The sequence below is a fragment of the Polaribacter sp. OB-PA-B3 genome (assembly GCF_054589375.1).
Window position 1 is genome coordinate 1 of record NZ_BAAIIX010000006.1, and the last position, 57,671, is coordinate 57,671.

Below are 57,671 nucleotides of genomic sequence, written 5' to 3' on the forward strand. Positions count from 1 at the left end.
ATCTTAATCTTGTAGAAATGATAGAATCGAACTACCTAACTTTTTATCGTTATTCCAAAATCTCTCTGAACGTTTTTGCTATCTCGTTTAGCGGGTGCAAATATAAAACTTATTTCTAATCTAACAAGAAAAAATAAATCTTTTTTTTTTAAATTTAATTTCTAAACCCTAAAACAACAAAACAATGAACTTAATAACTAACACATATCTCCGTTAGCGGGTGCAAATATACACCGCATTTTCAATCCCACAACTATTTAATCAACCTTTTTTCTAATTATTTTAAAACTAAAACCTAAAAACATAATTATCAGTTAGATAAAATAAAAATACTTATGCTTTTTTTGAAACTTATTGATTAAACAGATAATTTAAGGATTATATCCAAGGCATTCTACATAATTATATATAGTTATTCACTTTGTAAATGGTAAAACATAAGGAGAATAAGTACAACCAATATTCAATGGATTTTAATTTAATGTAACATGAATAAACGAATTAAGAATATTTGAACTTTAGAAAAACAAAGAAAACCTAAAAGAATATTATGGAATAGTTAATAAGTACATATATATATTGTGTGAAATTATGTTTTCTAATATCTTTGCAAATTCAAACATTAATAAATTAAATGATTAAAATTACTTTACCAGACGGAACAGTTAAGGAGTTCGAAAAGAATAGCACTCCTATAGATGTTGCTAAAAGCATAAGCGAAGGTTTTGCTAGAAATGTAATATCTGCAAATTTCAATGACAAGACAGTTGAAACTACCACTCCGTTAACCACCGATGGTACTTTAATTTTATATACATTTAATGACGAAGGTGGTAAAAAAGCATTTTGGCACTCATCTGCTCACGTTTTAGCAGAAGCAATCTTAAGTTTTTATCCTAATGCAAAACTAACAATAGGACCTGCAATAGAAAATGGTTTTTATTATGATGTAGATTTAGGCGATGAAGTAATTTCTGACAAAAACTTTAAGGAAATAGAAACTAAATTTTTAGAAATAGCTCGTGGTAAACATGAATTTTCTTTAAGATCTGTATCTAAAGCGGATGCACTAGAGTTGTATAAGAAAGAAAACAATGAATATAAAGTTGAATTAATAGAGAATTTAACTGACGGAGATATAACTTTTTGTGATCATAGTAATTTTACAGATTTATGTAGAGGAGGACATATTCCTAACACTGGAATTATAAAAGCTATAAAAATAATGAGTGTTGCTGGCGCGTACTGGCGTGGTGACGAAAATAATAATCAATTAACAAGGGTTTACGGAATCTCATTTCCGAAGCAAAAAATGTTAACTGAGTACCTAGAAATTTTAGAGGAAGCAAAAAAACGTGATCACAGAAAACTAGGTAAAGAATTAGAACTTTTTACTTTTTCTCAAAAAGTTGGAGCTGGTTTACCTTTATGGTTACCAAAAGGAGCTGCTTTACGTTCTAGATTAGAAAACTTTTTGAAAGCAGCACAGAAAAAAGCTGGTTATGAAATGGTAATGACACCGCATATTGGTCAAAAAGAACTTTATGTTACTTCTGGGCATTATGAAAAATATGGAGAAGATAGCTTTCAGGCAATAAAAACTCCTAAAATGGATGAGGAATTCTTACTAAAACCAATGAATTGCCCGCACCACTGTGAAGTTTATAACTTTAAACCATATTCTTACAAAGATTTACCTAAACGTTTTGCAGAATTTGGTACTGTATATAGGTATGAACAAAGTGGAGAATTACATGGCTTAACACGTGTAAGAGGTTTTACTCAAGATGATGCACATATTTTTTGTACACCAGAACAATTAGATCAAGAATTTAAAGATGTAATTGATTTAGTACTTTACGTATTTGGATCTTTAGGATTTGAAGATTTTACAGCGCAAGTTTCTATAAGAGACAAAAGTAATCCAGAGAAATATATTGGAGATACTGACACTTGGGAAATTGCAGAAAACGCAATTATTAGTGCTGCAAAAGACAAAGGGCTAGATTATGTTGTAGAAGAAGGTGAAGCTGCTTTTTATGGTCCAAAGTTAGATTTTATGGTAAAAGATGCTTTAGGTAGAAGCTGGCAACTTGGTACAATACAAGTAGACTACAACTTACCTAAGCGTTTTGATTTGACATATAAAGGTTCTGACAATCAACAACACAGGCCAGTAATGATACACAGAGCTCCTTTTGGATCTATGGAAAGATTTATTGCTGTTTTGTTAGAGCATACAGGCGGAAACTTCCCACTTTGGCTAACTCCAGATCAAGTTATCTTATTGCCAATCAGTGATAAATATCAAAAATATTCAGAAAAAGTTTTAGAATCGTTAGAAAATTCCGAAATTCGCGCCCTAGTAGACAACCGAAGTGAGAAAACTGGTCGTAAGATTAGAGATGCAGAAGTAAGCAAAATACCATTTATGGTAATTGTTGGAGAGAAAGAAGAACAAGATGGCACAGTTTCTGTAAGAAGACACGGAGAAGGTGATATTGGAACCTTTACAATTGAGGAATTTATTTCTTTAATTAAAACAGAAGAAAGTAAAACATTGAAGAAATTTTAATTAATTTTGAATTTCAACAAAAATAAAAGGTTGGTAACACAACTAAATGTATAATTTAAATTTATAAGTCATAGCAATACGTAGAAGTAGGTCGAGAAGACCGTTAAGAGTAATCAAAGAAGATCAGCATAGGATTAATGAAAAAATAAAATATGTTGACGAAGTTCGTCTTGTGGGCGATAATGTAGAAGTTGGTGTATATCCTTTAGCAAAAGCTAAAGAATTAGCCAGAGAACAGGAATTGGATTTGGTAGAGATTTCACCAAAAGCGAAACCACCTGTTTGTAAAATTATTGATTACAAGAAATTCTTGTATGAGCAAAAAAAACGTGAAAAAGCTTTAAAATCTAAAGCTACTAAAGTTACTATTAAAGAAATACGTTTTGGACCTCAAACAGATGAGCATGATTATGAATTTAAGAAAAAGCATGCCATTAAATTCTTACAAGAAGGAGCTAAGTTAAAAGCGTTTGTATTCTTTAAAGGTCGTTCTATAATATTTAAAGAACAAGGACAAATTTTACTTTTAAAGTTAGCACAAGAATTAGAAGAGTATGGTAAAGTAGAGCAACTACCTAAATTAGAAGGTAAACGTATGATTATGTTTATTGCTCCTAAAAAAGTAAAATAACAATCTTATAAGCAAGATAAAAACGAAGGAGAAATGCCGAAAATGAAAACAAAATCTAGCGCCAAAAAACGATTTAAAGTTACTGGTACTGGAAAATTAAAAAGAAAGCACGCGTTTAAAAGTCACATCTTAACAAAGAAGTCTAAAAAACGTAAATTAAAGTTAACTCATGCAGCTTTAGTACATAAAGCAGATGAGCCTAACATTAAGCAACAGTTAAACTTAAAATAAGTTTAACCAGGGAATTTAATTATTAACCATGGAGTTAGGCCAAATATGAAAAGTATTCTGAAAAGAATCGCCTACTACAAAACACATTGAAATTATGCCAAGATCAGTAAATTCAGTAGCCTCAAGAAAAAGAAGAAAAAAAATCTTGAAGGCAGCAAAAGGTTACTTTGGACGTAGAAAAAACGTTTATACAGTAGCAAAAAATGCGGTTGAAAAAGGAATGCTTTATGCATACCGTGACCGTAAAAACAATAAGAGAAACTTCCGTTCTTTATGGATTGTACGTATTAACGCTGCAGCTCGTTTACACGGAATGTCTTACTCTCAGTTTATGGGGAAAGTAAAAGCTAATAATATCGAATTAAACCGTAAGGTTTTAGCTGATTTAGCTGTTAATAACCCAGACGCTTTTAAGGCAGTTGTAGAGAAAATTAAATAAATATAAATTACTTGCTTATAATAAAAACCCAAACGTTTACGTTTGGGTTTTTTTATTACTTTTATTATTTTAAAAATTACACCAAATATTATAAAATGAGATTAAAACTTATTACCCTAACAGCTTTATTTATAACTACTATTTCAATTGCTCAAGAAACCACAAAACCAGAAGACAACTCACTTAGTGGCCAATTTGATAAAATTTACAGAACTTCTACAACCTATCAAACATATAAAGTTATAAGCAAAGACAAATTTTTAAAACTAAAACAAAACGTTTTAGACTCTCTTAAAAACTCTAAAAACTTAGTAATTGAAAAAAACGGACTTCTAAACACCGAAAGAGAAAACACAAAAAAAACGCTAGAATCACTTAACGAAACAAAGAATAAATTAGAAATCGCTATCGAAAAAGAAGGTTCTATATCATTATTAGGTATACAAGTTAGTAAAACAACTTATAACTTAATATTATGGACAATCATATTTGTTTTGTTATTAAGTCTAGCATATTTCATCTTTAAATATACCAAAAACAATATGCTTACTAAAAAAGCTAAAAGCGACCTTTTAGAAGTAGAATCTGAATATGAAAAGCATAGAAAAAAATCTATAGAAAGAGAACAAAAACTTAGACGAGAATTACAAGACGAAATCAATAAACAAAGAAATTCGTAATTAAATTTAGATAAAATAAGATAAATGTAATCTAAATTACTGATTGTTAGATTAATATTAATTTTTACATTCAAAATTTATAGTTCTACTTATATTTTGTAACTTTAAGAACTAATCAACAAAATAAGTTTTGAATATACTACATATAAGTGCAGAGTGCTTTCCTATAGCAAAAATAGGAGGTCTTGCAGATGTTGTAGGTGCTTTACCTAAGTACCAAAAAGAAAAAGGCACTACCAGTAACGTGGTTATGCCTTTTTATAATAATAAATTTACTCAAGAAAATTCTTTCGATACAATTCATGAAAATTTTATCGCTTTAGGACACAATTATTACAACTTTAAAGTATTAAAACTTAAAGACAATAATTTAGGCTTTGACATCTACTTTATTGATATACCCGATTTAACTTATAAAGATTACGTTTACTCTAATGATGATACAAATAAGTTTTTAGCATTTCAAATTGCAACCTTAGATTGGATTTTATCTTTAAAGAATAAACCTGATATTATACATGTACACGATCATCATACAGGATTAATTCCATTTATGATTTCGCAATGCAATAAATATGAAGATTTAAAAAATACACCAACCGTTCTAACAATCCATAATGCACAATACCAAGGTTGGTTTTCTCATGATAAAGTTAATTTAATACCACCATTCGATTTTACAAAAGTTGGTCTTTTAGATTGGGACGGAAATATTAATCCGTTGGCAGCTGCAATTAAATGCGCATGGAAAGTTACTACCGTCTCTCCTTCTTACATGAAAGAATTACAAGTTAATGCAAATGGTTTAGAAAACTTATTGCATCATGAAAGTAATAAATGTGTCGGAATATTAAACGGAATTGATACAGATGTTTGGAACACCAACATAGACAAACATTTAATAGAAAATTACACTACAAAAAATGCGCTGAAAGGAAAACTAGCTAATAAAAAATGGCTTTGCGAAAAATACAATTTAGATATTGATAAACCCTTGTTTGCATTTATTGGACGATTAGTTGGTGAAAAAGGCGCAGATTTATTTCCAGAGATTTTCACTGAAGCACTAGCCAATAATAATATTTCTATATTTTTATTAGGTTCTGGTCATAAAGAAACCGAAGAAAAACTTAATAAAATACCTAAAAACAACTTTAATTCTTTTATTGGTTATGATGAAAAATTAGCACATATAATTTACGCTGCTGCAGATTTTTTATTAATGCCATCTCGGGTAGAACCTTGTGGGTTAAATCAAATGTATTCTTTAAGATACGGTACAGTGCCTGTTGTTAACGAAATTGGTGGTTTAAAAGATACAATTGTAGATATTAAAAATCAAAATGGCTTTGGGATTTGCCATAAAGGTGTTACAGTTCCTAATGTTACCGATGCTATTTTAAGAGCTACAGACTTTTACAAAGACAAGGAAACATTTAACAACAACATTCAAAATATAATGCAAATAGACCATTCTTGGAGCAATTCGGCTAAAGAATATGTCAATTTATATAATTCTTTAAAAAATTAAACAAATGATAAACGACAAAGTACTTGGAATTATTTTAGGAGGTGGTCAAGGTTCTAGATTATATCCTTTAACTAAAGATAGATCTAAACCTGCTGTACCAATCGCAGGAAAATACCGTTTGGTAGATATTCCTATCTCAAATTGTATTAATGCAGATATTAAACGAATGTATGTTTTAACTCAGTTTAACTCTGCTTCTTTAAATCAACATATAAAAAACACCTATCACTTTAGTTTTTTTAGCTCTGCTTTTGTAGATGTTTTGGCGGCAGAACAAACTATGGAAAGTGACAAATGGTTTCAAGGAACTGCAGATGCGGTAAGACAAAGTATGCACCATTTTTTAGAGCATGATTTTAAATATGCTTTAATTTTATCTGGAGACCAATTATATAACATGGACTTTAGAGATATGATTGCTAAACACGAAGAAAGTGGCGCAAAAATATCGATAGCAACATATCCTGTAAATGCCAAAGACGCAACTTCTTTTGGTATTTTAAAAACAGATGAAAACAACACCATTACTTCTTTTATAGAAAAACCAAATGCAGAACTTTTACCAGATTGGACGTCTGATGTAAGTGATGAAATGAAAGATGAAGGTAGAAATTACCTAGCCTCTATGGGTATTTATATTTTTAATCGAGAATTATTAGTAGAATTAATGGCTAATCCTGATACTATCGATTTCGGTAAAGAAATAATTCCGCAAGCAATAGGAGAACACAAAACAATGAGCTATCCATACGAAGGTTATTGGACAGACATTGGAAACATTGATTCATTTTTTGAAGCAAACTTAGGTTTAACAGACGATTTACCAAAGTTTAATTTGTATGACGAAAACAGAGTTTATACAAGAGCAAGGATTTTACCAACTTCAAAGATTTCTAATACACAACTTAACAAAACAATAATTGCTGATGGATGCATTATTAATGCTGAAAGAATAGAAAAATCTGTAATTGGTATTCGTTCTAGAATTGGTAAAGACACAATAGTTACAAATACATATATGATGGGTAATGATTTCTACGAATCTTTAGAAGACATCAAAAATAACAATATTGAAAATCAAGTTGGCATTGGCGACAGATGTACAATTAACAATTGTATTATAGATAAAAATTGTCGAATTGGTGATGATACTAAAATTAACGGAGGTCCTCATTTAGAGGATATAGAAACAGAAACTTATCAAATAAAAGAAGGAATTGTTGTTATCAAAAAAGGTGCAATTATACCAAAAGGAACAGTTATTTAGTATCTAGTAATTTTCAATTTTTAAAAACATTACATGTCTAAAGTTATAGCACATTCACTATTTTCAGAATTCGATATCAATTTATTTAAAGCCGGCAAGCATTACAGATTATATGAAAAATTTGGCTCGCACATTACTACAATAAATGGTATACCTGGCACCTACTTTGCCGTTTGGGCACCAAGTGCGAAAGAAGTTTCTGTTGTAGGAGATTTTAATTATTGGAATGATAAAGAACATCAATTAAATGTAAGATGGGATTCTAGCGGTATCTGGGAAGGCTTTATCCCTTTCGTAGAAAAAGGAAGTATTTACAAATACAAAATACAAAGCAACAATAACAATGTTATAACAGAAAAGGCAGATCCTTATGCGCGAAGATGCGAGCATCCTCCAAAAACTGCATCCATAGTTTGGGAAGATAATTATTCTTGGAAAGACAAGAAATGGATGAAATCTCGTAAAGAAAAAAACGCATTAAATGCACCTTATTCGGTTTACGAAGTTCATTTAAACTCATGGAAACAAAAAATTGAAGAAAATCGATTTTTAAGCTATAATGAATTAGCTGAAGAATTGGTAAATTATGTGGTAGAAATGAATTTTACACATGTAGAATTTATGCCAATAATGGAATATCCTTACGACCCAAGTTGGGGATATCAATTAACAGGCTATTTTGCACCAACATCTAGATTTGGTTATCCGGATGAATTTAAATATTTAGTAGATAAGTTTCACGAAAACAATATTGGTGTAATTTTAGATTGGGTTCCGTCTCACTTCCCTTCAGATGCTCATGGTTTAGGCTTTTTTGATGGTTCTAATTTATACGAACATCCAGATGTACGAAAAGGTTATCATCAAGACTGGAAAAGTTTAATTTTTAACTACGGAAGAAATGAAGTAAAATCTTTCTTGATAAGTAATGCTTTATTTTGGTTAGATCAATACCATGCAGATGGATTAAGAGTAGACGCTGTAGCATCGATGCTATTTTTAGATTATTCTAGAAAAGATGGCGAATGGGAACCAAATGAATTTGGTGGTAGAGAAAACTTAGAAGCAATTGCATTTATTAAAGAAATGAATGTTGCCGTTTACGAAAACTACCCAGATGTACAAACAATTGCAGAAGAATCAACATCTTTTCCTAAAGTATCTAGCCCTGTTTTTTCTGATGGTTTAGGCTTTGGAATGAAATGGATGATGGGTTGGATGCATGATTCTTTAGACTATTTTGCAAAAGAACCAATCTATAGAAAACATCATCAAAACGACTTAACTTTTAGTTTGAACTATGCATTTACAGAAAACTTTATGCTACCGCTTTCTCATGACGAAGTTGTCTACGGGAAAAAAGCAATTGTAGAGAAAATGCCGGGTGATGAATGGCAAAAATTTGCAAATTTAAGACTATTATATTGTTTTATGTTTACGCATCCAGGAACTAAACTTTTGTTTCAAGGTGCCGAATTTGGACAAACAAGTGAATGGAATTTTAACGGAAGTCTAGATTGGCATTTATTACAGTATGATGTTCATAAAGGTATTCAAAATCTAGTTAAAGAATTAAACTTACTTTACAAAACAGAACCCGCATTACACCAAAAACAATTTTCGTTTGATGGTTTCGAATGGATAGACCACGGTGATCATGAAAACTCAGTTCTTTCTTATATCAGAAAAGGAAACGACCCAAAAAATGATGTTATAATAATTTTAAATTTAACGCCTGTTCCTAGGGAAAATTACAGAGTTGGATTACCCAAATCGGGTACATTAATAGAGATTTTTAACAGTGATCAAAAACTTTTTAATGGCACCAATAATTATAAAAACTTAAAATTAAAAACTAATAAAAAGAGCTGGAATAATAGGTTAAATTCAATCGAATTGAATTTACCACCTTTAAGTATGCTCGCTTTTAAATTTAAATAAACTTAAACTTTTAAAACCTCTTTATAAAATACTAATAGTATCGTAAAAAAAGAGGTTTTAATTTTTAAACTTCATAAAAATAAACGTCATTTTTAAGACTTTAAAAAATCTTTTCTTAACATAGAAAAGAAATCTTATTTGCCTAATTTTTAAATAAATAAGTAATATTTTTGTTAGTAACACAGAGTTAAACGTTATCGTAGAAATAACAATTTTAATACTAAAAAATCTATAACTTTTACGATTTTTGAATTAATATTTAAACAACCAAGACTATGATTGTTAATACAGAATTAGAACAAAAAGGAAATTTATTTCCATCAGAAATAATAAGTTACCAAAAAGATGTAGACACACTATATTTTAACACAAAAAATGGTGTTGTGCTACAAGTTACTGTTGTTAGAGATAGTGTAATACGTTTTCGATACAGCACAACAGGTAAATTTGAAAATGATTTTTCTTACGGTGTAACCATACATGCAAGTAGAGGATATAGTTTTTTAGATGTTTCTGAAGACGATAAAAATTATATTATTACAACATCTAAGCTTATTTGTAAAGTAGAAAAACAAAGTTTACAAGTTAAACTATATGATGCTGTAGACAATAAGCTTATCAATGAAGACGAAATTGGTTTTCATTGGGAAGAAAGTTATGAGTTTGGTGGTGACATAGTAAAAATGAGTAAAATTTGTCAAAAAGGAGAAAGTTTTTATGGCTTAGGAGACAAACCTGTAGAAGTAAATTTAAAAGGAAAACGCTTCGAAAATTGGGCAACAGATTCTTATGCTTTTGGCAAAAATACAGATCCTATATACAAAGCAATACCGTTTTACACAGCAATACAAGACAATAAATCTTACGGAATTTTCTTTGATAATACTTTTAAAACTCATTTTGACTTTGCACACGAAAGAAGAAATGTAGCAAGTTTTTGGGCGCAAGGTGGTGAAATGAATTACTATTTTATCTACGGTCCTAAAATGGACGATGTAGTTAAGAATTATACAGACCTCACTGGTAAGCCACATGCATTACCACCATTATGGGCATTAGGTTTTCATCAATGTAAATGGAGTTATTACCCAGAAAGTAATGTAAAACAAATCACAAAAACATTTAGAGATTTACAAATTCCTTGTGATGCCATTTATTTAGATATCGATTATATGGATGGTTTTAGATGTTTTACTTGGGATAAAAATCATTTTCCAGATCCTAAGAGAATGGTTAGAGAATTAGAAGAAGACGGTTTTAAAACTGTTGTAATTATAGACCCAGGAATTAAAATAGATTTAGAATACGATGTATTTAAAGAAGCTTTAGACAAAGATTATTTTTGTAAAAGAGCCGACGGACCTTATATGAAAGGAAAAGTTTGGCCCGGAGAATGTTATTTTCCAGATTACACAAAACCAGAAGTTAGAGAATGGTGGTCTGGTTTATTTAAAGAATTGATAGAAGATATTGGTGTAAAAGGTGTTTGGAATGATATGAATGAACCTGCAGTAATGGATGTTCCTAATAAATCTTTTCCTAATGATGTTCGTCATGATTATGATGGCAACCCTTGTTCTCATAGAAAAGCACACAATATTTATGGTACACAAATGGCACGTGCTACTTACCATGGTTTAAAAAAATATGCATATCCAAAAAGACCTTTTGTAATAACAAGATCTGCATATTCTGGTGCGCAACGCTACACATCTACTTGGATGGGAGATAATGTAGCAACTTGGGAACATTTAGCAATTGCAAACAACCAAGCACAAAGAATGGCCATGTCTGGTTTCTCTTTTGCAGGTAGCGACATTGGTGGGTTTGCTGAACAACCTCAAGGAGAGTTATTTGCCAGATGGATACAGTTAGGTGTATTTCATGCATTTTGTAGAGTACATTCTTCTGGAGATCACGGAGACCAAGAACCTTGGGTTTTTGGTACTGAAATAACAGATATCGTTAGAAAGTTTGTAGAACTAAGATATCAATTATTACCATATTTATACACAGCTTTTTGGAAATATATAAATGACGGAAGTCCGATTTTAAAATCTTTGGTTTTATACGATCAAGAAGATACTTCTACGCATTACAGAAGTGATGAGTTTGTCTATGGAGAACAAATTTTGATTTGTCCGATTATAGAACCAAATGCTAAAGGTAGAAGAATGTATATACCAAGAGGTAAATGGTATAATTTCTGGACAAACGAAGTTGTAGAAGGAGGAAAAGAAATGTGGGTTGATGCTGATATTGATAGTATGCCAATATTTATAAAAGAAGGTGCTGTTATACCTAAGTATCCTGTGCAACAATATGTAGGTGAAAAAGAATTTGATGAAATAACATTAGATGTTTATTACAAAAAAGGCAAAGAAACCTCTCAACTATTTGATGATGCCCATGATGGTTACGATTATAAAAAAGGAAGATTTAGCTTGCGAACTTTTAAAGTTACAGGTAAAAAAGAAGAATTAATTTTACAGCAACACAAATCTGGAGATTTTGATGCGAAGTACAATAATTTTAAAATCATCTTCCACAATTTACCATTTGCAATTCAATCTGTTCAGATAGATAATGTAGAAATTGAATTAGACAATATAAATAATGATAAAAATCAATCTATCACTATAAACAAAGAGTTTACAGAATTACATTTATTCGGTAAATAATTTACCAATCCCCGAATTCAGGGTAATGCATCCCTGAATTCGGGGATACTAAAAATTCACTGATTTCAGGGATTGTGAAATATTCTAAACTACAATATCTTTGTAGTGTTATTAAATCAAATTCCCCCAAATTGTATAATTTATATTGGATTTTTTAACGAATATTTGTTTAACGCAAAAAAGGCGGTTATTAGTTCTTCAAGAACTTTAATCGCTTTTTTATTTTACATACTTTCATCTGTATCTAAACTTACTTTATCTTTTTTACCACTTTTATAAGCAACTGCAATAATTGCAATTTCTAATAACAGTAAACCTATTTTTGCTTTCTTACTCTTTGTTAAAGCAGACGTTAATCCTATAATTTTTGTAGCTATCATAATATTTATTTTAATGTAAAGATACCTTCAACCTAAAAATAACATTAGTTCATTTCATTTAAAAAATAACTGAAATAAAAAAAGCCTCAGATTAAAATCTGAGGCTTTTTTATATAATACCAGAAAAATTAAATTCCGTCATTTAAACTTTTAAGTTTTTCTGTATTTTCTGCTAGCATTAACTCGTCAATTATTTTTTGAATATCACCATTTACAATATTTGGTAAATCATATAAAGACAAACCAATTCTGTGATCTGTAACTCTACCTTGGGCATAATTATAGGTTCTAATTTTTGCACTTCTATCTCCAGAAGAAACCATAGAACCACGTTTTAAAGCATCTTCTGCATTTTTCTTTTCTAGCTCCATATCATACAATCTAGAACGTAAAACTTTAAATGCTTTTTCTTTATTTTTATGCTGCGATTTTTGATCTTGACATTGTGCTACTAAACCGGTAGGAATGTGTGTTAAACGTACCGCAGAATATGTAGTGTTTACAGATTGTCCACCAGGACCAGAAGAACAAAAAAAGTCTATTCTTACATCTTTCGGATTAATTTCTACATCAAATTCTTCTGCTTCTGGAAAAACCATACATGTTGCAGCAGATGTGTGCACTCTACCTTGAGTTTCTGTTTGCGGAACTCTCTGTACTCGATGCACACCTGCTTCAAATTTTAAAGTACCATATACATCATTACCAGAAACTTCAAACTGAATTTCTTTAAAACCACCATTCGTTCCTTCAGAATAATCTACAGTAGAAACTTTCCAACCTTTACTTTCGCAATACTTAGAATACATTCTAAATAAATCTCCTGCAAAAATACTTGCTTCATCTCCACCAGTTCCGGCACGTAATTCTACAACCGCATTTTTAGAATCTTCTGGATCTTTAGGTATTAGTAATATTTTTATTTCTTCTTCTAATTGAGGAATTCTAACATTTGCTTCTTCAATTTCCATTTTTGCCATTTCGTTCATCTCTGCATCAGAACCATCGGCTAGTATTTCTTTAGCTTCTTCTATGTTATTTGTTAAAGTTTGATATTCATCACCCTTTTTAACAACATCACCTAAATCTTTATATTCTTTCATTAATTGCGCGTAACGCTTTTGATCCATGATAATTTCTGGTTGAATAATCAAATCAGAAACCTCATCATAACGCTGCTTAACAATTCTTAATTTATCTAACATCTTCTACTCTTTTCTTGGATTGCGAATTTACAATTTTTCTCTGAAATTTAAATGTTTCATTTTGAGTATATTTGAATATTTCTAAACTTTAAGAATGAAACCAATTCTATTTTTAACCATATTAATGCTGTTTTTATCATGTGAAAATAAAAAAACGGACATACAAAAACCTTCGTTTTTAATTGGAAAATGGATTCGCCTAGAAAAGCCTGATACTACTATTACTTATGAAACGTGGCATAAAAATTTTAAAGGAGAAGGTATAACTCTAAAGGGTAAAGACACAACTTTTTACGAGGAAATGGAAATTATTAAGGTAAAAGACACCTTATTTTTAAAAGTTATTGGTGTAAATGAAATTGCTACTCTTTTTAAGTTTACAGAACAAACCGACACTTCCTTTACTTGTGAAAATTTAGAAAATGAATTCCCAACAAAAATTAAATATTACAAAGACAATAAACTTTTAAAAGCTATAGTTTCTAACAACGATTTTAAAATTGATTTTATTTTTACGAAAAGATAAATTACAAAAAAACTCTAAACAATATTGTTTAGAGTTTTTTATTCAAATTATTTGTTTTTGTTTAATACTCAAATGTACCAAACTCACTTTTAATTGTTAATTTTTTTGAATCAGATGCTTCTACTCTACCTACAATTTTAGCGTCTACATTAAAAGATTTAGAAATTTCTATAATGTTCTCTGCTATTTCAGGAGAAACATATATTTCCATTCTATGACCACAATTAAATACTTGATACATTTCTTTCCAATCTGTTTTAGATTGTTCTTGAATCAATTTAAATAATGGTGGTATTTCGAACATATTATCTTTTACAATATGTAAATTGTCTACAAAGTGTAAAATTTTAGTTTGTGCACCACCAGAACAGTGAATCATACCATGTACTTTATCCGAAGAAAAATTATTTAAAATTTCTTTTATGATAGGTGCATAGGTTCTTGTTGGTGATAAAACCAATTTACCAGCATCGATAGGAGAATTTTCTACTTTATCTGTTAATTTTGTATTACCAGAATACACTAAATCTTCTGGCACAGCTGCGTCAAAACTTTCTGGATATTTTTCGGCTAAATATTTATGAAAAACATCGTGTCTAGCTGATGTTAATCCGTTAGAACCCATTCCGCCATTATATTCAGTTTCATAAGTTGCTTGTCCAAAAGATTCTAAACCAACAATTACATCACCGACTTTTATATTGGCGTTGTCAATTACATCCGTGCGTTTCATTCTTGCAGTTACTGTAGAATCTACAATAATTGTACGCACTAAATCACCAACATCTGCTGTTTCACCTCCCGTAGAATGAATTGTAACTCCAAATTTCTTTAAATCTTCAATTAATTCTTCGGTACCATTTATAATTGCTGATAAAACTTCACCAGGAATTTTACTTTTATTACGGCCAATTGTAGAAGATAACATAATATTATCTGTAGCACCAACACATAACAAATCGTCGATATTCATTATTAAAGCATCTTGAGCAATACCTTTCCAAACAGAAATATCACCAGTTTCTTTCCAGTACATATATGCTAATGAAGATTTTGTACCTGCACCATCTGCATGCATGATTAAGCAATAATCTGAATCGTTTGTTAAATAATCTGGCACAATTTTACAAAATGCCTTCGGAAATAAACCTTTATCTATATTTTTGATTGCATTATGTACATCTTCTTTTGATGCAGAAACACCTCTTTGCGCGTATCTTTTAGAAACTTCTTTACTCATGTTATTGTGTTGTTGTTGATGCAAATTTAGTCTTTTGATTAAAAAAAGCCATACTTGTTTTGTTATATTTTTATCTTGTAAATAACAACTCTCGGTATTTTGTTAAAGGCCAAATATTATCATCTACCATAGTTTCTAATTGATCGCAATGAAAACGAATTTTTTCGAAAAACGGTTTTACTTTATTGCAATATTGTTCTGCAGATTTTAATCCGTTTTGTTTATTTGCTTTCGCTCTTTGCTCTTCCATTTTAATAACCAAAGCATTAATTTCTGTAATATGGTTAGATATTACCATAATTAACTCTAATTGCTCTTTTGCAATTTTTCTAAATTCTTCGCCAAAAATTTCTTTTAAATTCTTTGTGTTTTCTAATAAAGTATTTTGATAAATTATTGCAGTTGGCACAACATGGTTTCTTGATATATCTGCCAAAACTCTACTTTCTATTTGCAAACGTTTTGTGTATTCTTCTAATTTAATTTCATAACGAGCCTCTATTTCTACCTTGCTCATTACATCCATTTCTTCGTATAAAGCTACAGTTTTTTTAGAAGCAATTACTTTAAGAGCTTCTGGTGTATTTCTATTATTACTTAATCCTCTTTTCTTCGCTTCTTTTTCCCAAGCATCTCCATAACCATCACCATCAAATCTAATTTTTTTAGATTCTTTAATATATTCTCTTAAAACATTAAAGACTGCCTCGTCTTTTTTAAGACTTTTAGACTCAATTAATTTATCTACTTCAATTTTAAATTCTTTTAATTGTTTTGCTACAATTGTATTTAAAACGGTCATTGGTCCTGCGCAATTGGCAGAAGACCCTACTGCTCTAAATTCAAATTTATTACCAGTAAAAGCAAAAGGAGATGTTCTATTTCTATCTGTATTGTCTAATAAAATTTCCGGAATTTTACCTATAATATTTAACTTTAAATCGGTTTTTTCTTGAGGAGATAACTTTCCTTTTGTTACATTTTCTAATTCGTCTAAGACTGCCGATAATTGATTTCCTATAAATACAGAAATTATTGAAGGTGGTGCTTCACTTGCACCTAATCTAAAATCGTTTCCTGCAGATACTACAGATGCTCTTAATAATTCTTCATATTCGTAAACAGCCTTAATTGTATTTACAAAAAATGTAAGAAATTGAAGATTCTTCATTGGTGTTTTACCCGGACTCAGCAAGTTTGTACCATTATCTAATGATAAAGACCAATTATTATGTTTCCCAGAACCGTTAATGCCAGCAAATGGCTTTTCGTGAAAAAGAACTCTAAAATTGTGTCGCTTTGCAACTTTTTGCATAACATCCATCAACAAAGAATTATGATCTACTGCTAAGTTTGCTTCTTCAAAAATAGGAGCCACTTCAAACTGATTCGGAGCAACTTCATTATGCCTTGTTTTTACAGGAATACCTAAAAGCATACATTCTTCTTCTAAATCTTGCATAAAACTCATTACCCTAACTGGTATAATACCAAAATAATGATCATCTAACTGTTGTCCTTTTGCAGAGAAATGGCCTAATAGAGTTCTTCCTGTTAATTGAATATCTGGTCTAGACAATGCCAGTGCATTATCAACTAAGAAAAATTCTTGTTCCCACCCTAAAGTAGCATTTACTTTACTAATTGTTTTATCAAAATATTTGCAAACAGCTGTAGCATGAGTATCTATAGCTTGTAAAGCTCTTAAAAGCGGTGTTTTGTTATCTAAAGCTTCACCTGTATAAGCAACAAAAATTGTAGGAATACACAATGTTCTTTCATAAATAAATGCTGGTGACGTAGGATCCCAAGCGGTGTATCCTCTAGCTTCGAAAGTGTTTCTTATGCCACCTGTAGGAAAACTAGAAGCATCTGGTTCTTGTTGAACTAATTGTTCTCCGTCGAACTTTTCCATTGCCAAACTACCATTTATAGACTCAAAAAAAGCATCATGTTTTTCTGCAGTAGCACCCGTTAAAGGCTGAAACCAATGTGTGTAATGAGTAGCGCCTTTAGACATTGCCCAATCTTTCATGCTTACCGCAACTTGATCTGCAATCTTTCTATCTATTCTTGTACCATGCTCAATAGCATTCATTACACTTTCATAAGCAGAGCGTGTAAGGTACTGCTGCATAGCATATTTATTAAATACATTCTGACCAAAAAGTGTTGATCTTTTTTCGCTTTGCAGAACTTTTATAGGTTTCCTTTTTAAAGTTTCTCTCAAAGCATCGAATCTAATAATTGACATATTGTTATTTTTTTAAGCTTTTTTTTTACTTATAAATAAATGACCCCCTTTAAAATTAGGGATTAAATTATTTTTTTGCAAAATTAGACATTTTACCCCTATTTTTTTTGATATGTAGGTAAAATATTTCATTTTTGTAATGTTAACATCATACACAATTATTTATTATGGCAAAAATTAAATTAGAATACATTTGGTTAGATGGATATTATCCAACTCAAAACATGAGAAGTAAAACCAAAGTTGAAGAACACGAAAACTTTCAAGGAACAGTTGAAGAATTAAGTAATTGGTCTTTTGATGGTTCATCTACAAAACAAGCTTCTGGAGGTGACTCTGATTGTTTATTAAAACCTGTTGCTATTTATCCAGATCCTGCAAGAATTAATGGTTATTTAGTTATGACTGAAGTTTTAAATGCTGATGGTACTCCTCACGTTTCTAATGGTAGAGCTACAATTGATGATGATGATAATGATTTCTGGTTTGGTTTCGAACAAGAATATTTTATTATGGATACTAAAACGCAATTACCATTAGGTTTCCCTATTGGTGGTTATCCAGCTCCACAAGGAATGTACTATTGTTCTGTAGGAGGAAAAAACACTCACGGAAGACTTTTAGTTGAAAAACATGCAGATCTTTGTATTGATGCAGGTTTAAATTTCGAAGGTATTAACCAAGAAGTTGCATCTGGCCAATGGGAGTTTCAATTATTTGCTAAAGGCGCAAAGAAAGCAGGAGATGAAATCTGGATTGCTAGATACTTATTAGACAGATTATCTGAACAATATGGTTATTACATAGAGTACCATCCAAAACCTTTAGGGAAAGATATGGATTGGAATGGTTCTGGTATGCACGCAAACTTTTCTAATGAAGTTTTAAGAACTTGTGGTTCTAAAGAAACTTACGAGAAAATTTGTGAAGCATTTAGACCTGTTGTAAAAGAACATATTGAAGTATATGGAGAATTTAACGACCAACGTTTAACAGGAGATCATGAAACTGCATCTATTCACGACTTTTCTTACGGTGTTTCAGATAGAGGTGCATCAATAAGAATACCTATTATTACAGTAGAAAAAGGTTGGAAAGGATGGTTAGAAGACAGAAGACCTGCTTCTAATGGAGATCCATACAAAATTGCTGGTAGAATTATAAAGACTGTAAAGTCTGCAAATATTAGCTAAGACTAATAATTAAATAAAAAAGCTCGCAATTTGCGAGCTTTTTTATTGTCTTTTTTTTTAAAGAACTAAATAGATAAATAGTACATAACCAACAAATAGAAATATACCTTTAAACCTACTTAAAACGTATTTTTTAGGCAGAAATACTAACGGAATTAAGATACCAGCAAAACCTAACATCCAAAAGATGTCTCTAGACAAAATTTGATCTTCTGTAACATAGATATTTTTCACCAACGAAGTCACACCTAGCACAGATGCTATATTAAATATATTAGAACCAATTAAGTTTCCTAAAGATATTGCTTTTTCACCTTTAACAGCAGCTATTACAGATGCAGCCAACTCAGGAACACTTGTACCAATTGCAATCATTGTAATAGAGATTACACCTTCACTAACACCCATATTTTTTGCAATATCCTTTGCCCCATCTACTAAAAATTCAGATCCATAATAAAGTGCAATAGCTCCAATTAATAACCAAATAAAAATTTTGCCATAACCAATAGACCCTAAAGCTTCATCTACCTCTTCTAAAGTAACTTCTTCTTTACGAGCATTCCTTATTAAAACAAATAAAAAAACAGCTAAACCTACTAATAAAATAATCCCTTCTGCTGTAGTTAGAATATTGTCGTTTTTTAAGAAATAATAAAGAACCAAAGAAAACACCATCATAACTGGCCAATTCAATTTATAGAATCCTTTATCTACAGCTATTGGTCCAATAATCGCTGTAATACCTAAAACTAAACCAATATTTGCAATATTTGAGCCAATAACATTATTTATTGCAATTGCAGGCGAGCCATCTAAAGCAGCTTGCAAACTTACCAGCAACTCTGGTGCTGAAGTAGCAAAAGAAACTACCGTCATACCAATAACCATTTTAGAGATATTTAATTTAAAAGATAAACCTATAGAAGATTTTACTAAAAACTCACCACCCACAACCAACATAACTAAACCAATAATTACATAAAAAATACTCATAAAATTTGTTTTGTGCGAAGATACATTATTATCACTTTAAGATAAAGGAAAAGATAGAACGCGAAAAATTTTAGTTATAAAATATCTGTTTTGCTTTATTTTTCAAAAATGACAAAAATTACCCCTTAATATAGTTACACTTTAAAATATAATTAAGATAATTAATAAATAAAACAAACTAATTACAAGGATAGGTGGTTTCATATTATAACTTATATTTATTTTATAGTTACAAACTTAAAATCAATCTAATAAATAAGTATTAAACTGTTTGGTAATAGGCTTTCAATCTATATATATTGATAAGACAATTTCGAAATTACCTCAATTTATTAACTTTTAAAACTTATATTATGATACTTATTATTACAAAAACCGTTAAAGATATTGCAGACATTATTTTCTCTGTACTATTCTAATCTCTACATAAAAACAACTCTTTAAAAAGAGTTGTTTATTTTCATTAAATTTGATATTGAAATTAACACCTAATGAAAAAACGAGTATTTAAATTTCTTGCAAAAATTAACAAACTATTTCTACCTTCTTATACTAAAAGAGGTTTAGATCTCTCTAAAGCTACAAAGCTGCAAATGGCTATTATTGGTTGGCGAGCTTTTGTAACTCAGAATTCGTTAGAATAAAAACTACATATTATGAAAACAGAACACGTAACAATATTTTCTGGTTCTTTTATTATTGTAAAAGGACTACAGAACAGATTAGATAGCAACAACATTGGATCAATAATTAAAGATAGAGTAGAATCTGCAAGATTAGGCGGCTTTGGAGAACATAGAACAGCTGTTGAATTACTTATCTTAAAATCTGATATTGATAAAGCACAAAATATTATTGACGCATACACTAAAGAAATAAATTCGTAAAAAAACCGCATAAGATTTCTTAGTTTAAAAAAATGCATTTATATTTGCACCCGCAAAAAGGCCATGTGGCGCAACTGAATAGCGCACTTGATTACGGCTCAAGAGGTTCTAGGTTTGAATCCTAGCATGGTCACAAAAATAAATCCTAAATTACTGTTTTTCAGTTTTTTAGGATTTTATCATTTAATAACGTGTCATTTTTAGTGTCATTTATCTTTAAAAAAACGTTTTTTGATTACGGTGCGGATATCCCACTAATAAAGGTTTCAACGAACTTTAGGATTTTTGAAGTCACCCTTTCGGATTTTGCTTTTCGTTCCTTTAAACTTGGTCTTTGGTTCATCAAATCGACAATATCATCTCGTAAAGGCTTTTTTTCTGTGAATAGGTAATCACCGATTACTTTCTCCAGTTTTATAGCATCTAGGTCTTCTTTGTCACTCAGCTCTTTAATAGCAATTAGCTTTTCCTTAGTTATAAAGTTTGTGAATTCGTCACCTATATCTTCAGAATCTTCGATTAGTGGTAAATGCTGATTGATAAACTTCTCAATCAATTCTCGCTTACTTCGTAATCTCGTATCTCCAGCGATGATATCGTAAATAGCTTTCTCTTGCTTTTCTTTATCTTCTGGTGTGGCATCCTTCAGTTTTGCTAGTAGTTTCAAAATGTATGCAACGTTAATTTCGTCACGGTGTATCAACTCCAGCTCAAAATCTATATCTTGAAGTATCGATACTTTTTCTTTTGCATCGTGGCTCTTAACCTTATCATACAAATCAAGATACTTGCTTTTGTAATCTTCAAAAGTTTGCTCATTTACACTAAGGTCATCAAACGTGAACTCTGTAAACGTGCTAAGAATATTTTTTAAACGCATTAGCTCTCTAAATGCTTTCGCAAAAGCTAGCTCTTCTTCTTCATCCTTCAGATTGTTTACGCTGTTAACCGTTGGTGCTATTTGCAGTAATGCGATAAAAGCTGCGTTCATCTTCTCAACGTACTCTTCGTACGGTTGCATTATGATTTCGTCCTTAGCATTTATATTCGAGAATAGGCTTATTGCTTCATCGGTACGTTCTTTTAAATTTCTAAACGCTACGATATTGCCTTGTGATTTTAATTCGTTCAGAATTCGGTTTGTTCTGGAATAGGCTTGTATTAGACCGTGGTAACGTAAATTCTTATCAACGTAAATTGTGTTTAACGACTTGCTATCAAAACCAGTCAAAAACATATTCACTACAAGTAAAATATCTACTTGTTTATGTTTTACTCGCTTTGCAATGTCATTGTAGTAATTGTAAAATGACTGCGAGTCCTTAGTACTGTAATTTGTCGCAAACATTTTATTGTAGTCACCAATAAAACCTTCTAAATGTTCTCTGGTGTGCTGGTTCTTCTCAGCTGTTCCATAGCTTGATGCTGGTTCTGCTGCCATCGCAAACTCATCATCTGTCCACGTGTCACCTACAGCTTCTTTATCGTCCTCATTAGCGTTGTATGAAAATATGGTTGCTATGCGTAGATTGTGTTCTCCTGCTTCCTTTTTCTGTTGGAATAGATTGTAGTACTTGATTAAGGTATCAACATTGCTAACGCAAAATATTGCTGTGAACTCTCGACTGTGAGTTTTCCTATTATGGTTTGTTATTATAAAGTTAGTAATAGCATCCAAACGTTCAGGTGCTTCCATTACTTCCTTCTCATCAATCGCTTCTACCTCGATATCCTGAATACCGTCTTTCTTTTTAAACGTCTGGATATACTCTACTGAGAACTTTAGTACGTTCTCGTCACGTATTGCATCGGTGATTACATACTTGTGCAAGTCTTTATTGAATAGCATTGCAGTGGTACGTTTACCGTATTCATTCTTTCCTGCGTTATCTTCAAAAATTGGAGTCCCTGTGAAACCAAACATTTGGCTATTCTCGAAAAATCCTTTAATCGCTTCGTGTGTTTTACCAAATTGCGAACGGTGACACTCATCAAAAATAAATACGACTCGTTTATGCCTAAGCGATTCCATTTTTTTGATATGGCGTGACTTGGTGACTGCGGTATTGAGCTTCTGTATAGTAGTTACGATTAATTTTGCATCTCCAGTTAATTGCTTTACTAGTGTTGAGGTGTCATTTGTACCGTCAATACTGCCTTTACTGAAACTATTAAACTCCTTTGTAGTCTGGTAATCTAAATCCTTCCTATCAACTACAAAAACCACCTTATGGACTTGTGGCATTTGCGTAAGTATCTGACTGGTCTTAAAAGATGTCAATGTCTTACCTGAACCAGTGGTGTGCCAGATATAACCGTTTTTAGTCGTGGTCTTTACGGTATCAATAATGGCCTCTACTGCATAAAACTGATACGGACGTAATACCATTAAGTAACGTCCTGACTCATTCATCACAACGTACTTGCATATCATTTTTGATACGTGACACGGCTCTAGGAATATCTCAGAAAAGTCTGCGAGCTGTGTGATGAGTTTGTTTTTGGTATCTGTCCAGTAAAACGTTTGTTTGAATGAACGAGCTTTAATAGGGCTGTTTGCGTAGTACTTAGTATTGACTCCGTTACTGATTACAAACAACTGTATAAACTGAAATAAACCCGCTCCAGCTCCAAAACTGTGACGCTCGTAGCGATTAATCTGGTTAAAGGCTTCTTTGAGTTCTAAACCTCTACGCTTCAACTCAATCTGTACTAGTGGTAAACCATTGATAAGAATCGTAACATCGTAGCGGTTTTTGTATTTTCCTTCAATTGTGACTTGCTGTGTTACCTGATATTGGTTTCTACACCAATGTATCTGGTTAATGAGTTCTATGGTCTTGTTCTCGCCTTTATCGTTTACATAAGGCACACGGTCACGTAATATCTTCGCACGGTCAAAAATTGACCCTTTATTAATATAGTTAAGTACTTGCTTAAAATCCTGCTCTGATAATGTAACTTTATTGTGATTCTCTAACTGTGTTTTGAGATTTGACAACATTGAAACCTCATCAACTATCTCGACCTTTTTGTAACCTAATGCCACTAGCTGTGTGACTAGGTTATTCTCTAATATTTGTTCTGGTTGTGTTGTCATTCTTCTTCATCGTTTTGCGATAACATTCCTGCAATCATTTTAATACGTGATATTGCAAACTCGACTTTTTGTTTACGCTCTTTTAAACTAGGTCTTTCCTTTAAGATTCCAATAGCTTCATCTGGTAATGGGTCTTTGTCAGTGAACAAATACTCTTCAATAGCTGTTTTGGATTCCTCAAACTTAAATTTATAGGTATCAGTAAGTGCTTGTAACGATTCTAAGCGTTCGGCAGTCCAAAACTCTTCTTCTTTGAAAGTATTGATTAGATTTTCTACCTCACGTTGTACAGCTTCGACTGGTTGCGTGTCTGCTGATTCATCTGTATCATCATCTACTAGAGTGTCGAGGTAATCTTGATACTCTGCGTAATATATCTCTTCATACTTCTCGTAGCTGTTGTCAAAAAGTAATCTGCTGAAGTCGATTTTTGTGATGAGGTTATCGTTTTGGTCGTCTAACCATTCGTTATAATCTTCTTGCTTTTTGTAAACTAGTTTTTTATCCTCTTCTTTTTTGATTTCGTACTGTATAGCTAGCTCGTGTATCATAAAGGAGCAAATACCATCAGTAATAGACTGTATAGAATTTGCTAAATGCAATTCGCTTTCTGTAGGTTTTGGATAGATTCTACCGTGTGAAATATCTCCTCTATCGTGACGAATGGCGGTTATCTTATCTACAGCTTTCTTTGCGTTCTTTTGCATTTCTGAGGTGGCTGAAGCAATGAGCGAGTCAATTCTATCTTTATTTTTTATGATTTTATAGAGTGACATATGTAAATCTCTCTCAAACCCAGTTCTATAAACCTCATCAAAAGCCATTCTTACTAAATATGTCATTTTCCCCTCACAGTTCCTTCTTACTTGTATATCGTCATTGTACTTATCACTGATAAGCTCCAAAGATTTTTTACAAAGTCCTTCTATAAGTGATTTGCAGGATTCTATTGAGATATCTGGATTTTTAGGTAGGTTTTCTTCAATCTCTTTCACTATCAAGCTGTAGCCTGTCAAACCCTCAATATCATCTTTAAACTCTTCTATTTTTGCCTTTGTCAACTCCATACCTACACAAACATTTTTTGAAGTAGGCTATATTTTAAATTACTAGACTCTTCTAATTTATTTTCTAGCGCATTTACTTTTTCATCCAGTTTGACTAAAAAATTTGACATTCTAATCTGTTCTTCAACTATAGGAATACGCACTCGAATTTTTTTAACTTCTGGAAAATTGACATAAATCTGAGTTCCTCCCTGAGAAACTGAAAAAATTTTTCTTCTAATTTTTCTTGAATTAATTAGATACCAAGAAAAATAAGGTGTAATTGCATCTAAGCATATCAACCTTTCACTTCTTTGATTGTATATGTATTCGTTGTCTGAATCTATCAAAATCGTTGAACCTATAATGTCTCCAGTTTTGGTTTTGTCATTTAAAACCATTACCAAATTATTCTTATCTAGAAGCTTAGTTTTTGTTTTATCATTTAAAACTACACGTTGACCATTGTCAATGTATTTTCCATTTTTTGAGTAATTTCCAATTGAAATGAATTTATGACTTTCGTATTCGGACTGAAATTCTTCTAAAGATGTCCCTCCAGTATTATTAAATAAATCTCCAATTCGCTTCTCTTCCCACTCAGGAAAATCAGTACCATCATCTTGCTTAAAGCGTATTTCTTGAGCAAATAGCTTTTGCATTATGCTGGTTTTATACTCTTCTAAAGCCTCTTTTTTGGCTTTGAGTAATTTTATGCGTTTATCAATAGCTTTTAGGAAATTGGCTATTTTTTGTTGTTCTTCTGGTTCTGGTATATTTAGACTTAGACTTTTTAAATGGTTCTTGTACAAATGAATTACAGATATACCTTGTGCTAACCGTGCTATATTTCTCTTTTTAGCATTGTTGAGGTAATATGCTAAGAATACTCCATTTAATGTATTAGGTCTAATGATATTTAGGTCACCACCTAATGCGATATCGGATTTTAATACACAAGATGCAGTTGCTATATCAATAACCGTTTCACCCGATGCTGGAATAATGACATCAAACTCTTCACTTAGAACAAGCTCATCTACTGGAACGTCTGTACTTGACTTAACCTCATCAATAACTTCATTATACTCTGTATAGAGTTCGCCATATCTTATACAGGGCGTTTCTCCATCTTCTACAATATCATTTTTAGAAATTCCTTTCCCTTTAAAAAATGTAGCAACCTCTGGATTTCCTAAACTTTTAGTAGTCCAGTCTCCATCAAACTCAGGAAAACGCAGCTCTGGCTTTAGTTGTTCTGACATAGCGAGCTAGTTTTTTGCGTGAGGGATAGTAACGGCATCCTTTTGTGAGTATGCGAACAAAAGATATAGTGGATAGCCCGACCTGATAAGGTCACGCCCAAATAGTTATTATACTTCATCTAAAAAGGCGTTGCGATGTTTAATTCTTCACAATAGCCTGCGATTTCTTCATCTACTTCGGCTAGTTGTGCATCAATAGTTCTGAGTCTTGTGGTCACCGCATCTAGGTCAATGATAACCTCATCTTCAAACGTATCTACATAACGAGGCATATTGAGATTGTAATCGTTATCACGTATTTCTTGTATGGTGACTACGCTGCTGTATTTGTCCTTTTCGGTTCTATTGCGGTAGGTTTCTACAATTTCCATAACGTCCTGCTCTCGCAGTTCATTTTGGTTCTTTACCTTCTCATAATGGTCTTCACCACTGGCATCAATAAACATAATGGTATCATTTGCCTCACGGCATTTTTTGAGTACAAGAATACAGGTAGGAATGGATGTACCGTAAAATATATTTGCTGGTAAGCCTATAACGGCATCTAGTGCGTTCAACTCCTCGATGAGGTACTTACGTATTACGTGTTCTGCTGCGCCACGATACAGGACACCGTGAGGCAATACACACGCCATTGTACCATTATCTGCTAGCTGGTAATACATATGCGTTACAAATGCATAATCTGCCTTTGTGTTAGGTGCTAGCTTCCCGAACTGACTGAAACGCTCGTCTGTACTGTTGAGTGGATTTTTGTTCCCTTTCCAATGTGCTGAAAATGGTGGATTTGCCACAATCGCCTCAAAACGGTACTCTAGGTGTTGAGGTTCTTCTAATGTGTTTTCCTGACGTATATCGAACTGACGATAATGCACATCGTGCAGTATCATATTCATACGTGCGAGGTTGTAGGTGGTACGGTTTAATTCCTGACCGTAGAACTCACTTACGTCTGCTTCTTTGGCTACACGTAACAGCAATGAACCCGAACCACAGGTTGGGTCATATACTGATTTTACTTTGGTTTTTCCTGTAGTAACAATTTTGGCTAGTATGGTAGATACTTGTTGAGGTGTGTAGAATTCTCCAGCGGTTTTACCAGCTCCAGCTGCAAATTTACCGATAAGGAATTCATACGCATCTCCTAGTACGTCACTCTCAATATCTTCTAATCTAAAATCGATTTCATCTAAAGCATTGATAATCTTTACGATAATCTCATTTCTTGCGCCTACGGTACGTCCTAGCTTTGTTGAGGTTAGGTCTAAATCTTCAAAAAGTGCTTCAAAATCATCTTGAGACTCGCTGTCCATCGTGCTTTGCTCGATGTGTCTTAGGATTTCCTGAAGGTCATCCAGAATATACGTGCTTTCTCCTTCTACCTTTGAGCTTCCTTTTTGTGCTACTGCTGCAAATAGCTCTTCAGGTTTTAGGTAGTACCCTAATTTGATAAGTGACTCTTCACGGATTGCATCAAGTGTTTCAGTATCAGTTACTTGCGTGAAATCAGTAACTTCCTCACCTTCAAGTAGTTGGTTAGCATAAAGCTCCTGTTTTTCAGATAGATACTTAAAAAATATGAATCCTAAAATGTAATCACGATAATCGTCCGGATTCATTTTACCTCTCAGGAGGTTTGCTATTTCCCAGAGTTTACGCTGTAGGAGTTGTTTTTGTTCTTCTGACATTCGATTGGTTCGTTTCTTTAATTAGGTCTTTTACTTCAACTGATAGGATTTCTGCAATGGCAAACAATACTTCTAGGCGTGGCTGCTGTCTGTTCTGGACGTAGCCATTCACCATATTGTAGCTTTTACCTAGCTTTTCGGCTAGCCATATCTGCTTGATTCCCTTCCCGTTGAGTACTTCTTTTATCCTGTTCATTTGCTCAGAATTAGAACAGCAAAGTACTAAATTGTTAATAACTAATCGTTTTTTGATATAAAAAATACGTGAAAAATAATTTTAAACATTGATAATTAACTATTTGTAATAAATTTTAGTTTTCAATAAAACATACTTAACGACTCTATGTTAATCCATGTAAAAACATCAAAAACAAGGGATTAACACACAAACAATAGTACTAATACCCGTACTCATAGGTACATAAAGGAATTTTAAAACATTGAAATTTTTTAGAAAATTTTCTGGATAACAGTGAATGGATGTTTTAGACTTCATCTATAACTTTACATAAAAGCGGTGACCGCAAACCTAAAAAACCTCAATATATTACTAAAGCAGACAGGAAGGGAGCTGTTCCCTTTAAACTTTCTAACAAAAGAACTAATAATTATCAATGATTTGCTACCTTCTCTAGTCTCTCAGAAATATTGTGGTAATAATCTTTAAATTCGGGATTCTCTTTTAAAATTTCTTTTAATTTTTCTACACCCACTTGTTTATGATTTTCAATTCCTGTAATAATCAGTTCAGTATATAAAACAATTTTAATCTTAATCTTCCAACCATTCAAGTTTCGCGGTATAGCGTTTAAAAGCAGATTAGCCATCTGTACTACATTTGATGTATTTATATTACTTATATCCATAAGACTCTGTATTCTTAATACTTCGTTAGTAATTTGTGTTTTTTTAATCATCTCTTCTCGGCATTAAAAATTGTTCGTTTGCTTCGTTCTCAAAAAGCTTATATAATTGTTTATTTTTTAATAGTTTAATATATTCCTCCAAAGCATATTGAGGGTTTTCAACAAAACTATTCTTATATATCTGCTTTTGGTAATTATAAATTAGCTGAAATTCAAGCTCTGAAAAGAATAAAGTCTCGTGAGCATTTGAATATTCAAATAGCTCATTTAAACGATTCTCATAATTTATTAATACATATATTCTAATTATTGCTTCATCTGAAATAATCCAACTTCCTAAAAGGTCTCTATGAGTCTGTGCATCTAACTCTTTATCCCAACCTAAACCTACATCCAATTCAGAAGCCAATTTTGATGAGCAAAATTGTAAAAAGAGACTTTCATTTCTTGCAACATGCCTTATTATAACTTTTCTTTTAATTTCGCTAAATATCTCCATTTTTATTGTGGGTTTTTAATTAAATAATTTATTGTACATGCTTTATTTTGAACTGGTTTACAATACAATCTATAATTCTGTGTACTATTTAAGTATTTCTTCAATACTTCATTTATAATAGGCTCTAAGTACTTTGGCTCATAATCCGCAACCATATGAACGTGGTAACGATTTGATTTGTCTAACTCAATAGTTTCCATATAGTTTACATCAGCAGTTTCATTTTTAATTTCACTAACGATTTGCTGATGATATTCAAAGTCATAAAAATCTTTAGTTGTGTAACTTATATTTGATTTCCAACAATGGCTATAAATCGTTGTTTTACGTGGTTGCTTTAATTCAAAAGCATCTAATAAGGTATATTTTATGTAATATCTTCCACTTTTCTTATATATACTTCCTTGTTCTTTATATTTTTCAAAAACATCTTTAACCATATATTTCAAACTTCTGTAACTAATCCCTTTTAGTTCAACTAAATCTATTAAAGAGTACCAAACATCTATTTTATTATCATTCTTAGATTTTATAACACTATTAAATCTCTTTTTATCCTCTTCTTTTCTTAAACTCATATTTTTATTATTTTTTATTCTATTATTTTACAACAAGGCATAAGTAGGACTTGTCTATTAATAAATAGTCGAACAAAGGCAAAAGTGAATACTTTTGCACTATATTTTTATAAATTGCTTTTGTTTAAGGGGCTTGATAGCTAAAAATTATTTCTAAATTCCCTCTTTAACTACTGAAAGTTTGCCCCTGATAACCTTTTATTTGCTTACCTATTTTTTTAGTACCAAATAACTTGACTTTAAATTAGCAAGCTGATTTAGTTAAGGCATTATTAACCTCATCAAGTTTATAATAAACTCGATTTCCTATACTGTATGCAACAAGGATTTTTTTACTATTCCAACTATAAAGTGTAGTAAACGATACTCCAAGCATTTTAGCCACATCGTTACGACTAACCCACTCAGTTGGTTGCTTTGGTTGGAATTGTTTTTTGAATTGTTCTAATTCTTTTCTAACACCTTCTAAAATCGAATCGGTTAGCTTTTCTTCTGTGACATTAATTAATTGAATCATATTATTTATATTTTAATTATGATGCAATAATCCAAGGTCTCTAAAAAGGTCTCCAAGATTTAGAGACCTATTTCATATTTATTTTAAATTTATTTTATTTCTGCGTAAAAAATCTTCTACATTATCATTATAGTCCAAAGTTTTCTCCTCTGTTTCTTCTTTAGTTTTCCCTTTTACTAAATAACCTCCTCTATGTTTTTTAAAACTTGAAGGACTGCAATTCAATATTAATGCTCCAATAGTATTTTTATTTTTAGAATTAGTATCAACAGATTCTATTATGTTTAAAAAACCTAATTTATCAAATAATATTAACCTTTCCGCTAAACTGAAATCAGGTAAATTAGAAATATTCAAAACCTCTTCATCTTCTCTATCAATAATTTCACTATTAATGTTTTGGACTTTTTTCATAGTAAATTGTCCATCCCTGAACTTAACTTTAAATCCCAACTCATTACATTTTTCAACCAAAAAATCTAATATTTTATCTTTTTGATTTTTTAATTTAACTTTATTAGACTCAAAAAGGTATTCATAGAAATTAACATATACAAAATGGTCTGTTAAATCTGTTTTATGAATAAAAACGGATTTATGTTTTGTTTCAAAACTTTCATCTCCATCTTGAAAGTCTAAATAATACTGAATTTCATTTTTTAAAAAAGAAAATCTATCTCCATCACTTGTTATTTGTCTATAATTTGTAAAAAAATCTTCATAGTAAGTGAAATAGGTCTCAAAAGGTGAATAGCACCAAAAAAAATTATTTTTTTCAGCAAACTTATAAAGATTTTCAAATTCGAGATTAATTTGCAACTTTAAATCTTTAATTGAAGTTTCAATATTTCTTTGCCCTTCAATTTTTCCAATCTTATCAAAAGGTAAATAGCTTTGGTCTATTTCTAAAATAGGGTCGTAACTTTCTTCATCTGAATTTTTTTGAGCATCATATAATTTCATTAATTTAACCCAATTTGTCAGTTTTTTGTAATGAATAAGCGTTTGCTCTTCAATAAATTCTTTATCCATAAAGATTTTTTTGTTGTTAAATAATTACTCTAGCAATATAATTATTTTAACGAAAGAAATTATGTTTAGAAATCTTTTTAGCCCTCTCAATATCATCAACTTTGATATAATTGTAAAAAACTTCTTCAGTTGAATGTCCACTAATTGCCATTATATCAATGGTTGGCATACCGCTCTTATATGCGTTGGTACAAAAACTTCTTCTCCCTGTATGATTGGAAATTAATTCATACTTCTTGTAAGTAATAACAACTTTGCTACCTCCTCTTGTAATTTCTTTTTTAACATCATCATTGATTTCTGCTAACTCTCCCAACTCTTTTAAACAATAATTAATATGTTGTTCAGGCATTTTATGTGGAGGTTCTCCTCCGTTCTTATCTAAAATAGATTGAATATTAGAATTCACTGGAATTGTTAAATTTTTGGAATTTTTAGTTGTAATAATAGAAATATAAACAACTCCCCCTTCATTTATTAGGTTCTCTTTTGTTAATCTATTAAAATCACTAACTCTAAGTCCTGTATTTGAAGAAATTAAAAATAAATCTCTAGCATTCTCTAATTTTTCTTTAGTTAATAGAAAGTCCTTACTCGCTTTTTTAGGTTTATAATCCGAAAAATCTAACTTAAAAATTTTTTGAAGTTCATCTTCATTTAGGTAAATATTGTAGACCTCTTCTTTAGGAATTTTAAAAGCACTTTTTTTAAATTCCAAATTAGTATGTTGATTTCTCTCAAAACCAGAATTCATAATTGTTTTTAAAATTTTTATTTGAGTACCTATATAATTTAAAGAATAGTCCCTCTCATTTAAAAAATCTAAAAAACTTTGATAAAAGTTTAAATCTATTTTATCAAAACTTAATTTCTCAATACTGTCATTATATTCCTTAATAATTCGATATGCGTTTCTGTATGTTCTAGCTGTGCCAGACCCCATAGGCTTACCTGTAGAAATCATTGGGTTTACAGAATAGTTATCTATAAACCATTTATAAAATTGAATGATTTCAATTCTTTGCTCTACTTCCTTTTCTATATTTTTCTTTCTATTTAGTAAAACAGAAACTTTACTTTTTAAAATTTCGTTATCTAAATTTAAACCCTTTGTAACATAACTAATATTTAATTTTTCAACACAATTTTGAATTTCAGTTAATCGGTTATTAACTTCATTTTTATAAATTTCAGAAGCAACATTCTTAATTCTCATTTTGTCTACATCCCAGTTTTTCAAATTTAAAATACTTAACCCTGTAGAAAATCGAAATCTTTTTCCAGTACCATAATTAAAAAACAGCTGAATTTTTGCTGACTTCCCTTTTCCCTCCCTAAGCTTAAATGTAACCTTTGCCATAATTCTAATATTATAAACCAAAGATAACCAATAGTGACACGTTATTAAAATAAATAAGCCTTTTTTTGTGTCACTTTTTATTTTATTTAGGTTTACCTAAAATTACTTAACGTTGTAGTAAAATCACATAAAAGCCAACAAAATAAACAAATACTAATTTTTAAAAGAATAATTTATAGTAGTTTATAAAATAACGAAAACCTAATTTCTGAATCCTAGCATGGTCACAAAAAAAAGCTTCCATATTTATGGAAGCTTTTTTTATTAAATTCAAAATTAAATTCATTTAAATAGTTATTATTCAAAAACAATTAACTAAATTTAAGTTTTTATTACAACTACGAAAATTTACAAAAATATATTATACCCCTTATCTTCACGCAATAAGCGTCCCACTTCTTTTGAAGTGGGTTTTTTATTATACAAAAAGACCTTAAACTTTCGCTTAAGGCCTTTTATCTAACCAAACTTAGTATTAAAACTAACTACTACTATCTTTAAATATCTTTTTTGATCCATAGAACATTCCTACAACCAATAAAACACTAGTAAAACCATCTATTGGTAAACCTGGTGGCGGTGGTGGTGGAATTGGAGGTGGCACAATCTGACTATATCCTAAAAAAGGAAAAGAAAAAACCACTACTAATATTATTATAATTCTTAAACTCATTTCTTACTTTCTATTATATAAGACACATACGTTTATAAAAGTCACTTGGTTTTTATAAAAAAATAAAAAACTTGAGATTTCTCTCAAGTTTAGTCTAAATATTGTCTTAATGCAATTCTATGTTCTGGTTTACTTTTATTGTAATTACTTACAACCAATTCTAAAATTTCTGGTTGCTTATACCCTACTTCTTTTTTATTTAAAAACTTAGATACATATAAATTATATTGCAAACCATCTTTCTCGAAAATTAAAAAATGAGTATCATTCAAATCTGTAAAACAAATTTCATTTCCAGAAAAAGAACCAGACTGGTCTTTAAAAAAGTCAGAAAATTCGAAATACTTAAAAACGTTTTCCATATACCCTATATTAATTCTGCTGATAAACCCAATTGTAATAATTTAGAGCATCTTGGTTCTAAATCTTTAAACTCACCAGACTTTACAGTACACTTGCCTTTATAATGCACCAAAGTTGCACATTGTTCTGCTTGCTCTACGGTATGATCACAAACACTCATTAAAGAATCTATTACATGATCAAAAGTATTAACATCATCATTATGCAAAACTATTTCATGCTGAAAAACTTCTTGCTCTAAAACATCAACTTGTTCTTGAATTTTTTCTTTTGTACTCATATTATAAAAATATAAAAAATTATTTATTATACTTTAATGCTACCCAATTATTTCTGGTAATATAAGTTTCTAATTTTAAATTGTATTTAGAAACTTCTGCATCTATAACCGGTATATCTTCCTCATAAAATCCGCTTAATAACAAAACGCCGTTTTCTTTTAAACATTCTGTATATATTTTCATATCCATCAATAGAATATTCCTGTTAATGTTTGCAATTATTACATCAAATTTTTTGTTGATTAATAATGATGAATCTCCTTCGAAAACAGCTATATTATTACAATTATTTCTAGCTACATTTTCTAATGAATTTTCATAACACCAATTATCGATATCTATAGCTTCTAATTGTGCAGCACCTTTCATTTCTGCAAAAATTGCTAAAATTCCTGTACCACACCCCATATCTAAAACAGATTTACCTTTTAAATCTAAATTTATCAAATGCTGTACCATCATGTGTGTTGTTTCATGATGTCCAGTGCCAAAACTCATTTTTGGCTCTATAACGATATCATATTTTAAATTAGGGTTTTTATGAAACGGCGCACGAATACTTACTAAATCATCTACCTGAATTGGTGTAAAGTTTTTTTCCCATTCTGCATTCCAATTAGTTTGCGCTACTTCATTTTGAGTAAATTCAATTGAAAACTCATCAGAATTTAAAACAAAAATAGATTCTAGAATTTTTGAATTCCATTCACTTTTTTGAATATAAGCTGTTACTCCATTTTCATTCTCTACAAAACTTTCAAAACCAACGTTTCCTAACTCTGCTATTAAAATTTCTGTTGCTGGTTCTTTTGGTGAAACAGTAAAATTGTACTCTATATAAATGTTATCCATAATTATTAAATCAAAAAAAATGCATCGAGAAAATATCTCGATGCAAATTTATTGGTTTTCTTTTAAAGTTACCTAATTAGATAGCATTAATAATTCCTGTAAAATCTTCTACTTTTAAAGCTGCACCACCAATTAAACCTCCATCAACATCTGGTTTAGAGAAAATCTCTTCTGCATTTGCAGGTTTTACACTTCCACCATACAAGATAGAAACATTATCTGCTACTTCTTTACTATATTTTTTCTCTATAATACTTCTAATAAAAGCGTGCATTTCTTGCGCTTGTTCTGGACTTGCAGTCTCACCTGTACCTATAGCCCAAACCGGTTCGTAAGCCAAAATTATGCTTCCCCAATCTTTAGCTTCTAAATGAAACAATGCATTAGAAAGTTGGCTTTCTACTACTTTAAAATGATTGTCAGATTTTCTATCTTCTAACAATTCACCAAAACAAAAAATTGTTTCCATACCATTTTCTAAAACAGCATCTACTTTTTCTGCCAATGCAGCATCAGTTTCATTAAAATAAGTTCTTCTTTCTGAATGACCTAAAATTACCGTTTCTACACCTATAGCTTTTAACATATCTGCAGATACTTCTCCTGTATAAGCTCCGTTTTTTGCTTGATGCATGTTTTGAGCAACTACTTCTATCACAGATTTTTTTGCAGCTTTAACAGAAGACGATAAGTTTACAAAAGTTGGCGCCACTATAACACGTGTATTCTCTAACGGTAAATTTTTAATTGCTTTTTTTAAAGACTTTATTAAACTTTTACTTTCTTCTTTATTGTTATTCAACTTCCAATTTCCTGCAACAATCTTTGTTCTCATAATTATTATTTTTAAAGCTTAAAAGCTATATTTTTAATTTTAATTTCTGATGTAAATTTAAGAAATGGAACTTAATTTATTAGTTACAATCGAAATTAGTTACTAAAACGATTTATATAGTTTTATTTAGCGCATCTACTATTGCATTATCCGAAGCTCTTGTAGCTTTGAAAAGTGAGATTTCTCCTTTTTCATCAACAACCAAATATCTAGGAATCCAATTGAGGTTTATAAAATCGACAAAGTCGCCATTCTTCATCCCTTTAGGCAAATTATAATGTTCTCCGCTGATTTTAAATCTTCTAATCCCATTTTTCCATTCAGATTGACTTTTATCCACAGACAAAAATAAAAAAACTACATCGGGATATTCTTTTTGAAGATTCTTAACACTTGGTAAACCTTTAATACAATCGGAACACCAAGAAGCCCAAACATCTATTAAAATTTTCTTCCCCCTATATGTATCTAATACACTTTTAAAAGTTTTTTGAGATTTTTTTAAATCGAAAACAACCTCTTTTAAAGCTAAATTTGAAAACTCGGTTGGCTTTTCTAGATTACAACTAGAAATGATTACTACTAAAATTAATAAGATTTTTTTCATTAGAGAAACATAATAATTTATTTTATGGTCTTCTTTACTTGTTAAATCTTACAAATTAAAGTGAAATTAAGTATTTTTGCGAAACTTTATTTAAATTATGACAACACAAGAATTAGTAGCTCAAATTAAAAAGAAAAAATCGTTTTTATGTATTGGATTAGATGTAGATCTAAACAAAATCCCTGAGCATTTGCTTAAGGAAGAAGATCCTATTTTCGAATTTAATAAAGCAATAATTGACGCTACACACCATTTATGTGTTGCCTACAAACCAAACACTGCTTTTTATGAAGCATATGGTTTAAAAGGATGGAAATCTTTAGAAAAAACAATTAACTATTTAAATAAAAAGTATCCAGAAATATATACAATTGCAGATGCAAAACGTGGTGATATTGGCAATACCTCTACAATGTACGCAAACGCTTTTTTTGAAGATTTAGCTTTTGACTCTGTAACTGTTGCACCTTACATGGGTAAAGATTCTGTAGAACCTTTTTTAGCTTTTGAAAACAAACACACAATTATGTTGGCATTAACTTCTAATGAAGGTGCTTTCGATTTTCAAACAAAAAAAATTGATGATTTAGAAGTGTATAAACACGTATTAGAAACTTCTAAAAACTGGCAAAACTCTAAAAACTTGATGTATGTTGTTGGCGCAACAAAAGCAGAATATTTTAAAGAAATTAGAAAAATAGTACCAAATTCTTTCTTACTTGTACCAGGTGTTGGTGCGCAAGGTGGTAATTTAGAGGATGTTTGTAAGTATGGCCTATCGAAAAACATCGGACTTTTAATAAATTCTTCTAGAGGAATTATTTACGCCTCTAAAGATGTAAACTTTGCCAATGAAGCAGCAAAAAAAGCTAAGGAACTTCAAGTTAAAATGGCTACTTTAATATAAGTATTGAAAGAAAGTTTAAGAATCATATCATTAGTACCAAGCATAACCGAATTGCTAGTCGATCTAGGTTTAGAAGCTCAAATTGTTGGCATCACAAAGTTTTGCGTACATCCTAAAAATCTTTTAAAAGAAAAAAATATTGTTGGTGGTACAAAAAACATCAAGCTAGATAAAATTGAAGCTTTAAACCCAACGATTATTCTTTGTAATAAAGAAGAAAACACGAAAGAAATCGTAGCAAAATGCAGCAAAATTACTAAAACTCATGTTTCTGATTTATTTACTATTAAAGACGTACTTAATTTAATTGATTACTACGGAAAAATTCTTTTTTGTGAAGATAAAGCCTTTAAAATAATTTCAGAAATTGAATTAAAATTGATAGATTTTAATCGGTTTATTAAAGACAAACCTACATTAAACGTTGTTTATTTTATATGGAAAAACCCATGGATGATTGCTGCCAATAACACATTTATCAATCACTTATTAGAAATAAACAATTTTAATAATATTTATAAAAACTTAAGTAGATACCCAGAAATTCACATTGATGATTTAAAAAATAGAAACATAGATTGTATCTTTTTATCATCAGAACCTTTTCCTTTTCAAGAAAAAAATAAAAATGATTTTATTTTTAGCTCTAAAGTACATTTAATTGATGGCGAATATTTTTCTTGGTACGGAAGTAGACTTATAAAAGCCTTTGATTATTTTAAAAAATTAAGAAACGATATTGAATCACTTAACGCTTTAAGTAATTAAGTTTGTTCAATTTTTCTAAAATTCTCATATAAAAAAACCACCTTTTAAAAAAGGTGGCCTTTACAAATCTAATAATTAGATTTTAATTTTGATCTGCTTCAGTTAAATTAGGATTTGCATCAATTTCTCTTTGAGGAATTTTCCAGATCCAAGCATCATTTAAAGAAGGTTTGTCTTGTTTAAATCCGGCTTGGTACAATACTTCTGCAGCACCAGAATTTGTTAAATCAATACCTTCATCCCAACGGATGTGATCTAACCAACTAAATCCTTCTCCATATAATTCTACCCTTCTTTGAAGTTTAATTTGATCCATTAGTTTTTCTTTTGTATCAAAAACAGTTACATCAAAAGCACTATCTCTTTCTTCAGCTAAAGGTTTTAACGCTGTTTGAGCGCCAGTTACATCATTCATCATAGCTTCTGCTTCTGCTTCAATTAAATACATTTCAGAAGAACGCATATAAATTACATCATCAGGATCTATAGTACCTGGGTTCTTTTGTCTGAATTTCACATGCATGTATGGATGGGTATTATGTCTTGTTGTAACACCCCACTTACTTACAATTTCTGCTTTAGCTGCATCAAAATCCTCTTCAGTATCATAGTTTGGATCTGTTAAAAAGCTTCCTCCTTCACCATTTGCAGCTGCACCATTGGTATTAGGAGCCAATGGTAAGAATAAATCTGCCCTGTAATCTGTATCAGGAATCGCATCGTAAACTTCTTTACTTATTGTTTTAGGGTTACCTCTGTTTTGACTCCCTTGAAAGGTAGGAGAAATATAATAGAAATAAGAACGGAAAAATGTAGTTTCAGATTGAATTACATTACCACCCCAAATAACTTCTGATAAATCTACTGTGTTAAACCCAGACTTCCAATCTGCTTCGTTAATTAAAGGATAACCCTCACGAGCTTTTTTTGCCGCATCAGAAGCAGCTTGCCAATCACCTTCAGATAAAGCAACTCTAGCTTTAATACCATATGCTGCATTTATATTTAATTGAGATTTATCTACTCTTGCAGATGCATTTTCAAAAAATTCAATAGATTTTCCTAAATCTAAATTTATCTGATCATAAATAGCCTGAACAGAAGATCTTGGTTCACTTGTATAAGGCGCTTCGGTTTTAAATAGCAATGGTACACCAGGGTCTGTAGAAGGATTACCAATTAAATACCCTTTAGCGTAAGTTGTAACTAAAGAATGATAAGCCCAAGCTCTATATGCATAAGCTTGCCCCAATATATTACTCATATTAGCATCAATAGTTAAACCATCTTCTTCTACTTTATTAATTATTGCATTACAACTAGCTATAAAATGATAACGTTGATACCATAATTGACTTACTGATTCCGAAGTTTCTAAAGTATGAACATTCCATTGTAATTCTGCTCTCATCCATCCATTAGCTCTAGCCGTGTGAATTAAATCTCCAGTCAAAACATCAAACATAGGAATCCAGTATTGCATACCGGCTCTACTATTAGATCCACCAGGAATTATACCTGCTTGAGCATACATTAATCTATGTAACCCATTTAAAACCAATGCCATATTTTCTGGCGTAGACAATGCATCTCCTGCAGAAATCGCATCTGTTGGTTTAGTTTCTAAAAAATCTTCGTTACATGATGTTAAAGTGATCGTTAAAACCACTAGCAACAATGCGCTTATTTTTTTTAACATAATTATTCTTTATTTTTTATTATTTATTAAAATGACACATTTAAACCAAAAGTTATAGTCTTAGATGGATTAAAATCATTTCCAGAAGGAGTTCCTCCTAAATTATACTGTGGATTTAAACCTGTTCTAGCACTTTGCAAAAATAAATTTTCACCAGAAACATAAACCCTTAAACTATTTACACCAAATTTCTCTGTAATATCATTATTAAAAGCGTAACCAAAGTTTGCATTTTTTAAAGCTAAAAAAGAAGCACTAGTTAAAAATCTAGTTGATTGTGCCTGAACTTGATTTGTATTTCCAACTTCTAATCTTGGTACACTAGTAATATCACCTGGCTGTTTCCATGCATTTAAAGCATCTGGGTGATATGAATCTCCATATGATCCTGAATGCATCATGTCTGAATATCCGTAATCTAAAAACTTACCTCCAATACCATAAGTAAATAATAAATCTAAAGAGAAACCTTTATAAGAAAAAGAATTAGATATAGAACCTAATACATCAGGAATAGTAGTCTCATCTGCATAAGCTCTACCTGCATCTTGCCAACTATTAGTCGTTTCGTGATTACCGTCTGCATCTAAAACAGCTACTCTATCTCCATTTTCTCCGTCTTCAAACATATAATATAATGCGTCTCCGTTAGCAGGATCTACACCAGCTGAGTGAAAAATATAAAAATCATACCTAGATCTTCCTTCTTCCCATCTTTTTGACCCAGTAACAAAAGGATCTGGTAAAGACGTAATTTCATTTTTAAATGTTGAAGCTTGTACACTTAAATCCCACTTAAAATCATTCTTATTAATTAAATGCCCTGTTAATCCTAACTCGTAACCAGAATTATACATGTCTGCAATATTAAAAGGAGCAGAATTTATACCATTAGATAAAGGTATTGGTAAGTTGTATAATAAATCTGTAGAATTCTTTTTATAATATTCTATAGAACCTTCTAGGAAATTATTAAATAATCCAAATTCTAAAGCAACATCCCAGCTACCTACGGTTTCCCATGTTAATTCATTATTTCCTGGATCGGTAAAAACTAGACCAGGTGCACCTGCATTAGATGTAATACTGTATAATGCTTGAGAAATAAAGAACCCTAAGTTATCGTTACCTACTTGACCATAAGATGCTCTTAATTTTAAACGATCTATAAATGAAACATTTTGCATAAATTTTTCTTGATCAATTCTCCAAGAAGCTCCTAAAGAATAAAAATTACCCCATCTAGCATCTCTACTAAAAGAAGACGAACCATCTCTTCTAGCCGAAGCTGTTAAGTAATATTTATTATCAAAATTATAGTTTAATCTAGCAAAATAACCTTCTACTCTTTTTAAAGTACTAGAACCATTTAAACTAACTGGTACAGAAAAATTGTCGAATTCAAATATACCACTTGCAGTTTCTGTAGTTGCTAAAGCATTATTATTAGAAAATGCTCTATCATAGCTTTCGTGACCTGCAGTAATGTCAAAATTATGCACATCATTGAAAGATTTTTTAAAGCTTAAAACTTGAGAAAAGTTTTGTACATCTCTTCTAAATCTAGTTTCACCATATCTAGCAGTTGGTTGTCCGTCTCCAACAATAGGGTTTTCATAACTTTTATTAATTCCTTCATTAATATCTCTACCATAATTAAATTTTAAATTTAGTCCTTCTGCTAATTTAAAATCTGCATAATATCTAAAACCATAGGTGTTATTTCTATTTAACTCATCGTTTAAAATAGCTTCTGCTATAGCATGACGACCAGCATTGTATGGTCTTGAACCTTGGTTTAAAGAAAAATCTCCTTCACCAAGATCATACTGAGGATTACCTGCAGCATCCAATATTAAGTTACCATTTGCGTCATTTAAGTAAACTGGATATATTGAAGCTATATTTTTAGCAAAAGCAAATGGATTTGCGATACTAGTTCCTCTAGATGGAGGCCCTTTAGATTCTGATATAGAAACATTTGCACTACCACCAATAGATAACCATTTGTTCACATCGAAATCTGCATTAAGACGAGTAGTTATTCTGTCGAATTTAGACGTTATAATATATCCTTCTTCATCTAAATAAGATGTAGAGAAAAATACTTTATGATTCTCACCACCAGTAGCCACATTTACAGAATGATTAACTCTTGTACCAACCTGATCTAATTTGTCATACCAGTTTAAGCTTTTATAAATTAAATTAGCGTTTGGATTTAATTTACCATCGACACCAACTATTTGATCATTAGCAACGTTAAAAGGATTATAACCAAGGCGATTATAAATTTCTGCTGAAGCTCTCGACTCTCGATCTGATCCTGTTAGTGAGTTCTTGTAAGCTTCCCACATTAACTCGTAATATTGACCAGGATTAGCATAATCATATTCTGGTATACCTCTAGTTACTAAACCATACTGTGTAGAAAAGTTTACTTGTGTTTTACCTTTAGTACCACTCTTCGTAGTAATTAAAACTACACCATTTGCAGCACGAGCACCATAAAGAGCTGTTGAAGCTGCATCTTTAAGAATAGTCATAGATTCGATATCTTCTTGATTTATTGTATTTAACGAACCTTCAAACTGAATACCATCTACAATATACAAAGGAGTTGCTGAACCGTTTAAAGTACCAACTCCTCTAATAACTATTCCTGGGGAAGAACCTGGTTGACCAGAAGAAGATACTATTTGAACACCAGTAGCTTTACCTTCTATAGCTGCAATAGGTGAAGTAACATTTCTTAATGCTAAATCTTTAGCTCCAACCACGTCTGCAGAACCTGTAAATGCAGCTTTTGTTGTTGTACCATAAGCCACAACAACAACTTCATCTAAAACACTACTATCTTCTTTTAAGCTTACGTTAATAACATTAGAGTTACCTATTATTTTTTCAATAGTTTTATAACCTAAATAACGAAATACTAAAACATCTCCCTTGCTTGCATTTATCTTGTAAACACCATTAAAATCTGTTTCTGTACCATTGGTAGTTCCTTTTACCAAGACACTAACACCTGGCAAAATACCAGAGGAGTCAGTTACTGTTCCAGATACTGAAACTTGCTGCGCATTTGCCACAATTGCTCCCATAAAGAGAAATAGCAACAAAACATTCTTTTTAATTTTTTTCATAAAATATTTGAGTTGAATTATTATTATGAGACGAATCTAAATATTATGTTAAGAATGAAGGTCCCAAAAGAAAAAATTAACACAAGCGTAGTATATACTTTAACAATTCCTTAACGAATAAGGATTGTAAGTTGAATTTTTTAAGGAAAATTTATAAAAACACAAAATCAACAAAGAATAATTTAACAAAAACTGTTAAACATAAGTTCATTAAAAACATAAAAAACTAAAAATGAGAAAAATAACTTTGAAAAAAAATTAACGTTGTAAGTAATTAAGTTTGTTCAATTTTTCTAAAATTCTCATCGCCTTATATGCAGCAAAATCGCTTATAGTTTCATCTATAAAACGATAGCTGTTAGATTTTTCTAACAATTTAAAATAACTGTCTTTTAAATGCTTACTGTAAGTTTGTAGTTGATGTATACGTGACATAATTAAAACAATTTGTCTTTAAATATAATAAAATATTTAAAGACAAATTGTTAAAAATCAGTATTTTATTAATCTTGCAAAGCAAAAACTTGCTTTAACAATGCAGTATTTCTCAATCCAACTTTTTCCCTAATTCCTTTTTCTTCAACCTCTATCATAGTAAATACTCCTTTTAATGCTTCTGTAGTTACATAATTAGTTAAATCCGGATTCACTTTTTTTACAAAGGGAATATTATTGTATTTTGATATTAAATTATTCCAAACCTTATCGGCACCAACTTTAGAAAAAGATTTATCTATTACTGGTGTAAAACTCGCATATAAATTTTGCTCTGTTTTTGTTTGCAAATAATTAGTTGCGGCGTTTTTATCTCCTAAAAGGATATTTTTTGCATCGTTAAATGTTATTTCTTTTACTGCATTTACAAAGATTGGCGTAGCAGTTTTAACAGCATCCTCTGCCGCTCTATTTAAAACCTTAATACCTTCATCAGCTAAATTCCCTAACCCTAAACTTCTTAATCCTTTATCTACAGCCTGCAGTTCTTCTGGTAAAATTATTTTAACTAATTCGTTTCTATAAAAACCATCTTTAGAAGTTAACTTTGTAACTTGATTCTTAATTCCGTTATCCAAAGCTTGTCTTAAACCATTACCTATTTGGTCTTGGGTTAAACCACCTCCATTAGGTAAATTCTTTACTACATTTTGTAATTCTGCACAACCTACAAATTGAAGCGCTACAACTAAAACTAATATTCTTTTTATCATTTTCTGTTTTTTACTCTTTATATTATTAAGATACCTTTAAAATTTTAAAGTCACTAATTAATCAATTATTTAAAAGAATCTGTTTTTTTATCATAACCATAAGGGCAATGTTTACAACCACTTTTACAACAGTAACCTCTTCTAAGATGAAACTTTTCTGTAAAAACTTTATAACCTTGTTCGTTTATATAGTAATCGCCTTCTTCTAGAGGAATTCTTTTATTATACATACTGCAAAAGTATCAATTTAATACATAAAAAAAGCGTTCTTACGAACGCTTTTCTATGAAATATTATTCTTTGTTTTCTGGCGGAAATTTAGACACTATCTCTTTTACAAACTCTTTTATTCTTTCTTCCTTTTTTTCTCTGTTTTGCACTTTTAAAGCTCCCGTTCCAACTCCCTGCCAAACCAATTCTTTTTTATTCTTATCTATAAAGTCAATAAACAAAGTACCTTCTGTATATTGCGAAACATTTACATTGTTATTGCCGTTCCACATCCAAGGATTCCATCCCCAACCAAAACCATAACCTAAATTATTATTTTGGTTCACATTTACTTTTTCTCTAGATTTTGTAAAAATGCTTACCAACATATCTGGATTTTCAGATTTGGTAAATCCCAAAAGCAATAACTCGCTTTCGATAGCAGTTAAAATTCTTCTTTTGTCTAAATCTGAAATTGCCGCTTTATCTATACCTGTTTTATAAAAAGCAAAGGTTTTGTACTTATTAAAGTCTACTTTTGTATCATAATCTGTAACTACTTTAACAGAGTTACAAGAAGAAAACGCAAAAACAAATAGCAATAAAGTAATTTTCATATATCTCATAATGATTATTTTAACAGTTAAATTTCATATCAAATTATACCAATTATTGTGCCATATTTATAAAAATTAAGTAGTATCAATTCAGCTAAACTTTTTTCAATTTATAAAACGATAAAGAATTATATATTTTTTTAAGATTTTCGTAAATTGCAACCTAAAATTATAACATTTATTACGAATGGAACAAATTACACCATATAAACCTACATATAAAGTTAGAATAGTAACAGCCGCGGCGCTTTTTGATGGACACGATGCAGCTATTAATATCATGCGAAGAATTATACAATCTACTGGCGTAGAGGTTATTCATTTAGGCCATGATAGATCTGTAGAAGAAGTTGTAAACTGCGCAATACAAGAAGATGTAAACGCTATTGCAATTACTTCTTACCAAGGTGGTCACAACGAGTACTTTAAATATATGTACGATTTATTAAAGGAGAAAAATGCAGGACACATTAAAATATTTGGTGGTGGTGGCGGTGTAATTCTTCCGGAAGAAATAAAGGAATTAATGGATTACGGTATTACAAGAATTTATTCTCCGGATGATGGTAGAGCATTAGGTTTACAAGGAATGATAAATGACTTGGTACAACAATCTGATTTTGCCATTGGAAACATACTTGATGTTGATGTATCTAAATTAGCAGAAAAAGAAATCGGGAATATTGCCAGAGTAATTTCATCTGCAGAAAACTTTCCTGAGGTGGCAAAAAAGACTTTAGATGAAATTCATCAAAAAAATAAGAATTCTAAAACTCCGGTTTTAGGTATTACAGGAACCGGTGGAGCAGGAAAATCTTCTTTGGTAGATGAATTGGTGAGACGTTTTTTAATCGATTTTCCAGAAAAAACAATTGGTTTAATTTCTGTTGACCCATCAAAAAGAAAAACAGGTGGTGCACTTTTAGGTGATAGAATAAGAATGAACGCAATTAACAATTCTAGAGTTTATATGCGTTCTTTAGCAACTCGTCAATCTAACTTAGCTTTATCTAAATATGTAAATGAAGCAGTAGAAGTTTTAAAAGCTGCCGAATTCGATTTGATTATTTTAGAAACTTCTGGTATTGGGCAATCTGACACAGAAATTATAGAACATTCTGATACTTCTCTGTATGTTATGACACCAGAATTTGGTGCTGCTACTCAACTAGAGAAGATAGACATGTTAGATTTTGCCGACCTAGTTGCAATTAACAAATTTGATAAAAGAGGTGCTTTAGATGCTGTTAGAGATGTAAAAAAGCAATATATGCGTAATAATAATCTATGGCATATACATCAAGATGACTTACCTGTTTATGGTACAATTGCTTCTCAGTTTAACGATCCAGGAATGAATACTTTATATAAAAGTATTATGGATAAATTGGTCGAAAAAACTGATGCAGACTTAAAGTCTAAAATGGAAATTACGAAGGAAATGTCAGAAAAAATCTTTGTAATTCCGCCAGCAAGAGTTCGTTATTTATCTGAAATTGCAGAAAACAACAGAGCTTACGACAAAACTGCTAACGACCAAGTTAAGGTCGCTCAAAAGTTATACGGAATCCATAAAACTATTGAATCTATTGTAGAAAAACCCGTAGCAATCACAAAAGCTGGTATCGATTTAGATACAGTAATTAGCGATTTAAAAAATGATAATACTGATTTTGTAAAATTATTAGTAGCTCAATTTGAGAAGGTAAAACTAAATTTAAACCCTTATAACTGGGAAATCATTTTAAATTGGCAAGATAAAGTAACTAAATATAAAAATCCTATTTACACCTTTAAAGTACGTGATAAAGAAATTAAAATAGAAACACATTCAGAGTCACTTTCTCATACAAAAATTCCAAAAGTAGCCTTACCAAAATACGAAGCTTGGGGAGATTTATTACGTTGGAATTTACAAGAAAATGTTCCTGGAGAATTTCCGTTTACAGCAGGTTTGTATCCGTTTAAAAGAACAGGTGAAGACCCTACAAGAATGTTTGCCGGAGAAGGCGGACCAGAAAGAACCAATAGACGTTTTCATTATGTAAGTTTAGGAATGGATGCTAAACGTTTATCCACAGCGTTCGATTCTGTTACTCTATACGGTAATGATCCTGGTGAAAGACCAGATATTTATGGTAAAATTGGTAATGCCGGTGTTTCGATTTGTTGTTTAGATGATGCTAAGAAGTTGTATTCTGGTTTCGACTTAAGTCATCACATGACATCGGTTTCAATGACAATTAATGGTCCCGCACCAATGTTGCTAGGTTTCTTTATGAACGCTGCCATCGATCAGAATTGTGAGAAATATATCAAAGAAAATAATCTTGAAGCAGATGTTGAATCAAAATTCAAAGAAATTTACGATGATAAAGGGTTAGAAAGACCAACTTACCAAGGTAATTTACCAGAAGGAAACAATGGTTTAGGATTACTATTATTAGGTTTAACTGGTGATTTAGTTTTACCTTCGGATGTTTATCAGCAAATTAAAAAAGACACTTTAGCACAAGTTAGAGGGACTGTACAAGCAGATATTTTAAAGGAAGATCAGGCCCAAAATACTTGTATTTTTTCTACGGAATTCGCATTACGTTTAATGGGTGACGTACAAGAATACTTTATAGAAAAGCAAGTAAGAAACTTTTATTCTGTTTCAATTTCTGGCTATCATATTGCAGAAGCTGGCGCAAACCCAATTACACAATTAGCGTTAACTTTATCTAACGGATTTACCTATGTAGAATATTATTTAAGTAGAGGAATGGATATTAATAAATTCGGACCCAACTTATCTTTCTTCTTTTCAAACGGAATAGATCCAGAATACTCTGTAATTGGACGAGTTGCTCGTAAAATTTGGGCAAAAGCCATGAAAAATAAATATGGAGCCAATTCTAGAGCGCAAATGTTAAAGTATCATATTCAGACTTCTGGACGTTCTTTACACGCACAAGAAATTGATTTTAATGATATTAGAACTACATTACAAGCTTTATATGCAATAAACGATAACTGTAATTCTTTACATACAAATGCTTATGACGAAGCAATTACTACACCAACAGAGGAATCTGTAAGAAGGGCAATGGCAATTCAGTTAATCATTAACAAAGAATTAGGTTTAACTAAAAACGAAAACCCTATTCAAGGTGCTTTTATTATTGAAGAATTAACCGATTTAGTAGAAGAAGCTGTTTTATTAGAGTTTGATAGAATTACAGAGCGTGGCGGTGTTTTAGGAGCTATGGAGACTATGTATCAACGTTCTAAAATACAGGAAGAAAGTTTGTATTACGAAACGCTAAAACATAACGGAGAATTCCCAATTATTGGTGTTAATACATTTTTAAGTTCTAAAGGTTCACCAACAGTACAACCAGCAGAAGTTATTAGAGCTACAGAAGAAGAGAAAAAGCATCAAATACAAACTAAAGAATTATTAAATAAAGCAAATCCTGACAAAGTTGCTACTCAAATTAAAATTTTACAAGAAGCGGCAATACAGAATGAAAACTTATTTGACAAGCTAATGGAGGCTACAAAAGTTTGTTCTTTAGGGCAAATTACAGAAGCTTTATTTAAAGTTGGCGGTCAGTATAGACGAAATATGTAAAATATTTATTCTAACATTTAATTAAAAACTCTGCAAAATTTTTGCGGAGTTTTTAATTTTCTATGAACTTATTGCATCACTATTAACTTTTAAAAATTCTTTAACAGGATTTTTTTAGCTACTTTTTGTTCTTGGTTCAATTTTAATTCAAAATTTAAATCTATACTATTGGTAAATAATACTAAGCTTTTTTTTAAAAAAGTTTAAAAAGATTATAAATTTATGCATCTTTTTAAACTTTTTTGAGTCTATTCTATGAACTTTAAAATGAATATCATGAAAAATAAAAATTGTACTTGCAATTGCAATGGTTGTAAAAATGGATCTTGTAAAGATTGCACATGTGTTAATTGTACATGTAATTCTTGTAATTGCTAAAAGGTTATTTACGAAAACGAAACAATCTTAACATTCTAAAATTGTTTCGTTTTTTTATTTTTTTTATATTTATTTATGACTACTAAAGACGTTTGGACCTCTTATTCTGATGATTTAAAAAATTTCATAATTAGCAAAGTAAAAAATGCTGAAATAGCAGATGATATTTTACAAGATACTTTTATGAAAATTCACACCAATCTTCATACTTTAAAAGATTTAAATAAATTAAAATCATGGTGTTTTACCATTGCTAGAAATTCGGTTTTAAATTATTGGAAAACTACAAATCAAACTTTTGAAATCGCAAATTTCGAATCTGAAACTAATATTATTGATGATATTCATACAGAAAAAGATTGCTTAAGAGGAATTATACAAAACTTGCCAGAAAAATACAGAAAACCATTATTTTTATCAGACATAAAAGGTCTAAAACAAAAGGATATTGCCTTAAAATTAGAACAAAGCTTATCTACAACAAAATCTCAAATTCAACGTGCAAGAAAACTAATTGCAAAAGGCTTTATCGATTGTTGTGGCTTTCAATTTGATAAAAAAGGCAATTTAACAGGTGAAATTCAAGATAAAAAGGACTGTAAAGTCTGTAAATAAGTTTTTTAACACAAAATCTAGGCATTTTTTTATAGCTTAGCTTTTTAATTTAAAAATTCTTTTTATTATGAGAAATAATTTGGCTGGTATGATGTGTTTAGATTTGTTTATGTCTTCGCAAAATGATCACGATTACACGTACTTACAAAGTCAAATTTCATCTTCGGATTTTCTTAAAGCTCCAATAAAAAGTTTTGACTTTTACATAGATTATTTTACTGATGAGATAAGAAAAATCAACAGGAAAAATGATATTAATACAATAAAAGACTTTGCAAATAAGTTTAATTGGTGTAATGATGTAGATGCAATTTTTAAAAATCAAGATTTCGAAACAATTGTACTTACCAATAAAGCTCAAGAAATTATTTGGGTGAACGATGGTTTTAGAAAAATGACAGGTTTTAGTAAAAAATATGCTATTAATAAAACACCTACTTTTCTTCAAGGTGATAATACTTGTGAAGAAACAAGAACCAGAATTAGAAAAAAATTGATAGCAAACAAACCTTTTGAAGAAACTGTTTTAAATTATAAAAAGGATAAAACCGCATATAAATGCGAAATTAAAATTTTTCCTTTATCAATAGAAAACACCACACATTATATTGCACTCGAAAAGGCAGTTTAACTTAAACTTAACCGTTAATTATAATATTTACTTCATTTTTAAGTACTTTAAACTTAAATTAGAATCCTAAATAAAAAGTAATATGCAAAATTTAAAAAAAGAAGATATAAGTCAAGAAGTGTTTGATTTATATGATGATTATGCGCACAATAAAATGGACAGAAAAGATTTTCTACAAAAGCTTTCTTTATTTGCTGTTGGTGCCATTACCTTACCTTCTTTGTTAAGTTTTATTTCTCCTAATTACATAGACTCAATTACGGTTCAACCAGATGATCCTAGATTAAAATCAGAAACCATACATTATGAATCTCCTAAAGGAGGAAAAAAAATGAATGGATTACTTTCTAAACGCGTAAAAAACATTAGAAAATTACCAGGTTTATTAGTTGTTCATGAAAACAGAGGTTTAAATCCGTATATAAAAGATGTTGGTAGAAGGGCTGCTTTAGATGGATTCATAACATTAGCTCCAGATGCTTTAGCTCCTTTAGGTGGTTACCCAGGAAGTGATGATGAAGGTAGAGCAATGCAAAAGAAAAGAGATCGATTGGAAATGTTAGAAGACTTTATTGCTGGGTATAATTATTTAAAAAACCATAAAGATTGCAATGGTAAAGTTGGTGTTGTAGGTTTTTGTTTTGGCGGATGGATTTCTAATATGATGGCAGTAAGGCTGCCAGAATTATCTGCTGCTGTACCATATTATGGTAGGCAACCAGAGGCAAAAGATGCAGTTAAAATAAAAGCACCTTTACTTTTACAATATGCTGGTTTAGACAAAAGAGTAAACGAAGGTTGGCCTGCTTTCGAAAAAGTATTGAAAGAAAATAAAATAACACATACTGCGCATTTTTACCCAGAGGTTAATCATGGTTTTCACAATAATACAACACCAAGATTTGATGAAGCTGCTGCAGATTTATCTTGGGAAAGAACCATTGCTTTCTTGAAAACACATGTTAGATAATATTTATTTACAATCACTTTTACGGTTTTATACTTAATTGTTTTAAATTATTTACTTTTAACTTCTTAAAAGTACAACTTGAAGAAACAACAATTAATTAGCAAAGAACTAGAAGATTTTTACAACAAAGCTTCCGAAGAAACTCGCCTAGAAAAAGGTATGGGAATTTTTGAATTTGAACGTATTAAAGAGTTAATACAGCTTCATATTTTAAAAGATAAAATTACCGTTGTTGATGTTGGTGGTGGTACTGGCAAATATTCTGAATGGTTAGCAAAACAAAATCATACAGTACATTTAATAGAACCTGTTTTAAAACACATAAAACTTGCAGAAAAAAGAGCAAAAAAATTAAAAAACCCTTTCTCTGTAACTATTGGCGAAGCAAAAAAACTTCCTTTTAAAGATAGTTCTGCAGATTTAGTAATACTACACGGTCCTTTATATCATCTACAAAAAAAAGAGGATAGGATTGCAGCTATATTAGAAGCAAAAAGAGTTTTAAAAAAAGACGGAATTATTTTAGGCTTTGCAATAAATGCAACTGCATCTACAGTAGTTGGTTTAATGAACGGAATGATACATGCAAATTCATTTTTTGACATGTGTAAAAAAGAATTAACTACAGGTGTACATAACGCACCAAAAGATTTTCCTTTTTTATTAGCTGATGCATACTATCATAAACCAGCATCTTTAAAGTCAGAATTTTTAGAACAAAATCTTACTTTTATTAATCTTTTTGCCGTTGAGGGCATGATTTGGTTAGACAATGAATATTTTGCGAATATGTTAGATAAAAAGAAATCTAAAACATTAAAGTCTTTACAAAAATTAACTCAAAATGATGAGTATTTACTACCATTTAGTCCGCATATGATGATTGCTGTAAAAAAATAACCATTAAGTTTTTTAAAACTTAATGGTTATCGCTTTTCTTAACTTATCGTCTTCTTTTTTTAGAAGAGGCTCTACTAGCTTTTTTCTTTCTTCTATTAAAAGGCACTGCATCATCAAAAGTATTTTTAGCAGGTTTTGCTTTTTTATTCTTTTGCCACGAATTTGTTTCTGGTAATAATACTTTTAATAAATCTGGTCTGCCAACTTTACTTAATGTATTTCGAATCCAATCTTTGTTTTCTTTCTTGTACCAAAAGAAAAATTTATGTTGATCTTCTCTTTCCTTTTTAGTTTTAGGAGTTTTAGTAGGTTTTAACGTATACGGATGATAACCTGAATAATAAATTACAGTTGCAACTGTCATAGGTGTTGGTGTAAAACCCTGAACTTGTTCTAACTGAAAACCCATATCTTTAGTTTCTGCCGCTAAATTTGCCATATCTTCTACTTCACTTGCTGGATGGCTAGAAATAAAATAAGGTATTAATTGCAAATTTAATTTTCTCTTGATATTTATTTTATCAAAACGCTCTTTAAATAAATGAAAATATTTAAACGAAGGTTTACGCATCAATTTTAAAACAGGATCTGATGTGTGTTCTGGTGCTACTTTTAAACGACCAGAAACATGTTTTGTCATTACTTCTTCTGTATACGCATCTAATTCTTTTGCATCTGCATTTTTATTGAATTCTGGCACCAACATATCATGTCTAATTCCACTTCCGATAAAAGATTTTTTTATTTTCGGATGTTTATCAACTGCTTGATATAATTCTGTTAAAGGTTTATGAGAAGTATCTAAATTAGAACAAATTACTGGCGAAATACAACTTGGCGCAACACACTTATCGCAAATGGACTGCACTTTACCTTTCATTTGATACATGTTTGCAGATGGCCCACCAATATCAGATAAATAACCTTTAAAATCTGGCATATTTGCCACTTTATCTACTTCCTTCAAAACAGATTCTTGACTTCTACTTGCAATAAATTTACCTTGATGCGCAGAAATTGTACAAAAGCTGCAACCACCAAAGCATCCTCTATGTATATTTATCGAGAATTTAATCATTTCAAACGCAGGTATTGGTCCACGTTTGTTATATTTTGGATGTGGCAAACGTGTATAAGGCAAATCGAAAGAACCATCAATTTCCTTTTCTGTCATTGTTGGGTAAGGCGGATTAATAACCAAAGTATTCTCTCCTATTCCTTGTAAAATTCTTCTAGCTTTTAATTTGTTAGATTCTTGCTCTATCACTTTAAAATTGGAAGCAAATGTTTTTTTATCTTTTAAACATGCTTCATGAGAATTGATTGTAACATCTTCCCAACCATTAACTACAGGTATTTTTTCTTCTTTTTGATTGATTAAAACCGCAGTTTGTTTGATGTTTTTTAAGCTAGAAAAAGGTACACCTTTTTGCAGCAATTCAACAATTTCACGTAAGGGTTGTTCTCCCATTCCGTAAACTAACATATCTGCTTTAGAAGTTTCTAAAATAGAAGGCAACAACTTATCCGACCAATAATCGTAATGAGTTACACGCCTTAAAGAAGCTTCAATTCCGCCAATTAAAACAGGTACATCAGGAAACTTTTCTTTTAAAATTTTAGAATATACAGATGTTGCATAATCAGGTCTAAAGCCCTTATCTCCGTTTGGTGTATATGCATCTTTATCACGTCTTTTTTTACTTGCCGTGTAATTAGAAACCATCGGATCCATGCATCCACCAGTAGCAGCAAAGAATAAACGAGGCTTACCTAATTTTTCAAAATCTTGTAAGTTATCGTTTACACTTGGTTGTGGTACAATTGCCACACGCAAACCATAACTTTCTAAAATTCTACCAATTACAGCAGGCCCAAAAGATGGATGATCTACATAAGCGTCTCCGCTAAATAGAATAACGTCTAATTCTTCCCAACCTCGAATTTTAACCTCTTTGTTTGTAGTTGGTAACCAATCTGTTAGTTGATGTTTCTTTGTTTCTTGCATAGTTTGCAAAAATAAGGAGAAAATCTGTCAACTGCTTAGACTTAAAAAGAATTTTTCTATTTTTTGAAAAAAAACAACCTCTAGAAGAAATGCGCAAGTAAATAGAAATTTAATAGCGAGAATTATTGCTTAATCAACAATTAAATGCGGTACATTTTCGATATTCCAATCTATAACTAAACCACCTGCTAAAGATCTTGCTACTTCTTTTCCGTATAAATATTCGCATAAATACAATGCAGCTTCAAACGATTTTGCGCCACCAGCAGAGGTAATTAACTTACCATCATGCACAAACAAAACTTCTTTTCTAACATCTAAGTTTGGAAACATTTCTCGCATCTTATCAATATCACTAGGAAAAGTTGTTGAAATTTTATCATTTAACAATCCCGCTTTAGCCAATACAAATGCACCATCACAATGCGAAGTAATAAAACTTGCATCTTTAGCTGCTAACTTTACAAAATCTATCATTTTTGTATCATCTAAATCTGTGTCTAAATGATGTTCTGCGGAAGGAACTACTAAAATATCTATTTTAGGTAATTTATCCTTTAAATAATTATAATCTGGTAAAACTCTCATTCCTTCGAATGTTGTGATAGCCTCATTTGTATTTGCTACTGTAAAAACATTCATAGCTTTTATATTTTTTCTAAAAATAGTGTGCTGAAAAATATCAAACGGAGCGGTTAGTTCGGTATTAAATGTACCATCCATAATAAGAAAAGCCACATTATATCTTCCGTCTACTAACGCTGGTAATGGTTTGTCTATTTTATCAACCTGTTCTACTTTCGTTTTTGTACAACTTAAGCTCAAAAAAATTAAAAACAATAAAAGTGTATTTTTCATAAGTATAAAATTCTAAGAAATGACAATATAAAACATAAAAAAAACTTTCTAAGAAGAAAGTTTTTCAAATTTAATTTAGTTAACAATATAATAATTAACCCTCAATTAATTCGTTTGAGGTTAATGCCTTATTCAAATCTACTTTAATGTATTTGTGGCTTTTAAAAAAATAACGACCTGATGTTAGTTGAATTGTTGCTATCACTCTACCGTCTTTTTTTTCTTCTAAAGAAGTAATTTTCACTTCTTTGTTTACAACATTTTTGTACGTTGCAATACCACCTCTTTTAATTATAAAGTTGTTTCTAGGAAATTTAATGTGCTTATAATTATTCATTTCAACTTTGCCTACAGTAAAAGTATCACCAACTTTAACAGCATCACTTTTAGATTGAGCAAAATTAGAAAATGACAAAAAACAACACATCACAAGTGTAAATATTGAAGTTTTCATAATTTATAGTTTTTAAATTTATAGATACAAAAATAATAGATAAACTCTAGAAAACCACATTTAACTTGAAGACGTAATCAATTTTAAGAAATAATTATGATTTTAAGAAAGTTTCTTAATTGCTTTATAAGAGTAATTTAAGTTAAGTTTTTGTAGTTTTATAACCACAAACCAATCATCATTATGAAAACAAAATTTATCTTATTATTATTTAGCATTTTTATTATCACTTCTTGTGAGAAAACAACAGAAAAAGAAAAGAAAAAAGATTCTTATGTTGCAGAAAATTACACAAAAAAAGAAGTTGACATCGAAATGCGAGATGGTACTAAATTACACACCACAATTTATTCTCCAAAAGATACTTCTAAAAAATATCCTATTTTAATGCAAAGAACACCTTATAGTTCTGCGCCTTACGGAGAAGGTAAAATGAAAACCAAAATTGGCCCTAACGTTCATTTAATGAAAGAAGGCAATATTGTGGTTTACCAAGATGTTCGTGGTAGATGGATGAGTGAAGGTGTTTATGACAACATGCGAGCTTACATTCCTAATAAAAAAGCAAACCAATCTGATGAAGTTTCTGATACTTACGACACTATTGATTGGTTGGTAAAAAATGTTGAAAATAATAATGGAAACGTTGGTACTTGGGGAATTTCTTATCCTGGACATTATGCAACAGTTTCTACAATAGATGCGCATCCTGCTTTAAAAGCAGCATCACCACAAGCAAGTATCGGAGATTTTTTCTTTGATGACTTTCATCATAACGGAGCTTTTTTATTAAGTTATTTTAGAGCAATTTCTTTGTTCGGAACTTACAAAGACACACCAACAGATTCTGCTTGGTATTCTTTTCCTAAAATGGAATCTAAAGATCAATATCAATTTTTCTTAGACAAAGGGCCTTTAAAGAATTTAAATGAATATTTTCAATATGATAAATTAGATGTAACTTCTTCTGAAAACAAAGATAGAATTGATGATTTTTTCTGGAAAGAAATTGTTGAGCATCCTAATTATGACGAAAACTGGAAAAGTAAAGGAATCATTCAGCATTTAAACAGAGTTCCATCTACAGTTGCAACAATGGTTGTTGCTGGTGAGTTTGATGCAGAAGATTTATACGGACCTTTAGAAACTTACAAAGCCATAGAAAAACACGGTAAAGACAATTATAATACGTTGGTTTTTGGCCCTTGGGATCATGGTAAATGGTCTAGAACCGGTGTAGAAAATTATGTTGGTAATTATTATTTTGGAGATTCTATTTCTTTAAAATTTCAAAAAGAAATTGAAACTAAATTCTTTAATCATTTCTTAAAAGGAAACGGAGATAAAAACTCTGGTTTACCAGAAGCTTATGTTTTTGATTCTGGTAAAAAAGAATGGAAATCTTATGATACTTGGCCACCAAAAAACATTGTTAAAGAAAACTGGTTTTTATCTGAAAACCAAGAATTAACAGCATTAAAAAGATCGACTAAAGCTGTTAAATTTATAAGTGATATTAAACATCCTGTACCATATTCTGAAGATATTAAAACGGTTTTTACGCCAAGAAAATACATGACAGACGACCAGCGTTTTGCTGCTAGAAGGCCAGATGTATTGGTTTTTGAAACAGATGTTTTAACTGAAGATTTTACATTAGCAGGAGATATTTTAGCAAAATTAAAAGTAGCAACTACAGGTACTGCAGCAGATTGGGTTGTAAAAGTTATAGATGTACATCCTGATAATGTAAAAGAAGACAATAAAAAACTTCAAAACCATCTAAAAATGAGCAACTATCATTTAATGGTTCGAAGTGAAGTATTAAGAGGAAGATTTAGAAATAGTTTTGAAAAGCCAGAACCTTTTACACCTAATAAAAAAACTGCTGTAAATATTAAATTACAAGACGTTTTTCACACTTTTAAAAAAGGACATAAACTGCAAATACAAGTACAAAGCACATGGTTTCCTTTAATCGATTTAAATCCGCAGACTTATGTAGATAACATTTACAAAGCAGATGAAAAAGATTTTAAAACTCAAACGCATACCGTATTTACAGATTCTTCAATAGAATTTTCTGTTTTAAAATAAATCATAACACATGAAAAAAATACATCAATTTTTAATTGTTTTTCTTATTGCTTTTACAATTAGTGCTCAAGAAAAATCGAAACCTTTTTTTAAAGATGGCGAAGCACAAATAGTTGAAGGCTTTAAAGATCCAAGTAAATGGATTCGTACAGATCTATGGGTAGAAACTACCTTTGACACCGATGGAGACGGCAAACTTGACAGAATGCATGTTGACGTTACTAGACCTCTACAAACTGAGACCGAAGGTTTAAAACTACCTATTATTTACGAATCTAGCCCGTATTATGCAGGAACAGCAAGTGATACACCTGGTTTATTTTGGGATGTTAAACATGAAATTGGCGCAAAAGAAAAACAAAGAACA

At 30.7% G+C, this 57,671-nt stretch carries 53 protein-coding genes and 1 tRNA gene (1 of these 54 running past the window's edge); 23 read left to right on the forward strand and 31 right to left on the reverse strand.

From position 1 onward, the window contains the following. Positions 1–634 precede the first annotated feature (634 nt). The 9 genes from thrS (at position 635) to ACYPV9_RS11240 (ending at position 11,976) form a co-directional block, all read left to right on the forward strand. Entirely contained in the window at positions 635–2,575 is a 1,941-nt protein-coding gene (thrS, locus tag ACYPV9_RS11200) for a threonine--tRNA ligase (protein ID WP_459743769.1), read from the forward strand. Between the two features lie 112 nt (positions 2,576–2,687). Then, a complete protein-coding gene (gene infC, locus ACYPV9_RS11205; protein ID WP_077811209.1) occupies positions 2,688–3,206 on the forward strand; it encodes a translation initiation factor IF-3 in 519 nt (172 codons plus the stop codon). A 33-nt stretch (positions 3,207–3,239) separates the two neighbouring features. After that, positions 3,240–3,437 carry a 50S ribosomal protein L35 gene (gene rpmI, locus ACYPV9_RS11210; protein ID WP_299064030.1) on the forward strand — a complete coding sequence of 66 codons (198 nt, stop codon included), beginning with the start codon at positions 3,240–3,242 and terminating at the stop codon, positions 3,435–3,437. A gap of 94 nt (positions 3,438–3,531) precedes the next feature. After that, complete coding sequence (rplT, locus tag ACYPV9_RS11215; protein ID WP_036823323.1) at positions 3,532–3,876, forward strand: 50S ribosomal protein L20; 345 nt, start codon at positions 3,532–3,534, stop codon at positions 3,874–3,876. A 95-nt stretch (positions 3,877–3,971) separates the two neighbouring features. Continuing rightward, on the forward strand, positions 3,972–4,556 hold the full coding sequence (locus tag ACYPV9_RS11220) for a hypothetical protein (protein ID WP_459743772.1): 585 nt from the start codon (positions 3,972–3,974) through the stop codon (positions 4,554–4,556). Positions 4,557–4,686: 130 nt separating this feature from the next. Further along, complete coding sequence (locus tag ACYPV9_RS11225; protein ID WP_459743774.1) at positions 4,687–6,087, forward strand: glycogen synthase; 1,401 nt, start codon at positions 4,687–4,689, stop codon at positions 6,085–6,087. Positions 6,088–6,091: 4 nt separating this feature from the next. Continuing rightward, entirely contained in the window at positions 6,092–7,354 is a 1,263-nt protein-coding gene (locus tag ACYPV9_RS11230; protein WP_459743776.1) for a glucose-1-phosphate adenylyltransferase, read from the forward strand. Between the two features lie 33 nt (positions 7,355–7,387). Further along, on the forward strand, positions 7,388–9,295 hold the full coding sequence (gene glgB / locus ACYPV9_RS11235; protein ID WP_459743778.1) for a 1,4-alpha-glucan branching protein GlgB: 1,908 nt from the start codon (positions 7,388–7,390) through the stop codon (positions 9,293–9,295). A 275-nt stretch (positions 9,296–9,570) separates the two neighbouring features. Continuing rightward, positions 9,571–11,976 carry a glycoside hydrolase family 31 protein gene (locus ACYPV9_RS11240; RefSeq protein ID WP_459743782.1) on the forward strand — a complete coding sequence of 802 codons (2,406 nt, stop codon included), beginning with the start codon at positions 9,571–9,573 and terminating at the stop codon, positions 11,974–11,976. 224 nt (positions 11,977–12,200) lie between these two features. On the opposite strand, the gene ACYPV9_RS11245 is transcribed toward ACYPV9_RS11240, so the two are convergent. Both ACYPV9_RS11245 and prfA read right to left on the reverse strand, forming a co-directional pair. Continuing rightward, positions 12,201–12,356 carry a hypothetical protein gene (locus ACYPV9_RS11245; RefSeq protein WP_299064006.1) on the reverse strand — a complete coding sequence of 52 codons (156 nt, stop codon included), beginning with the start codon at positions 12,354–12,356 and terminating at the stop codon, positions 12,201–12,203. A gap of 128 nt (positions 12,357–12,484) precedes the next feature. Then, positions 12,485–13,561 carry a peptide chain release factor 1 gene (gene prfA, locus ACYPV9_RS11250; protein WP_077811202.1) on the reverse strand — a complete coding sequence of 359 codons (1,077 nt, stop codon included), beginning with the start codon at positions 13,559–13,561 and terminating at the stop codon, positions 12,485–12,487. Between the two features lie 94 nt (positions 13,562–13,655). On the opposite strand from prfA, the gene ACYPV9_RS11255 reads away from it, so the two are divergent. After that, complete coding sequence (locus ACYPV9_RS11255; protein ID WP_299064003.1) at positions 13,656–14,087, forward strand: hypothetical protein; 432 nt, start codon at positions 13,656–13,658, stop codon at positions 14,085–14,087. A gap of 61 nt (positions 14,088–14,148) precedes the next feature. Here ACYPV9_RS11255 and ACYPV9_RS11260 read toward each other — a convergent pair whose 3' ends face one another. Then, entirely contained in the window at positions 14,149–15,327 is a 1,179-nt protein-coding gene (locus tag ACYPV9_RS11260) for an AIR synthase related protein (protein WP_299064001.1), read from the reverse strand. Between the two features lie 70 nt (positions 15,328–15,397). After that, positions 15,398–17,581 carry a glutamine synthetase III family protein gene (locus ACYPV9_RS11265; RefSeq protein WP_299063998.1) on the reverse strand — a complete coding sequence of 728 codons (2,184 nt, stop codon included), beginning with the start codon at positions 17,579–17,581 and terminating at the stop codon, positions 15,398–15,400. Between the two features lie 167 nt (positions 17,582–17,748). Here ACYPV9_RS11265 and ACYPV9_RS11270 point away from each other — a divergent pair, with 167 nt between their 5' ends. Beyond that, entirely contained in the window at positions 17,749–18,774 is a 1,026-nt protein-coding gene (locus tag ACYPV9_RS11270; RefSeq protein ID WP_299063995.1) for a glutamine synthetase beta-grasp domain-containing protein, read from the forward strand. 57 nt (positions 18,775–18,831) lie between these two features. On the opposite strand, the gene ACYPV9_RS11275 is transcribed toward ACYPV9_RS11270, so the two are convergent. After that, the gene (locus ACYPV9_RS11275; protein ID WP_459743788.1) at positions 18,832–19,770 is read right to left on the reverse strand and encodes a calcium/sodium antiporter; all 939 of its coding nucleotides are present in this window, start codon (positions 19,768–19,770) and stop codon (positions 18,832–18,834) included. Positions 19,771–20,261: 491 nt separating this feature from the next. Between ACYPV9_RS11275 and ACYPV9_RS11280 the strand changes: the two genes are divergently transcribed. The 3 genes from ACYPV9_RS11280 to ACYPV9_RS11290 all read left to right on the forward strand — a co-directional run bounded on the left by ACYPV9_RS11280 (position 20,262) and on the right by ACYPV9_RS11290 (position 20,790). After that, the gene (locus ACYPV9_RS11280) at positions 20,262–20,414 is read left to right on the forward strand and encodes an SsrA-binding protein (protein WP_079738210.1); all 153 of its coding nucleotides are present in this window, start codon (positions 20,262–20,264) and stop codon (positions 20,412–20,414) included. Between the two features lie 12 nt (positions 20,415–20,426). Then, positions 20,427–20,657, forward strand: coding sequence for a putative signal transducing protein (locus ACYPV9_RS11285; RefSeq protein ID WP_299063985.1), 231 nt, complete (start codon positions 20,427–20,429; stop codon positions 20,655–20,657). 59 nt (positions 20,658–20,716) lie between these two features. Next, positions 20,717–20,790, forward strand: a tRNA-Arg gene (locus ACYPV9_RS11290). Positions 20,791–20,892: 102 nt separating this feature from the next. Here the strand turns inward: ACYPV9_RS11290 and ACYPV9_RS11295 are convergent. From ACYPV9_RS11295 to ACYPV9_RS11375, 17 genes are all read right to left on the reverse strand, one after another. Then, positions 20,893–23,757 carry a type I restriction endonuclease subunit R gene (locus ACYPV9_RS11295; protein ID WP_459743791.1) on the reverse strand — a complete coding sequence of 955 codons (2,865 nt, stop codon included), beginning with the start codon at positions 23,755–23,757 and terminating at the stop codon, positions 20,893–20,895. Continuing rightward, positions 23,754–24,824, reverse strand: coding sequence for a hypothetical protein (locus ACYPV9_RS11300; RefSeq protein WP_459743793.1), 1,071 nt, complete (start codon positions 24,822–24,824; stop codon positions 23,754–23,756). The genes ACYPV9_RS11295 and ACYPV9_RS11300 overlap by 4 nt, the downstream gene beginning before the upstream one ends. Positions 24,825–24,826: 2 nt before the next feature. Further along, positions 24,827–26,068 carry a restriction endonuclease subunit S gene (locus ACYPV9_RS11305; RefSeq protein WP_459743795.1) on the reverse strand — a complete coding sequence of 414 codons (1,242 nt, stop codon included), beginning with the start codon at positions 26,066–26,068 and terminating at the stop codon, positions 24,827–24,829. 119 nt (positions 26,069–26,187) lie between these two features. Further along, positions 26,188–27,756 (reverse strand): type I restriction-modification system subunit M, encoded by a 1,569-nt coding sequence (locus ACYPV9_RS11310; RefSeq protein WP_459743800.1) that lies wholly within the window; start codon positions 27,754–27,756, stop codon positions 26,188–26,190. Further along, a complete protein-coding gene (locus ACYPV9_RS11315) occupies positions 27,722–27,952 on the reverse strand; it encodes a helix-turn-helix domain-containing protein (RefSeq protein WP_459743803.1) in 231 nt (76 codons plus the stop codon). Before ACYPV9_RS11315 ends, ACYPV9_RS11310 begins: the two co-directional genes overlap by 35 nt. 415 nt (positions 27,953–28,367) lie before the next feature. Beyond that, a complete protein-coding gene (locus ACYPV9_RS11320) occupies positions 28,368–28,583 on the reverse strand; it encodes a hypothetical protein (protein WP_459743805.1) in 216 nt (71 codons plus the stop codon). A gap of 82 nt (positions 28,584–28,665) precedes the next feature. Next, complete coding sequence (locus tag ACYPV9_RS11325; protein WP_459743807.1) at positions 28,666–29,121, reverse strand: hypothetical protein; 456 nt, start codon at positions 29,119–29,121, stop codon at positions 28,666–28,668. A 2-nt stretch (positions 29,122–29,123) separates the two neighbouring features. Then, complete coding sequence (locus ACYPV9_RS11330) at positions 29,124–29,699, reverse strand: hypothetical protein (RefSeq protein ID WP_459743808.1); 576 nt, start codon at positions 29,697–29,699, stop codon at positions 29,124–29,126. Positions 29,700–29,943: 244 nt separating this feature from the next. Further along, positions 29,944–30,216, reverse strand: a complete 273-nt coding sequence (locus ACYPV9_RS11335) for a helix-turn-helix domain-containing protein (RefSeq protein WP_459743810.1) — start codon at positions 30,214–30,216, stop codon at positions 29,944–29,946. A 78-nt stretch (positions 30,217–30,294) separates the two neighbouring features. Beyond that, on the reverse strand, positions 30,295–31,248 hold the full coding sequence (locus tag ACYPV9_RS11340) for a hypothetical protein (protein WP_459743812.1): 954 nt from the start codon (positions 31,246–31,248) through the stop codon (positions 30,295–30,297). A gap of 46 nt (positions 31,249–31,294) precedes the next feature. Next, the gene (locus ACYPV9_RS11345) at positions 31,295–32,608 is read right to left on the reverse strand and encodes a tyrosine-type recombinase/integrase (RefSeq protein ID WP_459743815.1); all 1,314 of its coding nucleotides are present in this window, start codon (positions 32,606–32,608) and stop codon (positions 31,295–31,297) included. A 481-nt stretch (positions 32,609–33,089) separates the two neighbouring features. Beyond that, positions 33,090–33,281 (reverse strand): PID-CTERM protein-sorting domain-containing protein, encoded by a 192-nt coding sequence (locus ACYPV9_RS11350; RefSeq protein WP_459743817.1) that lies wholly within the window; start codon positions 33,279–33,281, stop codon positions 33,090–33,092. Positions 33,282–33,370: 89 nt separating this feature from the next. Further along, the gene (locus tag ACYPV9_RS11355; protein ID WP_459743820.1) at positions 33,371–33,643 is read right to left on the reverse strand and encodes a hypothetical protein; all 273 of its coding nucleotides are present in this window, start codon (positions 33,641–33,643) and stop codon (positions 33,371–33,373) included. A 5-nt stretch (positions 33,644–33,648) separates the two neighbouring features. After that, positions 33,649–33,924 (reverse strand): ATP-dependent Clp protease adaptor ClpS, encoded by a 276-nt coding sequence (locus ACYPV9_RS11360; protein WP_299063978.1) that lies wholly within the window; start codon positions 33,922–33,924, stop codon positions 33,649–33,651. Positions 33,925–33,943: 19 nt separating this feature from the next. Next, a complete protein-coding gene (gene prmA, locus ACYPV9_RS11365) occupies positions 33,944–34,777 on the reverse strand; it encodes a 50S ribosomal protein L11 methyltransferase (RefSeq protein WP_459743824.1) in 834 nt (277 codons plus the stop codon). Positions 34,778–34,853: 76 nt separating this feature from the next. Continuing rightward, positions 34,854–35,612 carry a triose-phosphate isomerase gene (tpiA, locus tag ACYPV9_RS11370; protein WP_459743827.1) on the reverse strand — a complete coding sequence of 253 codons (759 nt, stop codon included), beginning with the start codon at positions 35,610–35,612 and terminating at the stop codon, positions 34,854–34,856. A 112-nt stretch (positions 35,613–35,724) separates the two neighbouring features. Next, entirely contained in the window at positions 35,725–36,219 is a 495-nt protein-coding gene (locus ACYPV9_RS11375) for a TlpA family protein disulfide reductase (RefSeq protein ID WP_459743829.1), read from the reverse strand. A gap of 97 nt (positions 36,220–36,316) precedes the next feature. Between ACYPV9_RS11375 and pyrF the strand changes: the two genes are divergently transcribed. Together pyrF and ACYPV9_RS11385 are read left to right on the forward strand one after the other, a co-directional pair. After that, positions 36,317–37,126, forward strand: a complete 810-nt coding sequence (gene pyrF / locus ACYPV9_RS11380) for an orotidine-5'-phosphate decarboxylase (protein WP_459743831.1) — start codon at positions 36,317–36,319, stop codon at positions 37,124–37,126. Positions 37,127–37,129: 3 nt separating this feature from the next. Then, entirely contained in the window at positions 37,130–37,894 is a 765-nt protein-coding gene (locus ACYPV9_RS11385) for an ABC transporter substrate-binding protein (RefSeq protein WP_459743834.1), read from the forward strand. A gap of 82 nt (positions 37,895–37,976) precedes the next feature. On the opposite strand, the gene ACYPV9_RS11390 is transcribed toward ACYPV9_RS11385, so the two are convergent. The 6 genes from ACYPV9_RS11390 to ACYPV9_RS11415 all read right to left on the reverse strand — a co-directional run bounded on the left by ACYPV9_RS11390 (position 37,977) and on the right by ACYPV9_RS11415 (position 44,783). Then, positions 37,977–39,593, reverse strand: coding sequence for a RagB/SusD family nutrient uptake outer membrane protein (locus ACYPV9_RS11390; RefSeq protein ID WP_459743838.1), 1,617 nt, complete (start codon positions 39,591–39,593; stop codon positions 37,977–37,979). Between the two features lie 26 nt (positions 39,594–39,619). Further along, on the reverse strand, positions 39,620–42,739 hold the full coding sequence (locus ACYPV9_RS11395) for a SusC/RagA family TonB-linked outer membrane protein (protein WP_459743842.1): 3,120 nt from the start codon (positions 42,737–42,739) through the stop codon (positions 39,620–39,622). A 258-nt stretch (positions 42,740–42,997) separates the two neighbouring features. After that, on the reverse strand, positions 42,998–43,174 hold the full coding sequence (locus ACYPV9_RS11400) for a hypothetical protein (RefSeq protein ID WP_459743846.1): 177 nt from the start codon (positions 43,172–43,174) through the stop codon (positions 42,998–43,000). Positions 43,175–43,242: 68 nt separating this feature from the next. Next, a complete protein-coding gene (locus ACYPV9_RS11405) occupies positions 43,243–43,947 on the reverse strand; it encodes a DUF4197 domain-containing protein (protein WP_079738201.1) in 705 nt (234 codons plus the stop codon). 65 nt (positions 43,948–44,012) lie between these two features. Further along, positions 44,013–44,177: a DUF5522 domain-containing protein gene (locus tag ACYPV9_RS11410; RefSeq protein WP_172830876.1), complete on the reverse strand. Its 165-nt coding sequence runs from the start codon at positions 44,175–44,177 to the stop codon at positions 44,013–44,015. Positions 44,178–44,240: 63 nt separating this feature from the next. Further along, complete coding sequence (locus tag ACYPV9_RS11415; protein ID WP_299063941.1) at positions 44,241–44,783, reverse strand: DUF4136 domain-containing protein; 543 nt, start codon at positions 44,781–44,783, stop codon at positions 44,241–44,243. 178 nt (positions 44,784–44,961) lie between these two features. On the opposite strand from ACYPV9_RS11415, the gene ACYPV9_RS11420 reads away from it, so the two are divergent. The 5 genes from ACYPV9_RS11420 to ACYPV9_RS11440 all read left to right on the forward strand — a co-directional run bounded on the left by ACYPV9_RS11420 (position 44,962) and on the right by ACYPV9_RS11440 (position 51,887). Then, positions 44,962–48,393, forward strand: coding sequence for a methylmalonyl-CoA mutase family protein (locus ACYPV9_RS11420; RefSeq protein WP_459743851.1), 3,432 nt, complete (start codon positions 44,962–44,964; stop codon positions 48,391–48,393). Between the two features lie 453 nt (positions 48,394–48,846). Next, positions 48,847–49,386: a sigma-70 family RNA polymerase sigma factor gene (locus ACYPV9_RS11425; protein ID WP_459743853.1), complete on the forward strand. Its 540-nt coding sequence runs from the start codon at positions 48,847–48,849 to the stop codon at positions 49,384–49,386. A 67-nt stretch (positions 49,387–49,453) separates the two neighbouring features. Further along, positions 49,454–50,017 carry a PAS domain-containing protein gene (locus ACYPV9_RS11430; RefSeq protein ID WP_459743855.1) on the forward strand — a complete coding sequence of 188 codons (564 nt, stop codon included), beginning with the start codon at positions 49,454–49,456 and terminating at the stop codon, positions 50,015–50,017. A gap of 82 nt (positions 50,018–50,099) precedes the next feature. After that, a complete protein-coding gene (locus tag ACYPV9_RS11435; protein ID WP_459743857.1) occupies positions 50,100–50,987 on the forward strand; it encodes a dienelactone hydrolase family protein in 888 nt (295 codons plus the stop codon). 78 nt (positions 50,988–51,065) lie between these two features. Then, positions 51,066–51,887, forward strand: coding sequence for a class I SAM-dependent methyltransferase (locus ACYPV9_RS11440; protein ID WP_459743861.1), 822 nt, complete (start codon positions 51,066–51,068; stop codon positions 51,885–51,887). 43 nt (positions 51,888–51,930) lie between these two features. Here ACYPV9_RS11440 and ACYPV9_RS11445 read toward each other — a convergent pair whose 3' ends face one another. The 3 genes from ACYPV9_RS11445 to ACYPV9_RS11455 form a co-directional block, all read right to left on the reverse strand. After that, positions 51,931–53,895 carry a YgiQ family radical SAM protein gene (locus ACYPV9_RS11445; protein ID WP_299063921.1) on the reverse strand — a complete coding sequence of 655 codons (1,965 nt, stop codon included), beginning with the start codon at positions 53,893–53,895 and terminating at the stop codon, positions 51,931–51,933. A gap of 129 nt (positions 53,896–54,024) precedes the next feature. Next, positions 54,025–54,753, reverse strand: coding sequence for a DJ-1/PfpI family protein (locus tag ACYPV9_RS11450; RefSeq protein ID WP_299063918.1), 729 nt, complete (start codon positions 54,751–54,753; stop codon positions 54,025–54,027). A gap of 94 nt (positions 54,754–54,847) precedes the next feature. Further along, positions 54,848–55,207 (reverse strand): dihydroorotase, encoded by a 360-nt coding sequence (locus tag ACYPV9_RS11455; protein WP_459743865.1) that lies wholly within the window; start codon positions 55,205–55,207, stop codon positions 54,848–54,850. A 183-nt stretch (positions 55,208–55,390) separates the two neighbouring features. On the opposite strand from ACYPV9_RS11455, the gene ACYPV9_RS11460 reads away from it, so the two are divergent. Both ACYPV9_RS11460 and ACYPV9_RS11465 read left to right on the forward strand, forming a co-directional pair. Continuing rightward, on the forward strand, positions 55,391–57,304 hold the full coding sequence (locus tag ACYPV9_RS11460; protein WP_459743868.1) for a CocE/NonD family hydrolase: 1,914 nt from the start codon (positions 55,391–55,393) through the stop codon (positions 57,302–57,304). 10 nt (positions 57,305–57,314) lie between these two features. Further along, positions 57,315–57,671, forward strand: partial view of a Xaa-Pro dipeptidyl-peptidase gene (locus tag ACYPV9_RS11465; protein WP_459743870.1) — the start only. 1,461 nt of this gene lie beyond the right edge of the window; 357 of the gene's 1,818 nt are visible here — the first part of the coding sequence; the start codon lies at positions 57,315–57,317; its stop codon lies off the right edge, out of view.

Excerpts from the sequence above, each read along its gene's own strand:
- thrS (WP_459743769.1), top strand. The coding sequence starts at position 635 with ATGATTAAAATTACTTTACCAGACGGAACAGTTAAGGAGTTCGAAAAG.
- rpmI (WP_299064030.1), top strand. The coding sequence starts at position 3,240 with ATGCCGAAAATGAAAACAAAATCTAGCGCCAAAAAACGATTTAAAGTT.
- rplT (WP_036823323.1), top strand. The coding sequence starts at position 3,532 with ATGCCAAGATCAGTAAATTCAGTAGCCTCAAGAAAAAGAAGAAAAAAA.
- ACYPV9_RS11220 (WP_459743772.1), top strand. The coding sequence starts at position 3,972 with ATGAGATTAAAACTTATTACCCTAACAGCTTTATTTATAACTACTATT.
- ACYPV9_RS11230 (WP_459743776.1), top strand. The coding sequence starts at position 6,092 with ATGATAAACGACAAAGTACTTGGAATTATTTTAGGAGGTGGTCAAGGT.
- glgB (WP_459743778.1), top strand. The coding sequence starts at position 7,388 with ATGTCTAAAGTTATAGCACATTCACTATTTTCAGAATTCGATATCAAT.
- ACYPV9_RS11240 (WP_459743782.1), top strand. The coding sequence starts at position 9,571 with ATGATTGTTAATACAGAATTAGAACAAAAAGGAAATTTATTTCCATCA.
- ACYPV9_RS11245 (WP_299064006.1), bottom strand. The coding sequence starts at position 12,356 with ATGATAGCTACAAAAATTATAGGATTAACGTCTGCTTTAACAAAGAGT.
- prfA (WP_077811202.1), bottom strand. The coding sequence starts at position 13,561 with ATGTTAGATAAATTAAGAATTGTTAAGCAGCGTTATGATGAGGTTTCT.
- ACYPV9_RS11255 (WP_299064003.1), top strand. The coding sequence starts at position 13,656 with ATGAAACCAATTCTATTTTTAACCATATTAATGCTGTTTTTATCATGT.
- ACYPV9_RS11260 (WP_299064001.1), bottom strand. The coding sequence starts at position 15,327 with ATGAGTAAAGAAGTTTCTAAAAGATACGCGCAAAGAGGTGTTTCTGCA.
- ACYPV9_RS11265 (WP_299063998.1), bottom strand. The coding sequence starts at position 17,581 with ATGTCAATTATTAGATTCGATGCTTTGAGAGAAACTTTAAAAAGGAAA.
- ACYPV9_RS11270 (WP_299063995.1), top strand. The coding sequence starts at position 17,749 with ATGGCAAAAATTAAATTAGAATACATTTGGTTAGATGGATATTATCCA.
- ACYPV9_RS11275 (WP_459743788.1), bottom strand. The coding sequence starts at position 19,770 with ATGAGTATTTTTTATGTAATTATTGGTTTAGTTATGTTGGTTGTGGGT.
- ACYPV9_RS11280 (WP_079738210.1), top strand. The coding sequence starts at position 20,262 with ATGAAAAAACGAGTATTTAAATTTCTTGCAAAAATTAACAAACTATTT.
- ACYPV9_RS11285 (WP_299063985.1), top strand. The coding sequence starts at position 20,427 with ATGAAAACAGAACACGTAACAATATTTTCTGGTTCTTTTATTATTGTA.
- ACYPV9_RS11295 (WP_459743791.1), bottom strand. The coding sequence starts at position 23,757 with ATGACAACACAACCAGAACAAATATTAGAGAATAACCTAGTCACACAG.
- ACYPV9_RS11300 (WP_459743793.1), bottom strand. The coding sequence starts at position 24,824 with ATGGAGTTGACAAAGGCAAAAATAGAAGAGTTTAAAGATGATATTGAG.
- ACYPV9_RS11305 (WP_459743795.1), bottom strand. The coding sequence starts at position 26,068 with ATGTCAGAACAACTAAAGCCAGAGCTGCGTTTTCCTGAGTTTGATGGA.
- ACYPV9_RS11310 (WP_459743800.1), bottom strand. The coding sequence starts at position 27,756 with ATGTCAGAAGAACAAAAACAACTCCTACAGCGTAAACTCTGGGAAATA.
- ACYPV9_RS11315 (WP_459743803.1), bottom strand. The coding sequence starts at position 27,952 with ATGAACAGGATAAAAGAAGTACTCAACGGGAAGGGAATCAAGCAGATA.
- ACYPV9_RS11320 (WP_459743805.1), bottom strand. The coding sequence starts at position 28,583 with ATGGCTAATCTGCTTTTAAACGCTATACCGCGAAACTTGAATGGTTGG.
- ACYPV9_RS11325 (WP_459743807.1), bottom strand. The coding sequence starts at position 29,121 with ATGGAGATATTTAGCGAAATTAAAAGAAAAGTTATAATAAGGCATGTT.
- ACYPV9_RS11330 (WP_459743808.1), bottom strand. The coding sequence starts at position 29,699 with ATGAGTTTAAGAAAAGAAGAGGATAAAAAGAGATTTAATAGTGTTATA.
- ACYPV9_RS11335 (WP_459743810.1), bottom strand. The coding sequence starts at position 30,216 with ATGATTCAATTAATTAATGTCACAGAAGAAAAGCTAACCGATTCGATT.
- ACYPV9_RS11340 (WP_459743812.1), bottom strand. The coding sequence starts at position 31,248 with ATGGATAAAGAATTTATTGAAGAGCAAACGCTTATTCATTACAAAAAA.
- ACYPV9_RS11345 (WP_459743815.1), bottom strand. The coding sequence starts at position 32,608 with ATGGCAAAGGTTACATTTAAGCTTAGGGAGGGAAAAGGGAAGTCAGCA.
- ACYPV9_RS11350 (WP_459743817.1), bottom strand. The coding sequence starts at position 33,281 with ATGAGTTTAAGAATTATAATAATATTAGTAGTGGTTTTTTCTTTTCCT.
- ACYPV9_RS11355 (WP_459743820.1), bottom strand. The coding sequence starts at position 33,643 with ATGGAAAACGTTTTTAAGTATTTCGAATTTTCTGACTTTTTTAAAGAC.
- ACYPV9_RS11360 (WP_299063978.1), bottom strand. The coding sequence starts at position 33,924 with ATGAGTACAAAAGAAAAAATTCAAGAACAAGTTGATGTTTTAGAGCAA.
- prmA (WP_459743824.1), bottom strand. The coding sequence starts at position 34,777 with ATGGATAACATTTATATAGAGTACAATTTTACTGTTTCACCAAAAGAA.
- tpiA (WP_459743827.1), bottom strand. The coding sequence starts at position 35,612 with ATGAGAACAAAGATTGTTGCAGGAAATTGGAAGTTGAATAACAATAAA.
- ACYPV9_RS11375 (WP_459743829.1), bottom strand. The coding sequence starts at position 36,219 with ATGAAAAAAATCTTATTAATTTTAGTAGTAATCATTTCTAGTTGTAAT.
- pyrF (WP_459743831.1), top strand. The coding sequence starts at position 36,317 with ATGACAACACAAGAATTAGTAGCTCAAATTAAAAAGAAAAAATCGTTT.
- ACYPV9_RS11390 (WP_459743838.1), bottom strand. The coding sequence starts at position 39,593 with ATGTTAAAAAAAATAAGCGCATTGTTGCTAGTGGTTTTAACGATCACT.
- ACYPV9_RS11395 (WP_459743842.1), bottom strand. The coding sequence starts at position 42,739 with ATGAAAAAAATTAAAAAGAATGTTTTGTTGCTATTTCTCTTTATGGGA.
- ACYPV9_RS11400 (WP_459743846.1), bottom strand. The coding sequence starts at position 43,174 with ATGTCACGTATACATCAACTACAAACTTACAGTAAGCATTTAAAAGAC.
- ACYPV9_RS11405 (WP_079738201.1), bottom strand. The coding sequence starts at position 43,947 with ATGATAAAAAGAATATTAGTTTTAGTTGTAGCGCTTCAATTTGTAGGT.
- ACYPV9_RS11410 (WP_172830876.1), bottom strand. The coding sequence starts at position 44,177 with ATGTATAATAAAAGAATTCCTCTAGAAGAAGGCGATTACTATATAAAC.
- ACYPV9_RS11415 (WP_299063941.1), bottom strand. The coding sequence starts at position 44,783 with ATGAGATATATGAAAATTACTTTATTGCTATTTGTTTTTGCGTTTTCT.
- ACYPV9_RS11420 (WP_459743851.1), top strand. The coding sequence starts at position 44,962 with ATGGAACAAATTACACCATATAAACCTACATATAAAGTTAGAATAGTA.
- ACYPV9_RS11425 (WP_459743853.1), top strand. The coding sequence starts at position 48,847 with ATGACTACTAAAGACGTTTGGACCTCTTATTCTGATGATTTAAAAAAT.
- ACYPV9_RS11430 (WP_459743855.1), top strand. The coding sequence starts at position 49,454 with ATGAGAAATAATTTGGCTGGTATGATGTGTTTAGATTTGTTTATGTCT.
- ACYPV9_RS11435 (WP_459743857.1), top strand. The coding sequence starts at position 50,100 with ATGCAAAATTTAAAAAAAGAAGATATAAGTCAAGAAGTGTTTGATTTA.
- ACYPV9_RS11445 (WP_299063921.1), bottom strand. The coding sequence starts at position 53,895 with ATGCAAGAAACAAAGAAACATCAACTAACAGATTGGTTACCAACTACA.
- ACYPV9_RS11450 (WP_299063918.1), bottom strand. The coding sequence starts at position 54,753 with ATGAAAAATACACTTTTATTGTTTTTAATTTTTTTGAGCTTAAGTTGT.
- ACYPV9_RS11455 (WP_459743865.1), bottom strand. The coding sequence starts at position 55,207 with ATGAAAACTTCAATATTTACACTTGTGATGTGTTGTTTTTTGTCATTT.
- ACYPV9_RS11460 (WP_459743868.1), top strand. The coding sequence starts at position 55,391 with ATGAAAACAAAATTTATCTTATTATTATTTAGCATTTTTATTATCACT.